The sequence below is a fragment of the Acidovorax sp. Leaf73 genome, assembly GCF_916855635.1.
GTDB classification, from domain to species: Bacteria; Pseudomonadota; Gammaproteobacteria; order Burkholderiales; family Burkholderiaceae_C; genus Acidovorax; species Acidovorax facilis.
In genome coordinates this window covers 510,676-566,178 of sequence record NZ_CAKASI010000004.1, presented here as the reverse complement: position 1 = coordinate 566,178, position 55,503 = coordinate 510,676, and the positions used below count along the sequence as shown (strand labels likewise).

The 55,503-nt window shown below is 62.8% G+C and carries 53 protein-coding genes and 6 tRNA genes; 42 read left to right on the top strand and 17 right to left on the bottom strand.

All coding sequences use genetic code 11. The features are described from left to right. Positions 1 to 225 precede the first annotated feature (225 nt). The gene (locus LPA35_RS15870) at positions 226 to 729 is read right to left on the bottom strand and encodes a peroxiredoxin (RefSeq protein ID WP_121422005.1); all 504 of its coding nucleotides are present in this window, start codon (positions 727 to 729) and stop codon (positions 226 to 228) included. Between the two features lie 204 nt (positions 730 to 933). Between LPA35_RS15870 and LPA35_RS15865 the strand changes: the two genes are divergently transcribed. Genes LPA35_RS15865 through ptsP form a run of 5 tightly spaced genes read left to right on the top strand, consistent with a single transcriptional unit; the run spans position 934 to position 5,218 of the window. After that, positions 934 to 1,482, top strand: coding sequence for a hypothetical protein (locus LPA35_RS15865; protein ID WP_228897625.1), 549 nt, complete (start codon positions 934 to 936; stop codon positions 1,480 to 1,482). Continuing rightward, a complete protein-coding gene (locus tag LPA35_RS15860) occupies positions 1,479 to 2,765 on the top strand; it encodes an MFS transporter (protein ID WP_228897624.1) in 1,287 nt (428 codons plus the stop codon). Before LPA35_RS15865 ends, LPA35_RS15860 begins: the two co-directional genes overlap by 4 nt. After that, positions 2,762 to 3,214 carry a PTS sugar transporter subunit IIA gene (locus LPA35_RS15855; protein ID WP_228897623.1) on the top strand — a complete coding sequence of 151 codons (453 nt, stop codon included), beginning with the start codon at positions 2,762 to 2,764 and terminating at the stop codon, positions 3,212 to 3,214. The genes LPA35_RS15860 and LPA35_RS15855 overlap by 4 nt, the downstream gene beginning before the upstream one ends. After that, positions 3,183 to 3,452: an HPr family phosphocarrier protein gene (locus LPA35_RS15850; RefSeq protein ID WP_055395006.1), complete on the top strand. Its 270-nt coding sequence runs from the start codon at positions 3,183 to 3,185 to the stop codon at positions 3,450 to 3,452. Before LPA35_RS15855 ends, LPA35_RS15850 begins: the two co-directional genes overlap by 32 nt. After that, a complete protein-coding gene (gene ptsP / locus LPA35_RS15845; protein WP_228897622.1) occupies positions 3,449 to 5,218 on the top strand; it encodes a phosphoenolpyruvate--protein phosphotransferase in 1,770 nt (589 codons plus the stop codon). The genes LPA35_RS15850 and ptsP overlap by 4 nt, the downstream gene beginning before the upstream one ends. 84 nt (positions 5,219 to 5,302) lie before the next feature. On the opposite strand, the gene LPA35_RS15840 is transcribed toward ptsP, so the two are convergent. From LPA35_RS15840 to LPA35_RS15820, 5 genes are all read right to left on the bottom strand, one after another. Next, positions 5,303 to 6,136 carry a DMT family transporter gene (locus LPA35_RS15840; RefSeq protein ID WP_121507820.1) on the bottom strand — a complete coding sequence of 278 codons (834 nt, stop codon included), beginning with the start codon at positions 6,134 to 6,136 and terminating at the stop codon, positions 5,303 to 5,305. Between the two features lie 102 nt (positions 6,137 to 6,238). Then, positions 6,239 to 6,949 (bottom strand): AraC family transcriptional regulator, encoded by a 711-nt coding sequence (locus LPA35_RS15835; protein ID WP_121507819.1) that lies wholly within the window; start codon positions 6,947 to 6,949, stop codon positions 6,239 to 6,241. Positions 6,950 to 6,981: 32 nt separating this feature from the next. Further along, complete coding sequence (gene lipA / locus LPA35_RS15830) at positions 6,982 to 7,962, bottom strand: lipoyl synthase (RefSeq protein WP_055396226.1); 981 nt, start codon at positions 7,960 to 7,962, stop codon at positions 6,982 to 6,984. Positions 7,963 to 7,977: 15 nt separating this feature from the next. Further along, entirely contained in the window at positions 7,978 to 8,673 is a 696-nt protein-coding gene (gene lipB, locus LPA35_RS15825; protein ID WP_228897621.1) for a lipoyl(octanoyl) transferase LipB, read from the bottom strand. 26 nt (positions 8,674 to 8,699) lie between these two features. After that, positions 8,700 to 9,017, bottom strand: coding sequence for a YbeD family protein (locus LPA35_RS15820; protein ID WP_228897620.1), 318 nt, complete (start codon positions 9,015 to 9,017; stop codon positions 8,700 to 8,702). A 276-nt stretch (positions 9,018 to 9,293) separates the two neighbouring features. Between LPA35_RS15820 and LPA35_RS15815 the strand changes: the two genes are divergently transcribed. The 9 genes from LPA35_RS15815 to LPA35_RS15775 all read left to right on the top strand — a co-directional run bounded on the left by LPA35_RS15815 (position 9,294) and on the right by LPA35_RS15775 (position 16,466). Further along, positions 9,294 to 9,767: an ATP synthase subunit I gene (locus LPA35_RS15815; RefSeq protein ID WP_228897619.1), complete on the top strand. Its 474-nt coding sequence runs from the start codon at positions 9,294 to 9,296 to the stop codon at positions 9,765 to 9,767. A 19-nt stretch (positions 9,768 to 9,786) separates the two neighbouring features. After that, positions 9,787 to 10,665 (top strand): F0F1 ATP synthase subunit A, encoded by an 879-nt coding sequence (atpB, locus tag LPA35_RS15810; RefSeq protein WP_121422014.1) that lies wholly within the window; start codon positions 9,787 to 9,789, stop codon positions 10,663 to 10,665. 60 nt (positions 10,666 to 10,725) lie between these two features. Beyond that, positions 10,726 to 10,995 carry a F0F1 ATP synthase subunit C gene (gene atpE, locus LPA35_RS15805; RefSeq protein WP_007847749.1) on the top strand — a complete coding sequence of 90 codons (270 nt, stop codon included), beginning with the start codon at positions 10,726 to 10,728 and terminating at the stop codon, positions 10,993 to 10,995. 34 nt (positions 10,996 to 11,029) lie between these two features. Continuing rightward, a complete protein-coding gene (locus LPA35_RS15800; RefSeq protein ID WP_007847746.1) occupies positions 11,030 to 11,500 on the top strand; it encodes a F0F1 ATP synthase subunit B in 471 nt (156 codons plus the stop codon). Positions 11,501 to 11,510: 10 nt separating this feature from the next. Beyond that, a complete protein-coding gene (locus tag LPA35_RS15795; RefSeq protein ID WP_228897618.1) occupies positions 11,511 to 12,053 on the top strand; it encodes a F0F1 ATP synthase subunit delta in 543 nt (180 codons plus the stop codon). 42 nt (positions 12,054 to 12,095) lie between these two features. Continuing rightward, the gene (gene atpA / locus LPA35_RS15790) at positions 12,096 to 13,649 is read left to right on the top strand and encodes a F0F1 ATP synthase subunit alpha (RefSeq protein ID WP_055396240.1); all 1,554 of its coding nucleotides are present in this window, start codon (positions 12,096 to 12,098) and stop codon (positions 13,647 to 13,649) included. An 18-nt stretch (positions 13,650 to 13,667) separates the two neighbouring features. Then, on the top strand, positions 13,668 to 14,534 hold the full coding sequence (atpG, locus tag LPA35_RS15785; RefSeq protein WP_055396242.1) for a F0F1 ATP synthase subunit gamma: 867 nt from the start codon (positions 13,668 to 13,670) through the stop codon (positions 14,532 to 14,534). A gap of 33 nt (positions 14,535 to 14,567) precedes the next feature. After that, positions 14,568 to 15,974 (top strand): F0F1 ATP synthase subunit beta, encoded by a 1,407-nt coding sequence (gene atpD / locus LPA35_RS15780; protein ID WP_055396243.1) that lies wholly within the window; start codon positions 14,568 to 14,570, stop codon positions 15,972 to 15,974. Between the two features lie 75 nt (positions 15,975 to 16,049). Then, the gene (locus LPA35_RS15775; protein ID WP_010467232.1) at positions 16,050 to 16,466 is read left to right on the top strand and encodes a F0F1 ATP synthase subunit epsilon; all 417 of its coding nucleotides are present in this window, start codon (positions 16,050 to 16,052) and stop codon (positions 16,464 to 16,466) included. A gap of 94 nt (positions 16,467 to 16,560) precedes the next feature. Here LPA35_RS15775 and LPA35_RS15770 read toward each other — a convergent pair whose 3' ends face one another. The 6 genes from LPA35_RS15770 to LPA35_RS15745 all read right to left on the bottom strand — a co-directional run bounded on the left by LPA35_RS15770 (position 16,561) and on the right by LPA35_RS15745 (position 20,794). Continuing rightward, positions 16,561 to 17,292: a hypothetical protein gene (locus tag LPA35_RS15770; RefSeq protein WP_228897617.1), complete on the bottom strand. Its 732-nt coding sequence runs from the start codon at positions 17,290 to 17,292 to the stop codon at positions 16,561 to 16,563. 239 nt (positions 17,293 to 17,531) lie between these two features. Next, positions 17,532 to 17,825: a DUF4148 domain-containing protein gene (locus LPA35_RS15765; RefSeq protein ID WP_121419969.1), complete on the bottom strand. Its 294-nt coding sequence runs from the start codon at positions 17,823 to 17,825 to the stop codon at positions 17,532 to 17,534. Between the two features lie 82 nt (positions 17,826 to 17,907). Then, entirely contained in the window at positions 17,908 to 18,195 is a 288-nt protein-coding gene (locus LPA35_RS15760) for a DUF4148 domain-containing protein (RefSeq protein ID WP_121419970.1), read from the bottom strand. 457 nt (positions 18,196 to 18,652) lie between these two features. Further along, positions 18,653 to 19,198, bottom strand: a complete 546-nt coding sequence (locus LPA35_RS15755) for a TPM domain-containing protein (protein WP_228897616.1) — start codon at positions 19,196 to 19,198, stop codon at positions 18,653 to 18,655. Between the two features lie 2 nt (positions 19,199 to 19,200). After that, entirely contained in the window at positions 19,201 to 20,145 is a 945-nt protein-coding gene (locus LPA35_RS15750) for a YgcG family protein (RefSeq protein ID WP_228897615.1), read from the bottom strand. A gap of 37 nt (positions 20,146 to 20,182) precedes the next feature. Continuing rightward, entirely contained in the window at positions 20,183 to 20,794 is a 612-nt protein-coding gene (locus LPA35_RS15745; protein WP_370460100.1) for a LemA family protein, read from the bottom strand. 225 nt (positions 20,795 to 21,019) lie between these two features. Between LPA35_RS15745 and LPA35_RS15740 the strand changes: the two genes are divergently transcribed. The 3 genes from LPA35_RS15740 (at position 21,020) to LPA35_RS15730 (ending at position 23,121) form a co-directional block, all read left to right on the top strand. Beyond that, positions 21,020 to 21,469: a nuclear transport factor 2 family protein gene (locus tag LPA35_RS15740; RefSeq protein WP_228897614.1), complete on the top strand. Its 450-nt coding sequence runs from the start codon at positions 21,020 to 21,022 to the stop codon at positions 21,467 to 21,469. 64 nt (positions 21,470 to 21,533) lie between these two features. Then, complete coding sequence (locus LPA35_RS15735; protein WP_228897613.1) at positions 21,534 to 22,556, top strand: YheT family hydrolase; 1,023 nt, start codon at positions 21,534 to 21,536, stop codon at positions 22,554 to 22,556. Beyond that, positions 22,549 to 23,121 carry a DUF2946 family protein gene (locus LPA35_RS15730; RefSeq protein WP_228897612.1) on the top strand — a complete coding sequence of 191 codons (573 nt, stop codon included), beginning with the start codon at positions 22,549 to 22,551 and terminating at the stop codon, positions 23,119 to 23,121. Before LPA35_RS15735 ends, LPA35_RS15730 begins: the two co-directional genes overlap by 8 nt. Before the next feature lie 91 nt (positions 23,122 to 23,212). Here the strand turns inward: LPA35_RS15730 and LPA35_RS15725 are convergent, their stop codons facing one another. From LPA35_RS15725 to LPA35_RS15710, 4 genes are all read right to left on the bottom strand, one after another. Next, positions 23,213 to 24,079 carry a cytochrome c5 family protein gene (locus LPA35_RS15725; protein WP_228897611.1) on the bottom strand — a complete coding sequence of 289 codons (867 nt, stop codon included), beginning with the start codon at positions 24,077 to 24,079 and terminating at the stop codon, positions 23,213 to 23,215. A gap of 170 nt (positions 24,080 to 24,249) precedes the next feature. Next, positions 24,250 to 25,665 carry an efflux transporter outer membrane subunit gene (locus LPA35_RS15720; RefSeq protein ID WP_228897610.1) on the bottom strand — a complete coding sequence of 472 codons (1,416 nt, stop codon included), beginning with the start codon at positions 25,663 to 25,665 and terminating at the stop codon, positions 24,250 to 24,252. Then, the gene (locus LPA35_RS15715; protein WP_228897609.1) at positions 25,658 to 28,813 is read right to left on the bottom strand and encodes an efflux RND transporter permease subunit; all 3,156 of its coding nucleotides are present in this window, start codon (positions 28,811 to 28,813) and stop codon (positions 25,658 to 25,660) included. Before LPA35_RS15715 ends, LPA35_RS15720 begins: the two co-directional genes overlap by 8 nt. A gap of 13 nt (positions 28,814 to 28,826) precedes the next feature. Continuing rightward, the gene (locus tag LPA35_RS15710) at positions 28,827 to 30,095 is read right to left on the bottom strand and encodes an efflux RND transporter periplasmic adaptor subunit (RefSeq protein ID WP_228897608.1); all 1,269 of its coding nucleotides are present in this window, start codon (positions 30,093 to 30,095) and stop codon (positions 28,827 to 28,829) included. A gap of 192 nt (positions 30,096 to 30,287) precedes the next feature. Between LPA35_RS15710 and LPA35_RS15705 the strand changes: the two genes are divergently transcribed. The 22 genes from LPA35_RS15705 to LPA35_RS15600 all read left to right on the top strand — a co-directional run bounded on the left by LPA35_RS15705 (position 30,288) and on the right by LPA35_RS15600 (position 52,625). Then, positions 30,288 to 30,947 carry a TetR family transcriptional regulator gene (locus LPA35_RS15705; RefSeq protein WP_121507808.1) on the top strand — a complete coding sequence of 220 codons (660 nt, stop codon included), beginning with the start codon at positions 30,288 to 30,290 and terminating at the stop codon, positions 30,945 to 30,947. Positions 30,948 to 31,045: 98 nt separating this feature from the next. Next, positions 31,046 to 31,121: transfer RNA gene (locus LPA35_RS15700), tRNA-Arg, on the top strand. A gap of 104 nt (positions 31,122 to 31,225) precedes the next feature. Next, a tRNA-Tyr gene (locus LPA35_RS15695) sits at positions 31,226 to 31,311 on the top strand. 74 nt (positions 31,312 to 31,385) lie between these two features. Next, positions 31,386 to 31,459, top strand: a tRNA-Gly gene (locus LPA35_RS15690). Positions 31,460 to 31,520: 61 nt separating this feature from the next. Beyond that, positions 31,521 to 31,595: transfer RNA gene (locus LPA35_RS15685), tRNA-Thr, on the top strand. Between the two features lie 74 nt (positions 31,596 to 31,669). Further along, a complete protein-coding gene (gene tuf / locus LPA35_RS15680) occupies positions 31,670 to 32,860 on the top strand; it encodes an elongation factor Tu (protein ID WP_056642984.1) in 1,191 nt (396 codons plus the stop codon). A 14-nt stretch (positions 32,861 to 32,874) separates the two neighbouring features. Continuing rightward, a tRNA-Trp gene (locus LPA35_RS15675) sits at positions 32,875 to 32,950 on the top strand. A 91-nt stretch (positions 32,951 to 33,041) separates the two neighbouring features. After that, a complete protein-coding gene (gene secE / locus LPA35_RS15670) occupies positions 33,042 to 33,428 on the top strand; it encodes a preprotein translocase subunit SecE (protein WP_121422025.1) in 387 nt (128 codons plus the stop codon). Then, positions 33,425 to 34,021 (top strand): transcription termination/antitermination protein NusG, encoded by a 597-nt coding sequence (gene nusG / locus LPA35_RS15665; RefSeq protein WP_082437456.1) that lies wholly within the window; start codon positions 33,425 to 33,427, stop codon positions 34,019 to 34,021. The genes secE and nusG overlap by 4 nt, the downstream gene beginning before the upstream one ends. 163 nt (positions 34,022 to 34,184) lie before the next feature. Continuing rightward, positions 34,185 to 34,616, top strand: a complete 432-nt coding sequence (gene rplK / locus LPA35_RS15660; RefSeq protein ID WP_010467238.1) for a 50S ribosomal protein L11 — start codon at positions 34,185 to 34,187, stop codon at positions 34,614 to 34,616. Then, positions 34,617 to 35,312, top strand: a complete 696-nt coding sequence (gene rplA / locus LPA35_RS15655) for a 50S ribosomal protein L1 (RefSeq protein ID WP_055398510.1) — start codon at positions 34,617 to 34,619, stop codon at positions 35,310 to 35,312. A 233-nt stretch (positions 35,313 to 35,545) separates the two neighbouring features. Continuing rightward, entirely contained in the window at positions 35,546 to 36,070 is a 525-nt protein-coding gene (rplJ, locus tag LPA35_RS15650; protein WP_055398511.1) for a 50S ribosomal protein L10, read from the top strand. A 40-nt stretch (positions 36,071 to 36,110) separates the two neighbouring features. After that, positions 36,111 to 36,488: a 50S ribosomal protein L7/L12 gene (gene rplL / locus LPA35_RS15645; protein WP_008907085.1), complete on the top strand. Its 378-nt coding sequence runs from the start codon at positions 36,111 to 36,113 to the stop codon at positions 36,486 to 36,488. Positions 36,489 to 36,755: 267 nt separating this feature from the next. Continuing rightward, the gene (gene rpoB, locus LPA35_RS15640; RefSeq protein ID WP_055398512.1) at positions 36,756 to 40,868 is read left to right on the top strand and encodes a DNA-directed RNA polymerase subunit beta; all 4,113 of its coding nucleotides are present in this window, start codon (positions 36,756 to 36,758) and stop codon (positions 40,866 to 40,868) included. Between the two features lie 21 nt (positions 40,869 to 40,889). Beyond that, positions 40,890 to 45,125, top strand: a complete 4,236-nt coding sequence (gene rpoC / locus LPA35_RS15635) for a DNA-directed RNA polymerase subunit beta' (RefSeq protein ID WP_055398513.1) — start codon at positions 40,890 to 40,892, stop codon at positions 45,123 to 45,125. A gap of 156 nt (positions 45,126 to 45,281) precedes the next feature. Next, positions 45,282 to 45,866, top strand: coding sequence for a LemA family protein (locus tag LPA35_RS15630; protein ID WP_228897607.1), 585 nt, complete (start codon positions 45,282 to 45,284; stop codon positions 45,864 to 45,866). Positions 45,867 to 46,038: 172 nt separating this feature from the next. Continuing rightward, positions 46,039 to 47,367, top strand: coding sequence for a 16S rRNA (cytosine(967)-C(5))-methyltransferase RsmB (gene rsmB, locus LPA35_RS15625; RefSeq protein ID WP_228897606.1), 1,329 nt, complete (start codon positions 46,039 to 46,041; stop codon positions 47,365 to 47,367). A 61-nt stretch (positions 47,368 to 47,428) separates the two neighbouring features. After that, a complete protein-coding gene (locus LPA35_RS15620; RefSeq protein WP_228897703.1) occupies positions 47,429 to 47,986 on the top strand; it encodes a DUF4390 domain-containing protein in 558 nt (185 codons plus the stop codon). Then, positions 47,983 to 50,280 (top strand): ATP-binding protein, encoded by a 2,298-nt coding sequence (locus LPA35_RS15615; RefSeq protein ID WP_228897605.1) that lies wholly within the window; start codon positions 47,983 to 47,985, stop codon positions 50,278 to 50,280. The genes LPA35_RS15620 and LPA35_RS15615 overlap by 4 nt, the downstream gene beginning before the upstream one ends. Before the next feature lie 39 nt (positions 50,281 to 50,319). Then, entirely contained in the window at positions 50,320 to 51,003 is a 684-nt protein-coding gene (locus LPA35_RS15610; RefSeq protein WP_121422031.1) for a response regulator, read from the top strand. 66 nt (positions 51,004 to 51,069) lie between these two features. Further along, positions 51,070 to 51,145: transfer RNA gene (locus tag LPA35_RS15605), tRNA-Phe, on the top strand. 223 nt (positions 51,146 to 51,368) lie between these two features. Further along, the gene (locus tag LPA35_RS15600) at positions 51,369 to 52,625 is read left to right on the top strand and encodes an Hsp70 family protein (protein ID WP_228897604.1); all 1,257 of its coding nucleotides are present in this window, start codon (positions 51,369 to 51,371) and stop codon (positions 52,623 to 52,625) included. 132 nt (positions 52,626 to 52,757) lie between these two features. Here the strand turns inward: LPA35_RS15600 and rsmI are convergent, their stop codons facing one another. Further along, positions 52,758 to 53,717: a 16S rRNA (cytidine(1402)-2'-O)-methyltransferase gene (gene rsmI, locus LPA35_RS15595; protein ID WP_228897603.1), complete on the bottom strand. Its 960-nt coding sequence runs from the start codon at positions 53,715 to 53,717 to the stop codon at positions 52,758 to 52,760. On the opposite strand from rsmI, the gene LPA35_RS15590 reads away from it, so the two are divergent. The 3 genes from LPA35_RS15590 (at position 53,717) to LPA35_RS15580 (ending at position 55,498) form a co-directional block, all read left to right on the top strand. Further along, a complete protein-coding gene (locus tag LPA35_RS15590; RefSeq protein ID WP_228897602.1) occupies positions 53,717 to 54,127 on the top strand; it encodes a YraN family protein in 411 nt (136 codons plus the stop codon). The genes rsmI and LPA35_RS15590 overlap by 1 nt on opposite strands. A gap of 100 nt (positions 54,128 to 54,227) precedes the next feature. Then, entirely contained in the window at positions 54,228 to 54,830 is a 603-nt protein-coding gene (locus LPA35_RS15585; protein ID WP_121422035.1) for an SIS domain-containing protein, read from the top strand. After that, positions 54,827 to 55,498: a BON domain-containing protein gene (locus tag LPA35_RS15580; RefSeq protein WP_228897601.1), complete on the top strand. Its 672-nt coding sequence runs from the start codon at positions 54,827 to 54,829 to the stop codon at positions 55,496 to 55,498. The genes LPA35_RS15585 and LPA35_RS15580 overlap by 4 nt, the downstream gene beginning before the upstream one ends. The last annotated feature ends 5 nt before the right edge of the window (positions 55,499 to 55,503 follow it).

Genomic DNA, 55,503 nt, shown 5'->3' with positions numbered 1-55,503 from the left:
CTGAGCGGCTGAGCCGCTTCCCCCTTCTCTCTACGCGCTACGCGCTCCGGGAAGGGGGGCGACGCCAGCGCGGCGGGGCGGCCCTTGCGCGGCGTCCGCTCCTCTGAGCAACGCCAGTTTCAGATGCCATTCGCAAAATTGATAGCTGCTGGCGCTTTATCCATAAGCGCAAGAGGCCGATTTCTTACGAAATCGGCCTCTTGTTTTTGAAGGTGTTGTGGTGGCTCAGGTTTCTGCGAGCAGCTTCTCGATGAGCTGGTGCAGTTCGGGGAAATTCGGGGCACCTACATAGGTCTTCACAATCTCCCCACGCTTGTTCACGATGAAGGTCGAGGGCGTGAGCCGCACATCGCCCCAGGCCTGGGCCACCTTGCCAGTGTTGTCGATCGCCACCTTGAAGGGCAGTTTGCGGGTTTCGGCAAAGTTCACCACGTAGCTGGGCGGGTCGTAGCTCATGGCCACGGCGAGCGTGTCGAAGCCTTTGGCGTGATACTTGTTGTAGGTGGCCACGATCTCGGGCATTTCGGCCACGCAGGTGGTGCAGCTGGTGGCCCAGAAATTCACCAGCGTGACCTTGCCGCGCAGATCGGCGGTGGATTGGCTCGTGCCGTTTAGCAACACGAAGGTGGATTCCGGTGCCGCAGAGCGGCCTGTATCCAGGTACACATAGGCACCCACGGCCGCAAATGCTGCCACTGCCACCCCTGCCGCCCAATGCTTGATCGCCATGACTTGTCCATTCATCCTGAAACTGTGGCCCCTGTGGGTACCCGGGCCTGCTACCGGCATTGTGCCGGACCTGCCCTAACAACAACGCCCGTCTTCACGGGTGGCCCGCAGGCCGAACTTGGGATGGAGTCGGCTTGGCGGGCAAAAGTTCGCCCGCAGGGGATGCCGCCTGTTGATCTGGGTCACTGTGCCGATAATCGACCGATGAACTGGACACCAACCCGGGCTGCTGCCCTGCCACCGTTGCTGTGGCTGCTCGTGGGCTGCAGCCCTGCGCTGAACTGGCGCAGCGTGCCTTTGCCCAACGCCGGCATCACCATCACCTTGCCTTGCAAGCCTGACCAGGCCACGCGCACGGTCGAACTGGCGGGGGTGCCCGTCGAGCTGTCCATGGCGGGCTGCGATGCCGACGGCGCCACATTTGCCGTGTCGCATGCGGCCCTGGCAGACCCTGCCCAGGCGGGTGCTGCCCTGCGGCACTGGCGGGCCGCTGTGGTCGCCAACCTCGGCGCGGGCGCCGCAGCCACGGCGGCTGATACGCCGTATGCCCCCAAGGGTGCACTGCCCCTGCCGCAGTCGGTGCGCACCGTGGTGCAAGGCCAGCGTGCCGATGGCAGCCCCGTGTTTGCCCAGGGCGTGTGGTTTGCGCGCGCTGCGGGGCCGCAGATGCGGCTGTACCACGCGGTGGTTTACACGGGCAAGCCTCGCCCCGAGTTGGCCGACCAGGTCTTTGCAGGGATGGTGCTCCAATGACCGGGCATGCGGTGCTGCCCAGGCGGGCAGCGGTCATCGTTTTTCTGGCCTTTGCCTTCGCCTACTTCCTGTCGGCGCTGGTGCGGGCGGTGACGGCCACGCTGGCGCCCACACTGGCGCAGGAGTTTTCGCTGCAGGCCAGCGACCTGGGCTTGCTTGCGGGCGGGTACTTTCTGGGCTTTGCGGCCACGCAGCTGCCGCTGGGCACCTGGCTGGACCGGCATGGCCCGCGCAAGGTGGCGCTGGGATTTCTGGGCGTGGCCGTGGTGGGCAGCCTGGTGTTTTCGGTGGCGACGGGGTTTTCGGGCTTGCTGGCCGGGCGTGTGTTGTGTGGTGCGGGCGTCAGCGCCTGCCTCATGGCGCCGCTCACGGGCTATAGGCGCTGGTTCGAGCCCACGGCGCAGATGCGCGCCAACTCCTGGATGCTGATGACGGGCTCGCTGGGCATGGTGGCGTCCACGCTGCCGGTGCAGTGGGCACTGCCCTTGGTGGGATGGCGGCCGCTGTTCTGGGGGTTGGCGGCGCTGATCGCGCTGTCGATGGTGGTGATTGCCGTCTGGGTGCCCGGCTGGGCGGCGGGCACACCGGGCGCGGGCGGTGGTGGTGGTGGTGCCACGGCGGAGCGCGGCCCCAGCAGTGTCACTGTGCCACCGGGCTATGCGATGGTGTGGCGCCACCCGTATTTCCAGCGCCTGGCGCCCCTGGGCTTCTTTGTGTACGGCGGCATGGTGGCCATGCAGACCCTGTGGGCAGGCCCATGGATGCAGCGGGTGGCGGGCTACTCGCCGCTGGAGGCTGCCACGGGACTGTTCTGGATCAACGTGGCCATGCTCTGCACGTTCTGGACCTGGGGCATGGTCAACCCTTGGCTGCTGCGCAAGGGGCTGGGGGCCGACCGGCTGATGGCTGCGGGCTTGCCGCTGTGCCTGGTGGTGTTGCTGGGCATCATTCTGGCGGGGCCGCAGGCGGGAGGCGGTGCCTGGGCGCTGTTTTGTGTGTCGTGCACGTTTGTGTCGCTGTCGCAGCCTGCGGTGGCCATGGCGTTCCCGCAGGCGCTGGCGGGGCGCGCGCTGTCAGCCTACAACCTGGTGATTTTTGCGGGCGTGTTTGTGGTGCAGTGGGGCATTGGCCTGGGGGTGGACGCCTTTGCCGCGGCGGGCCTGTCAACGGTGCAGTCGTTCCAGGCCGCGATGGCGGTGTACCTGGCGTGCAACGCGGTCGCCTACGCGTGGTTCCTGCTGCAGGGGCGGCGCCATAATGTGCTGCAAACCACCACGCCATGAGCACCACCAGCATCCTCATCATTGCCCACGCCCCGTTGGCCCATGCACTGCGCGAATGTGCGCTGCATGTGTTTCCCGACTGTGGCGACAACGTGGCCGCTCTCGACGTGCAGCCCAACCAGCCGCCCGAAGAGTCGCTGGCGCAGGCCCGCATCACGCTGCAGCAGCTGGGCGCAGATTCCACCCTGGTGCTCACCGACGTGTTTGGTGCCACCCCCTGCAACGTGGCGCAGCGCGTGATCGAGAACGTGCGCTCGCGCCTGGTGACGGGGGTCAACCTGCCCATGCTGCTGCGGGCCGTGAGCTACCGCCACGAACCCCTCGACGCGGTGGTCACCCGCGCCGTGGTGGGGGGCACCCAGGGCGTGATGCAGGTGGCCATCTCCGCGCCGCAGAACCAGAACACCCGTAATCGACATGATCAAGACACGTACGACCATCAGCAATAAATTGGGCCTGCATGCCCGCGCTTCGGCCAAGCTGACCAAGCTGGCTGGCAGCTTCCCCTGTGAGGTTTTCATGAGCCGTGGCGACCGCCGCATCAACGCCAAGAGCATCATGGGCGTGATGATGCTGGCCGCCGGCATGGGCACTGAGGTGGAGATTGAAACCAACGGGGATCGTGAACAGGAGGCCATGGATGCCCTGCTGGCCTTGATTGCCGACAAATTTGGTGAGGGTGAATGACTTTTTCCGTCCACGGTCTCGCAGTCGCTCGCGGCATTGCCATCGGCCGTGCCGTGCTGGTGGCGTCCAGCCGTGTGGACGTGGCGCACTATTTTGTGAAGCCAGAACAGGTCGAGGGCGAAATTGAGCGGGTGCGCAACGGCCGCAATGCCGTGGTCGAGGAACTGCAGCGCCTGCAGACCGACATGCCCGCCGATGCGCCGCATGAGCTGACCGCGCTGCTCGACGTGCACCTGATGCTGCTGCAGGACGAGGCCCTCACGGGCGGCGTCAAGCACTGGATCACCGAGCGCCTCTACAACGCCGAGTGGGCGTTGACCACGCAGCTTGAAGTCATCGCGCGCCAGTTCGACGAGATGGAGGATGAGTACCTGCGCGAGCGCAAGGCTGACCTGGAACAGGTGGTCGAGCGCATCCTGCGCTACATGAAGGGCGTGGCCAGCCCCGTGGCGCCGCCGGTCAGCAGCCCGCGCCGCCACAAGCAATTGGGCCTGCAGCAAGACCTGCTGCTCGACGACACGGTGGACGTGCCCCTGGTGCTGGTAGCGCACGACCTCTCGCCTGCCGACATGCTGCAGTTCAAGCAAAGCGTGTTTGCGGGCTTTGTGACCGATGTGGGCGGCAAGACCAGCCACACGGCCATCGTGGCGCGCAGCATGGACATCCCGGCCGTGGTCGGTGCGCGCGCCGCGAGCCAGCTGGTGCGGCAGGACGACTGGGTCATCATCGACGGCGATGCAGGTGTGGTCATTGTCGATCCGTCGCCCATCATCCTGGCCGAATACGGCTTTCGCCAGCGCCAGGTGGAGCTCGAGCGCGAGCGGCTGGCCCGGCTGCGCCACACCCCCGCGATCACCATCGACGGCCACAAGATCGAGCTTCTGGCCAACATCGAACAACCCGGCGACGCGGCCGCCGCCGTGCGCGCCGGGGCCGTGGGCGTGGGCCTGTTCCGCAGCGAATTCCTGTTCATGGGCAAAACGGGCAACCTGCCCGGCGAGGACGAGCAGTACCGCGCCTACTGCGAGGCCATTGACGGCATGCAGGGCCTGCCCGTCACCATCCGCACCATCGATGTGGGCGCTGACAAGCCGCTGGACCACAAGAGCCACAAGGACAACTACCTGAACCCCGCGCTGGGCCTGCGCGCCATCCGCTGGAGCCTGGCCGACCCGGCCATGTTCCGCACCCAGCTGCGCGCTGTGCTGCGTGCGGCGGCGCATGGCAAGGTCAACCTGTTGTTCCCCATGCTGGCGCACACGCACGAAATTCAGCAGACGCTCGCCCAGGTGGACCTGGCCCGGGGTGAGCTGGATGCGCGTGGCGAACCCTACGGCCCGGTGCAGCTGGGCGCAATGATCGAGGTGCCCGCCGCCGCGCTCATGGTGCGCACCTTCCTCAAGTACTTCGACTTTCTCTCCATCGGCACCAATGACCTGATCCAGTACACCCTGGCCATCGACCGCGCCGACGAGGCTGTGGCCCATCTGTACGACCCGCTGCACCCCGCCGTGCTGCGCCTGGTGGGCGACGTGATCGCCGAGGGGGAGCGCCAGGGCAAGAGCGTGTGCGTGTGTGGCGAGACGGCGGGCGATGTGACCATGACGCGGCTGCTGTTGGGCCTGGGCCTGCGCAGCTTCTCCATGCACCCCGCGCAGATCCTGGCTGTGAAGCAGGAGGTGCTGCGCGCTGACACGCGCAAGCTGGCGCCCTGGGCGCAGCAGGTGCTGGAGGGCGACGAACCTGCGGCGTTGCTGAGCTCTTGAGCGATAGGTTTTGCTCTTAAAATAATAGCTGTTAGCGCTTTATAGATGAGCGCTAGAGGCCAATTTTACGCGTATTTCTCATGGTCAGCGCGCCCGCATCCCCATCACTGCCGCGCTGATGATCATCACCGTGGCCAGTGCGATGCTCCAGCTGAACGAGCGGCCACTCACCACGATCAGCAGCGCGGTGGACGCCAGCGGCGTGATGTAGCTCAGGATGCCGATGTGCCGCGCGTCCCCGAGCTTGAGGGCCTTGTCCCACATGAAAAACGACGCCCCCAGCGGCCCCAGGCCCAGCACTGCCAGCAGGGCCCAGTCGCGCGGCTGCAGCGCCACGGCGGGCTCCAACACCACATGGCACAACAGCGACAGCACGCCGGACACCAGTCCGAACAGGCCGATGGCTGTGGTCGGAAAAGCCGCCACGCGCTTGGTCATGAGCGAGTACGTGGCCCAGATGAATGCTGCGGCCAGCGCGGGCAGGTAGCCCCAGGCCAGCGTGCCACTCAGCTCGCGTCCACCCGCAATCGCAATGGCTGCACCCGCAAAACCCAGCAGCGCCGCCAGCACATGCGGCAAGCGCAGCGCCACAACGGGCAGCACCACAGGCGAGAGCACCACGATGAACAGCGGCCACAGGTAGTTCACCAGGTTGGCCTCCACGGGCGGCGCGTGGCGCAGCGCAATGAACAGCAGGAAGTGGTACGCAAACAGGCCATACACACCGAGCGCTAGCGTGCGCAGTGGAATGCGCCACTGCGACGGGTCACGCAGCACAAACGGCCAGGCTGGCACGCTGCCGATGATGAGCGCAATGCCCGTGAGCAGGAACGGTGGAATGTGGGTGAGCGAGACACCCAGCGAGGCGAGGGAGGCCCACAGCGCGATGGCGCCCAGGGCGTACAGGTTGGCTTGCATGGCGCCGAGCTTACGCGCGCAGGACATTCGGAATCGTCGCGCAACGACGGTCCGTCGTCGCGTGGTGATCGTCTGCTGGACGCGGCAGCCTTTGTCAGTGATTCAGTGATCTTCAGCGCGCCGCAGTGCCGCCGTGAGGGCCGAGGGCGAGCGGTAGCCCGTGCGCCGCGCCACTTCGGCCACGGCCATGCCTGTGCCCCGCAGCAGCCGCGCCTGTGCCAGGCGCTGGCCGCGCAGCCAGGCCATGGCACCCATGCCCTGGTCTTCGCGGCACCTGGTAGCGAACTGGCTGGGGCTCAGATGCACCTGCGCCGCCAAGTCGGCAACGTTGAGTTCGCGGTGCCATTGCAGGGCAGCCCAGCGCTGCAGAGCAGGCCAATCGATAGTGCGTTGTCGCGTGGATCGGTGGAGGGATGTATGGGGCGTTGAGCCCGCCAGCCACGCTTCCAGCAGCAATGCCGGGCCGTGGGTCTGCGCCAGCGGGCGGCCTTGTTGCAATGCGCTGGCCAGGTAGTGCGCCAGGGGCAGCGCATCGGTGGGCAGTGCGGTAGTGAGCTGCGCGCTGGCGCACTGCGCCCAGCCGGGGTGGGCGCTGTCGAGCACCAGGCAGACGCTGCCGCGCGACGATTCGAAGTCGTGGCGATCCCCCGGCGCAATCACGCAGCCGCCACCGGGCGCCACGCGCACACCGTGCCCCGCGACTTCCAGGTCCAGTGCGCCGGAGAGACCCAGCAGTATCTGGAAGTGATCGTGGCTATGGCTGCCCGGCGATGCGCCGTAGCGCCGCAGCGAGAGCGATTCCGCTGCGCCCATGATCGTGCTCTGGGTTGCGCGTCCCGCCAGGCTTAAACGCCAGCGGCGTGCGCCTGCTGGTCCGCGTGGTAGCTGCTGCGCACCATGGCGCCGACCGCAGCGTGGCTGAAGCCCATCTTGTAGGCCTCTTCCTCGAACATCTTGAAGGTGTCGGGGTGCACGTAGCGGCGCACGGGCAGGTGGCTGTTGCTGGGCGACAGGTACTGGCCGATGGTCAGCATGTCGATGTTGTGTTCGCGCATGTCGCGCATCACCTGCAGAATCTCTTCGTCCGTCTCGCCCAAGCCAACCATGATGCCGCTCTTGGTGGGGACATTGGGGTGCAGGGCCTTGAATTTTTTCAGCAGGTTCAGGCTGAACTGGTAGTCGGAGCCTGGGCGCGCTTCCTTGTACAGGCGGGGTGCGGTTTCCAGGTTGTGGTTCATCACGTCGGGTGGCGCGGCTTTCAGGATTTCGAGCGCACGGTCGTCGCGGCCTCGGAAGTCGGGCACCAGGATCTCGATCTGCGTAGCGGGCGACAACTCGCGGATGTTCTGGATGCACTCCACAAAATGGCCGGAGCCGCCGTCGCGCAGATCGTCGCGGTCCACGCTCGTGATCACCACGTACTTGAGCTTGAGCGCGGCGATGGTCTTGGCCAGGTTCAGGGGCTCGTCCTTGTCCAGCGGGTCGGGGCGGCCGTGGCCCACGTCGCAGAACGGGCAGCGGCGCGTGCACTTGTCGCCCATGATCATGAAGGTGGCCGTGCCCTTGCCGAAACACTCGCCGATGTTGGGGCAGGAGGCTTCTTCGCACACCGTGTGCAGCTTGTGCTCGCGCAGGATCTCCTTGATCTCGTAGAAGCGTGTGGTGGGGCTGCCCGCCTTCACGCGAATCCACTCGGGCTTCTTGAGCACTTCGCCTTGCTCGACCTTGATCGGAATGCGCGAGAGCTTGGCGGCCGCTTTTTGCTTGGCCAGCGGGTTGTAGGCTTCGGTGGATTGCGCTTCGCGGACGACTTCAGGGGTGCTCATGGCATGTAGGCAGGTTCAGGGCGCCAACCGGATGCTGAGCTGCTGGCCCAGCACCTGCGCGGCTTCTTCCCAGGTGGTGTGGACCCCGATTGTAGAAAGGTCCACCGTTTGCAAACCTGCGTAACCGCAAGGGTTGATGCGCGCAAAGGGCTCCAGGTCCATCGCCACATTGAGCGCCACGCCGTGGTAAGTGCTGTGCCGACTGACCTTGATACCCAGGGCGGCGATCTTGCCCAGGCCCTCGAAGTCCGGGATTGGCGCCGCCGTGCCGATGCGCTTTTGCGGACGCTGCGGCAGCAGGGCGTGGCTGTGTGGGTCGTCCAGCCGCACATAGATGCCAGGCGCGCCGCCCACGCGGTGGCCCGTGATGCCAAAGTGCGCCAGCGTGCGGATCACGGCTTCTTCCACGCGGTAGACGTACTCCTTGACGAAGTAACCTGCGCGCTGCAGGTCGATCAGCGGATAGGCCACCACCTGGCCGGGGCCGTGGAAAGTGACCTGCCCGCCACGGTTGGTGGCTACCACCGGAATGTTGCCCGGGTTCAGTACGTGATCACTTTTGCCTGCGAGCCCTTGTGTGTACAGCGGTGCGTGCTCGCACATCCAGAGCACGTCGGGTGTACCGGCCGAACGCGCGGTGGTGTAGTCCTGCATGGCCTGGACGGTGGTGGCGTAGTCCACGCGGCCCAGCATGCGAATGTCGATGGTCATGCGGCAAATATGCTGCAGCCCCGGGGCTACAGCACCACTTTCACCAGGGGGTGTGACGACAGTGCGCGGTATAGGTCGTCGAGCTGCTCCCGGCTGGTCGCGGTGATGGTGATGGTTACTCCGAGGTAATTGCCAGCGCGGCTGTCTCGCAGTTCAATGGTGCTGGCGTCAAAAGTGGGGTCGAACTGGCGGGCCAGCTCAGTGACAGCATGCACAAAGCCGTCCACCTTGGCGCCCATGACCTTGATGGGGAAGCTGGAGGGGTATTCGATCAACGAGTCTTTGCGTGGATCGTTAGCCTGTGTGTCGAGGCCATTGGCAGGTGGTGGGCTGGAGGTTGTCATGGTGCGTACTGCTTCGGTTTCAATAGCTGGCGGGGCTTTGCCATTGTGCGCCAGCGGGGTTGTTGTGCTGCCGCTTGGGTGCAGGCAGCCTGCCCCAGGCCAGTGCACGGCAGTGCGGGAAGGATGGGAAAAGCCGTTGGCCTGTCACCACAACAGCGCATGCACGCGCACCGGTTTTGGGCCGGGCTTGCAGGTCTTTGTCGTGCGTCACGGGTTTTTACTTATAATTAGAGGCTTTGTGAAAGTTGCAGTCTGTAACGCGGGCGTCATTCAACAATGAAAACAATCCCGCCTGAGACTGAAATTGAGGCTGAAGAATCTGACTTCAAGCCCCTGACGGCCGAGGAGGCCGAGGTGTGGCGCAGTCGCAATCCTTCCATCTCTGTGTGGAAGGTGGTGGCGGGTCAGGCACTGGTCGGGATGCTGGTGGCCCTGGTGGTCTGGGCTCTGACGGGCAGGGCATCGGTGGGCTGGTCTGCGGCTTATGGTGCGCTGGCTGTGGTGGCTCCGGCAGCGTTGTTTGCACGCGGTGTGTTGCGCCATTCGGCGTCTTCCAAGCCGCGTGCTGCCATGGTGGGATTCTTTGGTTGGGAGATTGCCAAGATCGTGCTGACGGTGGCGCTGCTTGCTGCGGCACCTCGGCTGGTGTCGGGCTTGAGCTGGATTGCCTTGCTGGTTGGCATGGTGGTCGCAATGAAAACGTACTGGGTGGCGCTTTTGGTGCGACCCGGTGTCCGAAAAACCGATTGATATAGAGAAGAGTTGTCCGATGGCCGCAGAAGCGCACGCTCCGACTGCAAGTGAATACATCGTTCACCACCTGCAGCATCTTCAAAACGTCAACCAGACCAAGATTGTTGATTTCACCGTCATCAACTACGACTCGATCATCGTCGGTCTGGTTCTGGGTGTGCTCACCCTTTTGATTCTGTGGTCAGCTGCCCGTAAGGCAACCTCCGGTGTGCCCGGTCGCTTCCAGGCGGCGGTGGAAATGCTGGTCGAGATGGTGGACAACCAGGCCAAGGCCAATATCCACAACGCCGAGAGCCGCAAGTTCATTGCTCCTCTGGGTCTCACGGTGTTTGTCTGGATCTTCCTGATGAACTTCATGGACATGTTGCCGGTGGACCTGCTGCCCGCCATCTGGGCCAAGATCTATGGCGCTGCTGGTCATGATCCCCACCACGCCTATCTGCGTGTCGTGCCTACGGCCGACCTGTCCACCACCCTGGGGCTGGCATTTGCTATTCTGATCCTGCGCTTCTGGTACAGCGTCAAGATCAAGGGCGCTGGCGGCTGGGCGCATGAACTCGTGTCGGCTCCGTTCGGCACCAGCAAGAACCCCATCTTCGCCCTGATTCTGGGCGTCGTGAATCTGCTGATGCAGATCATTGAATATGTCGCCAACACCGTATCGCATGGCATGCGGTTGTTCGGCAACATGTACGCCGGTGAACTGGTGTTCATGCTGATCGCCCTGATGGGTGGTGCGGCTGCACTGTCGCTGTCGGGTGTGCTGCTGCCTGTGGGCCACGTCATCGCTGGCACCATCTGGACGCTGTTCCACATTCTGGTGATCTCTCTGCAAGCCTTCATCTTCATGATGCTTGCACTGATCTACCTCGGTCAGGCGCACAACGCGCACTAACGGTTCCCTTTCGCTTCCCTTTTCTTTTTCAACCTTTCTTTTTTTAACTCAGGAGTCATCATGGAAAACATTCTCGGTCTCGTCGCTCTGGCTTGTGGTCTGATCGTTGGTCTGGGCGCTATCGGCGCTTCCATCGGTATCGCACTGATGGGCGGCAAGTTCCTCGAATCGTCGGCACGTCAGCCTGAACTGATCAACGAACTGCAAACCAAGATGTTCATCTTGGCTGGTCTGATCGACGCCGCCTTCCTGATCGGCGTGGCTATCGCTCTGCTGTTCGCTTTCGCCAACCCCTTCGCTTCGACGTTCTTGGCCAACCTGCCCAAGTAAGTCCCGTTCAACGCCACTCTAGAAAGGTGTTGCCGTGAGTATCAATGCGACCCTGTTCATTCAGGCCATCGTCTTCTTGATCCTGGTGTGGTTCACGATGAAATTCGTGTGGCCCCCGATCGCGAAGGCGTTGGATGAACGAGCCCAGAAAATCGCCGAAGGCCTCGCTGCTGCCGACCGTGCCAAGTCCGAACTGACCGCTGCCAACCAGCGCGTCGAAAAGGAGCTGTCACAGGCGCGCAACGAAACGGCCTCGCGTCTTGCGGACGCCGACCGACGTGCCCAGGCCATCATCGAAGAAGCCAAGGCACGCGCCACGGAAGAAGGCAACAAGATTGTTGCCTCCGCCCGTGCCGAAGCCGAGCAGCAAACGGTGCAAGCCCGCGAAGCCCTGCGTGAGCAGGTGGCAGCGCTGGCCGTCAAGGGTGCTGAGCAGATTCTCCGCAAGGAAGTCAATGCCGGCGTTCACGCCGACCTGCTCAACCGCCTGAAGACCGAGCTGTAAGGGGACACACATGGCTGAACTCGCCACCATTGCCCGCCCTTACGCCGATGCCCTGTTCAAGGCCGCTACTGCGGGTGCGGTCATGGACCTGGCCAGCACCGCTGACTGGGTCGATGAACTGGCGGCCATTGCCGCCAACCCCCAGTTGCGTCAGCTGGCGGACAACCCCAAGGTGACGGCAGACCAGGTGTTTGCCGTCTTCACGGGTGTTGCGCGTTCGGCGCTGTCCGATACGGCCAAGAATTTCCTGCGCACAGTCATCGACAACGGACGCATCAACGCGCTCCCGGAAGTGGCTTCGCAGTTTCGTACCCTCGTGAATCGCCGCAACGGCTCTTCGGATGCCGTGGTGTACAGCGCTTTTCCGATGGACAGTGCCGCACTGTCCGAGGTCAGCGCAGCGCTGGAAAAGCGCTTCGGCCGCAAGCTCAATCTCGCTGTTCAGCAGGACGAGTCCCTGATCGGCGGCATTCGCGTAGTGGTGGGTGACGAGGTGCTGGACACTTCGGTCAAGGCCCGTCTTGAACAAATGAAAGCGGCCCTCACCGCGTAACGCGCGGCGAGGACAGCGAACCAAAGAAAGAAGGAAAGAGTCATGCAACTCAATCCCGCAGAAATTTCTGAACTCATCAAGAGCCGCATCGAAGGTCTGGCTGCCAGCAGCGATATCCGCAATCAGGGCACCGTGGTGTCTGTGTCGGACGGTATCGTTCGCGTTCACGGCCTGTCGGACGTGATGCAAGGCGAAATGCTGGAGTTCCCCGCCACCAAGGACGGCCAGCCTTCCTACGGTCTGGCGTTGAACCTGGAGCGCGACTCCGTCGGCGCCGTGATTCTGGGTGAGTACGAGCACATCTCCGAAGGCGACACCGTCAAGTGCACGGGCCGCATTCTGGAAGTACCCGTCGGTCCCGAGCTGATCGGCCGCGTGGTGAACGCCCTGGGCCAGCCTATTGATGGCAAGGGTCCTATCAACGCCAAGCTCACCGACGTGATCGAAAAGGTCGCTCCGGGCGTGATCGCCCGTAAATCGGTGGACCAGCCTCTGCAAACCGGCCTGAAATCCATCGACTCCATGGTGCCTGTGGGCCGTGGCCAGCGCGAGCTGATCATTGGTGACCGCCAGACCGGCAAGACCGCTGTGGCCATCGACGCCATCATCGCCCAGAAGGGCCAGGGCGTGACCTGTATTTACGTTGCCATCGGTCAGAAGGCTTCGTCGATCAAGAACGTGGTGCGCGCACTGGAACAAGCCGGTGCCATGGAATACACGATTGTGGTGGCCGCGTCGGCCTCCGAATCGGCTGCCATGCAGTACGTGTCGGCCTACTCTGGCTGCACCATGGGCGAATACTTCCGCGACCGTGGCGAAGACGCCCTGATCGTGTATGACGACCTGTCCAAGCAAGCGGTGGCTTACCGCCAAGTGTCGCTGCTGCTGCGTCGCCCACCAGGCCGCGAAGCCTACCCTGGCGACGTGTTCTATCTCCACAGCCGTCTGCTCGAACGTGCAGCCCGCGTGAATGCCGACTACGTCGAAGCCTTCACCAAGGGTGAAGTCAAGGGCAAGACCGGTTCGCTGACCGCACTGCCGATCATCGAAACGCAAGCTGGCGACGTGTCTGCTTTCGTGCCTACCAACGTGATCTCGATCACGGACGGCCAGATCTTCCTGGAAACCTCGCTGTTCAACGCCGGTATCCGCCCCGCCATCAACGCCGGTATTTCGGTGTCGCGCGTCGGTGGTGCTGCACAGACGAAGCTGGTGAAGAACCTGTCCGGTGGTATCCGTACCGACCTGGCCCAGTACCGTGAACTGGCTGCGTTCGCGCAGTTCGCTTCCGACCTCGATGAAGCCACCCGCAAGCAGCTCGACCGCGGTGCCCGCGTGACCGAACTGCTCAAGCAGGCGCAGTACAGCCCGCTGTCCATCTCGCTGATGGCTTCCACGCTGTTTGCTGTGAACAAGGGCTTCATGGACGACATCGACGTCAAGAAGGTTCTCGACTTCGAACACGGCCTGCACCAGTTCCTGAAGACCAGCCACGCCGCTCTGCTGGCCAAGCTGGAACAGGCCAAGGCCATGGACAAGGACGCAGAAGCCGAATTGACCGCAGCCATCGCCGCGTTCAAGAAGTCGTTCGCTTAAACCGGACGAGGAGCCATCATGGCAGCAGGCAAGGAAATACGCGGCAAGATCAAGTCGGTGGAGAACACCAAAAAGATCACCAAAGCCATGGAAATGGTGGCTGCATCCAAAATGCGCAAGGCGCAAGAGCGGATGCGGGCTGCCCGCCCTTACAGCGAGAAGATCCGCAACATTGCAGCCAATCTCGGCCAGGCCAACCCTGAATACGTGCATCCGTTCATGAAAGTGAACGATGCCAAGACGGCTGGCGTGATCGTGGTGACGACCGACAAGGGCCTGTGCGGTGGCATGAACACCAACGTGCTGCGCGTCGTGACGTCCAAGCTGCGTGAGCTGCAGGGCGCTGGCGTGTCCACCGAGGCGGTTGCCATTGGCAACAAGGGCCTGGGTTTCCTGAACCGTGTCGGTGCCAAGGTGGTTTCGCACGTGACGGGCCTGGGCGACACGCCCCATCTGGACAAGCTGATCGGACCGGTCAAGGTGCTGCTCGATGCGTATGCTGAAGGCAAGATCAACGCGGTGTACCTCTCGTACACCAAGTTCATCAACACCATGAAGCAGGAATCGGTGGTGGAGCAGTTGCTCCCCCTGTCGTCCGCGCAGATGCAGGCCGACAAGACCGAACATGGCTGGGACTACATCTACGAGCCCGATGCACAGACCGTGATCGACGATCTGCTGGTCCGCTATGTCGAGTCCCTGATCTACCAGGCCGTTGCGGAAAACATGGCGTCCGAGCAGTCGGCACGCATGGTGGCCATGAAGGCCGCCACCGACAACGCCGGCAGCGTCATTGGCGAGTTGAAGCTGGTCTACAACAAGACGCGCCAGGCAGCGATCACGAAAGAACTTTCGGAAATCGTGGCTGGCGCCGCTGCTGTGTAAGCAGCTCAACCAACATCTTTATTGGAGCGAAAAATGGCTCAAGTGCAAGGCAAGATTGTTCAATGTATCGGCGCTGTGGTGGACGTTGAGTTCCCGCGCGACCAGATGCCCAAGATTTACGACGCTCTGAAGCTCGACGGCTCGACCCTGACGCTGGAAGTGCAGCAGCAGTTGGGCGACGGCGTGGTGCGTACCATTGCGCTGGGTTCTTCCGACGGCCTGCGCCGCGGCATCATGGTGACCAACACCGGCAACTCCATCACCGTGCCCGTGGGCAAGGCGACGCTGGGCCGCATCATGGACGTGTTGGGTGCTCCCATCGACGAACGTGGTCCCGTGAGCCAGGAACTGACGGCCTCCATCCACCGCAAGGCCCCTGCGTACGACGAACTGTCGCCTTCGCAAGAGCTGCTGGAAACCGGCATCAAGGTGATCGACCTGGTGTGCCCGTTCGCCAAGGGCGGCAAGGTGGGCCTGTTCGGTGGCGCCGGTGTGGGCAAGACCGTGAACATGATGGAACTCATCAACAACATCGCCAAGGCCCACAGCGGTCTGTCGGTGTTCGCTGGTGTGGGCGAGCGTACCCGCGAAGGGAACGACTTCTACCATGAAATGGCCGATTCCGGCGTGGTGAACCTGGAGAAGCTCGAAGAGTCCAAGGTTGCCATGGTGTACGGCCAGATGAACGAGCCCCCAGGCAACCGTCTGCGCGTTGCTCTGACCGGCCTGACCATCGCCGAGTCGTTCCGCGACGAAGGCCGTGACGTGCTGTTCTTCGTGGACAACATCTACCGCTACACGCTGGCCGGTACCGAAGTGTCCGCTCTGCTGGGCCGCATGCCTTCCGCCGTGGGCTACCAACCTACGCTGGCCGAAGAAATGGGCCGTCTGCAAGAGCGTATTACGTCGACCAAGGTCGGCTCGATCACCTCCATCCAGGCCGTGTACGTGCCTGCCGATGACTTGACCGACCCATCGCCTGCCACGACGTTCGCCCACTTGGACTCCACCGTGGTGCTTTCGCGTGACATCGCCTCGCTGGGTATCTACCCTGCCGTGGATCCTCTGGACTCCACCAGCCGCCAGCTGGACCCGAACGTCGTGGGCGAAGACCACTACGCTACGGCCCGTGCGGTGCAAGGCACGCTGCAGCGCTACAAGGAACTGCGCGACATCATCGCCATTCTGGGCATGGACGAACTGGCACCTGAAGACAAGCTGGCCGTGGCCCGCGCGCGCAAGATCCAGCGTTTCCTGTCGCAGCCTTTCCACGTGGCCGAAGTGTTCACGGGCTCGCCAGGCAAGTACGTTCCGCTGTCGGAAACCATCCGTGGTTTCAAGATGATCGTGAACGGCGAATGCGATCACCTGCCAGAACAGGCGTTCTACATGGTGGGCACCATTGACGAAGCCTTCGAAAAGGCCAAGAAGGTGGCCTGATTGCCCGGCGGCTGAGCAGCCAACCGCCGCTCGGCCTTCAGCAATCAAGCAACCCACCTTTTCCTAGGAGCAATGATGAACACCATCCACGTTGATGTGGTCAGTGCCGAAGAGTCCATCTTCTCCGGTGAAGCGCGTTTCGTGGCGCTGCCTGGCGAAGCTGGCGAGTTGGGCATCTATCCCCGCCACACCCCGCTGATCACCCGTATCAAGCCGGGCTCGGTGCGCATCGAAATGGCTGACGGTTCCGAAGAGTTTGTCTTCGTGGCCGGTGGCATTCTGGAAGTGCAGCCCAACTGCGTGACTGTGTTGTCCGATACCGCCATCCGTGGCAAGGATCTGGACGACGAGAAGGCCAACGCCGCCAAGGCCTCCGCCGAGGAAGCGCTCAAGAATGCCAAGAGCGAAATCGACCTGGCAAAGGCCCAGTCCGAACTGGCCGTGATGGCGGCGCAGATTGCTGCGCTTCGCAAGTTCCGCCAGAAGAAGTGATTCAGATCTTGGTGGATCTGCCCCAAAACCCGGCTTGGCCGGGTTTTTTTATGCCCGCCTGCTGGAAAACAGCAAGCGGTCATGGAAGTCTGCTTTAAGGCAAGGCGGGGGACGTTTCCCGCAGGTGAAGTTGCAGCCCTTCACACGCCACGGAAAGCACATCGCCGCTGTCCGCCTGGAGCAAATGCCGGCTGCTTAGAAAGGCACGCGCTATAGATAGTGAGCGCACGCTCAGCGACAGCGATTCAATCAGCAAGTGTTCTCCTGGAACCAGCTCCAGACAGACATCCGGCGTGACTGCAATGGGATGGCCAGGCTGCGAGCCTGTGAGTGCCCGCCAATGGCGCTGGTGTGTTTGCACATCCGGGGTGCCCATGCGCAGGGCATGCAGTCCGGTGATTCCCAGGGGGCCGCCCCCGCTGTCCCGAAGGGCCTGCCGATGCTGCGCGCGGCGTTCTACCGGCGTTGAGGTTTCGGGCCAGGGGTAGAGGGCCGCACGCCGATCCCACTCGCAAAAGAACACACAGCAGCTTGGAGAGGAAAGCTCGAGCAGCACGGAATTGGTGAAATTGGTGACCCTTTCGCCCCGGCTGTTCTCGGACTGGAAGGCGCGGGGAGGCTTGCAAGTGATGCCTGCCTCCATAGCGTGCTCCAGGCTTTCGGCCAGGGGCGAAGCAGGTTCCAGAGCAAAACCGTGGATCAAGGGCGGTTGCGCATGGTCGGGAAGATCGCCGTTGGCGGTCGCTGCCCACAATTCGAGGTCAGTGTTGCCCAGATGGACCCAGCCATACGTGGCGAAATCAGTACGTTGCAAGGGCCAGGCCACGGGCAACCCGAAGGTCTCGCTGAAGAGCTGAAACAAAGGCTCGGCTGCGTGAAGGCGCAGCATGACATGGTCGATGGAGCGGTAGCTGGAAGCCATTGAGGTGTTCTGGGCCGGTGACTGGGCCATTGTCAATCTGTTCACGATTGGCAGGGCAGAAAAAAGCCGAGGCCCCGTGAGGGGCCTCGGCTTTTGAGCGTGAGACTGCGTCGGCGTGCCGACCGCAGTCCCTGCCGTGCAAATTACATGGCGCTGAATTCGCCCGAAGGGATCTTGCCAGTGCGCAGGGCTTCAGCAGCCTGGGCGCGCACAGCAGCGCGGTCAGCCGTGGACGTGTAGGTCACCACACGCGAACCAGCGGGCTCGATGCTGCGGGTCTGGGCCACGGTAGCGGCTTCAGCGGCCACTTCGGCACGGGTGCGGTTCGTGTCGAACTTCAGGGCAAATTGCGAACCATCGGCTTCGTCAGCGTGGGCGCCGAAAGCAGTGAAAGCGGCAACAGCGGCGATAGAGAGGAAACGGACAGACTTGTTCATGGTGAAACTCCAGTGAAATTCAAAAAATAGGGACGAGGTACTTGGCAATACGAAAACGTGTGAACCGTGGATTCAACAAGAATCAACCACGCTCACCCGAAGGGATCTGGCCAGCGCGCAGGGCTTCGGCAGCCTGGGCACGCACGGCAGCGCGGTCAGCGGTGGACGTGTAGGTCAACACACGCGAGCCTGCTGGCTCGATGGAGCGGGTCTGGGCAACGCTGGCGGCTTCTGCTTGCACTTCAGCGCGGGTGCGGTTGGTTTCAAATTTGGTAGCGAATTGCGAAGCATCGGCTTCGTCAGCCTGTGCGCCGAAAGAGGCGAAAGCGGCAACGGCAGCGATGGAGAGGAAGCGGGCGGTGTTGTTCATGATGAAAATCCTTGGAAGTTAAAAAGCGTCTCAAAAAAGCCGGGTCAAAAAACCATTCCTGAACCGGGTTCGGTGAGTCGCCTTGCGGGTTCGGCTCATCGATGGGTTGAACTGTACGCGGGTAAAGTCCAAAGAAAAACCACCGAGTCGCAAACTAACTGTTCCAGTATTGGAAACAATAGGCTGGGAACTTCGGTCGGGGATTTCGTAATGAGCGAGAAAATCGACTTGAAACAAGGTGATCTAGAGGAAAACCCTGCGGCTCATTTGGAACAGTGAGAATGCCCCGAAAGACATGCACGGAGCAGGAAGCGCCAGCCACTCCCCCAGCAAACCGCGCCCCTGCAGGGCCCGCAAATCGCTTGGACGGGCCGTCAAAAGCCCGCAGTGTCAACCCACTTTCTGGAGGCAACTCCGTGCGATCAGCCTCCTGCCCTGGAGGCTGCGCGCGCGATGTCTAGCGCAGCACCGGTGCGTCCGGCAATTCGTTGTGCCCGGGCGTATCGGGCAGGCGTGGAAAGTGCCGGGCAAGGCGCAACGACACGGCGTCGACGGCTTGTGCGAGGCCCTCTTCGTACTGCTCCTGGCGAAAGCGGGGAGCCATCAGCGCAATCACATCGCGCCATTCGTCCCCTGCCACATGCCGGGCAAGGTCCCGGTCGGCCACGATCTCTATCGCGTGTTCGGGCAGCAGCAGGTAGATCAAGACGCCGTTGTTGTGCTCGGTGTCCCACACGCGGTATTTGCTGAACAGCATGAGGGCGCGTTCGCGCGCGCTGGCGTTGCGGCGTAGGTAGCTCCAGGGCAGGCTGGCTTCGGCGACGATGCGGATCTGGCCCGTGTGCTGCTGCTCGCTGGCAGCCACCCGCGCGGCCAGGCGCTCCAGGGTGTCGCCGGGCAGCGCGCGGCGTGCCTGGTGCTCGCCCCAGCGATGGCGGGCCAGGCGCCAGAGGGCGGCCGGTAAGGTCGCTATGGAGGTGGTGGTTGTTGATCCTGGACCCATGTTCACCAGTCCCCCGAGGCGCCGCCGCCTCCAAAATCGCCACCGCCACCCGAGCTGAACCCGCCACTGTCGCTGCTGCTGCCACCGCCGCTCCAGCCTCCGCCGCCGACACCCGCGCCCCAGCCGCCGACCGCCGCACCGCCTCGACCACGCCGTCGGCTGCTGCCACCGCCAGTGCCGCCGAAGATCCAGGTGTAAAGCAGTGCGAGAAGGCCCGCGCCGCCCGCCACAATCAGGCTGGAGGTGACCACAAAGGCCAGCAAGCCCACACCGCCGCCCATGAGCAAGCCCCCGAGGCGGCTGCCAAAAATGCTGCGCATCACCGGTCCCGCCACCATCACGCCGAAAAACAAAAAGATGGCGAGGTCCGTCCAGTCGAATCCGTCGCGGCTGGTGTCGGGGCTGTGGGCTGCGGTGCCGCTGTTGCTCGCGGGTGCTGGCAACGCCTCACCGGCTATGCGTGCGGAGATCTGAGTGACGGCGTCACGCAGGCCGCCTGCATAGTCGCTTTGCTGGAACCGGGGCTTCATGGCGCCGTCGATGATGCGCGCCGCTGCAATGTCGGGGACGGCGCCTTCCAGGGCCTTGGCGACCTCGATGCGCATCTTGCGGTCGTTCTTGGCCACGATCACGAGCACGCCGTCACCCACGTCGCGGCGCCCGATCTTCCAGCTGTTGCCCACGCGGTTGGCGAACGATGCAATGTCTTCGGGAGCGGTGGTGGGCACCATCAGCACCACCACCTGCGCGCCCCGGGTCTGCTCCAGCGTTTGCAGCTGCGTCTCCAACGCGGCCTTGTCGGAGGCGCTCAGGGTCCCGGTCTGGTCGATGACGGGGCCGGTGAGCGCGGGCACGGGCAACAGGCCGCCGTCAGCATGCGCCCATGGGACTGCAAATGCTATCAATAATATAGCTAACAGCGCTTTATAGATAAGCGCTAGGGGCATATTTTTCTCAAATTTTTAGCGGTGGAGAGGGCCGCGTTCAAGGCTTGGGCTTGGACGCGGAGAAATCCACGGTGGGCGGCGCGGAGATCTGGGCTTCGTTGGCCACGGTGAAGCTGGGCTTGGGCGCATAGCTGAACGCCATGGCCGTCAGGTTGGTGGGAAAGCTGCGCGCGAGCACGTTGTATTCCTGCACCGTCTGGATGTAGCGGTTGCGCGCCACGGTGATGCGGTTCTCGGTGCCTTCCAGCGTCACGCGCAGGTCGCGAAAGCCCTGGTTGGCCTGCAGCGTGGGATAGCGCTCGGACACCACCATCAGCCGCGACAGCGCGCCCGACAACTCGCCCTGCGCCTGCTGGAACTTGTTGAACGCCTCGGGGTTGTTCAGGGTTTCGGGCGTGACCTGGATCGAGGTGGCCTTGGCGCGCGCCTCGACCACGCGGGTCAGGGTTTCCTGCTCGAAGTTCGCCTCGCCCTTGACGGTGGCGACGATGTTGGGCACGAGGTCCGCACGGCGCTGGTACTGGTTGAGGACCTCGCTCCACGCGGCCTTGGACTGCTCGTCCAGCCGCTGGAAGTCGTTGTAGCCGCAGCCGGTCAATGCGCTCAGCGCCAGCAGGGCGGTCAGCAGGGCAAAAATGCGTTGGATCATGGTGGCTTCGCCAGGTGGAGTTCAGGGACAGTTTGGGGCACAGAGACAAGATGCCAAGGTGCCATCAACCGGCAGCTTGGCTGATTCTGCAACAAGTGCAGTCCCTGGTGCCACTTTCCGGGCGGGCCACAAGGCTTTGGGAGATGGCCGCACAATAGCAACCCGCACATGGCGGGCCGCGTGGCCGCCGCGCCACCTTCCATCCCAGACGCCTCACCAACCACCATGCCCCGTTCTCGCGCCAGCGCCGCCACCCTCGGAGGTTCCTCGGACGACACCGAAGCCGCGTTCTATGAGGCTTTGCAGCGGGGCGACATCGAGCTTTTGATGTCCTGCTGGGCAGAAGACGACGACATCATCTGCGTGCATCCCGGCGGGCCCCGGCTGCTGGGTGCTGGGGCGATTCGCGCGGCGTTCGAGGCGATGTTTTCGCATGGCACGGTGCGGGCGCGGCCGTTGCAGGTGCACCGTGTGGTGGCGCTGACAAGCGCTGCGCACAGCGTGGTCGAGCAGGTCGAGGTGATGCTGCCCGACGGCCTGCACCAGGCCGTGGTGCTGGCCACCAATGTCTATCACAAGACCCCGGAAGGCTGGCGCCTGGTGGCCCACCACGCGAGCCCCGGCGTCGCGCCCGATGCGCAGGTGGTGGACGCCCAGCGGCCCGTGCTGCACTGAGTGGTGGGGCCTTGAATCCAAGCCTTTTTAGGGTCTGGCGCTTGATAGGAAAGCGCAAATAGCTATGAAATATGTAGCGCCTCGATGGTTGCCCGGTGGACAGCTCCAGACCATCTGGCCAGCCCTGTATTCGCGCCGCGTGTTCGGCCCCCGCCCCGTGTACCGCCGAGAGCGCTGGAACACGCCGGACGGTGACTTTGTAGACGTGGATTTTCTGCTGGAGGAGGGTGCCACGGCACCTGCGGCACTCCGGCCGCTGTTGGTGGTCTTCCATGGCCTGGAAGGCTCGTCGCGCAGCCATTACTGTGAGGCCTTTGCCGACTGGGCGCGTGAGCACGGTTGGGCCTGCGCCTTGCCCCATTTCCGGGGTTGCAGTGGCGAGATCAACCTTGCACCCCGCGCCTACCACTCTGGCGACCACGCAGAGATCGGCTGGATGCTGCAGCGCCTGCGCGCCTCGCACCAAGGCCCCTTGGTGGCCGTGGGGGTCTCGTTGGGCGGCAATGCGCTCTTGCGGTGGGCGGCCGAGGTGGGCCAAGACGCTGCGCGCAGCGCCGATGCGGTGGCGGCTGTGTGCTCGCCCATCGATCTGGCCGCAGGGGGGCACGCCATCGGGCGTGGCTTCAACCGACAGGTCTACACACGCATGTTCATGCGCACCCTGGTGCCCAAGGCGCTGCGCAAACTCGCGCAGCACCCCGGGTTGTTCGATCGCCAGGCACTGATGGCGGCGCGCGACCTGTATGCGTTTGACAACGTGTTCACCGCGCCGCTGCATGGCTTTCGCAACACCGAGGACTACTGGCAGCGGGCGTCGGCCAAGCCGCTGCTGCACCACATCAGAATTCCGGCCCTGGTGGTGAATGCGCGCAATGATCCGTTTGTCCCGGCCGCCAGCCTTCCGCTGCCGCACGAGGTGCGCAATGGGTTCGTCACGCTCTGGCAGCCGCCACACGGCGGCCACGTCGGGTTTGCCCATGGCCGCCTGCCGGGGCACGTGCGTGCCATGCCCGACGCGGTGGGCGGGTGGTTGGCGGAACACTCAGGGGCTGGGACGCGGGCGGGCGCACAATCGCCGCATGGATGACATCGTCAAACAGGCGCTGGCCAAGTGGCCCAACGTGCCCGACTGCTATGGCTGGCTGGGCCTGGACGCGCGTGGCCACTGGTACCTGCGCGATGACCAGGCTCAGGCAGCAGGGCCGTTTCCGCAGAGCAAGGGGTCCTTGCTGCAGCATGAAAAGCTCATCGGCTTCATCGCGCGCAATTACGAATCCGATGCGCAGGGGCGATGGTTCTTTCAAAACGGGCCCCAGCGGGTGTATGTGGAGCTGGAGGCTACGCCCTGGATCTGGCGCATACAGTCCGATTTTTCGGTGGTGTCCCACACGGGCCGTGGCGCGGCGGTGCAGGACTGCCTGGTGGACGCGCAGGGCCATGTCTACCTGACGTCGGCGCTGGGCGTGGGCCTGGTGCATACGCTGGACGTGCCTCTGGTGGCCGAAGCCGTGGAAGCAGGGCGCTGGCTGCCGCAGGAAGTGCTGGCGGAAGAGTTGCCTGATCGCTACGGCTTTGTCATGAGCCCGCAGGGCCAGTGGGGTGCCCGCGAAACCCCTGGGTCACCGCGCATGGTGGATGCAAAGCAATCCTGAAAAGCAAAAAAGCCGGTCCACTGAACCGGCTTTTTTTATGCCTGCATGCAATGCCCCAAAGAGTGCACCGCACATGCCGCAAGGGGAAGGCTTACTTGGCGGCGGCAGCCATGAACTCGACCGCTGCGCGCAGGTCGGCGTCTGACGCCTGGGCTGCACCGCCACGGGGAGGCATTGCGCCCTTGCCCTTGGCCACGCTGTTGTACAGCGCATCGATGCCGGCAGGCAGGCGGGCCGACCAGGCGGCCTTGTCACCAAACTTGGGAGCACCGGCTACGCCTGCAGCATGGCACACCTGGCAGGCCTGCTTGTACAGGGCTTCGCCTGCGCCCGCGGCAGCGGCCGCTGCCACCGGCGCGGCAGCGGCTGGCGCGGCTTCTGCGGCGGGGGCTGCTGCTGCCACCGGCGTGGCGGGGGCGGCGGGAGCGGCTTCTGAGGCTGCCGGAGCAGCACCAGCCGCAGCGGGTGCTGCAGGCTCGGCAAATTTGGCACCGGCAGCATTGGCCATATAGGCCACGGCCCGTGCGATTTCGGTGTCGTTGAAGTCGCCACCACCTTGCGGTGCCATCGCACCCTTGCCCTTCAGGGCGGATTGCACCAGCGTTTCAAAGCCGGTGGCGATGCGGGCCGTCCAGGCGCCAGCGTCGGCAAATTTGGGAGCACCTGCGGCGCCGGTTGCATGGCAGGCGGCGCACTGGCCCTTGTACACCTCTTCGCCGGCCCGGAGAGGGCGGTTGGCGTCACGGATCTCGACCATGCCCACCTTCTGGATGCGCTCGGCAATGGCTTTCTCAGGATTGACGGCGCCAGCGGCAGGCTTGTCTGCCGACGTGACGTACAGGACCAAGCCAATGATGGCAAAGATCGGAATCACAAACGAGAAAAGTACCGCGACCAGCAACTGCTTGGGGTTCTTGATCGGGCCGGTATGGGCTTCTTCGTGGTGGTTGTCGCTCATGACGTCCTCTGGTGTATCGGGGGCTTTGATGAAATCAACCTTAAATTATATCTGCGGGGCTGTTGCCTTCGGCTCAGGCCCGCGCGCGCCCTGTATCTCACCCCACACAGCCTGAGCCTGGCACGCGCCCGAAAACCATGGGGGCCGCGCCAAGCTGGCCGCCGCCTTCGTCAGGAGGGGTTGCCTGCTGTCGCCTCGGGTGCACCGCCGCCCAGGGCCTTGTACAGAGCCACCTGGTTTTGCAATTGGGCAAGTTTCACCTGCACCACAGCCTGTTGCGCCGTGAACAGCGAGCGCTGGGCGTCCAGCAGGTCCAGGTAACTCGACACGCCATTGCGGTAGCGCAGATCAGACAGTTGCAGCCGGGCGGCCTCGGCCTGCGCCTGCAGCTGTTGCGCCTGCGCCTGCTCGCCCAGCGTGGCCTGGCCGGCCAGCGCGTCCGACACTTCGCGAAAGGCCGTCTGGATGGCTTTTTCGTATTGCGCGACGGCGATGCTGCGGCCCGCTTGGGCGCTTTCCAGGTTGGCCTGGTTGCGCCCTGCATCAAAGATGGGCAGCAGCAGGGAGGGTGCAATCGTGAACCCCCACGAGCCGCTCTTGAACAGGCCCGACAGCTCGCCGCTGGCGGTGCCTGCCTGCGCTGTGAGCGAGATGCGCGGGAAGAACGCGGCCCTGGCGGCGCCAATGTTGGCATTGGCAGCAATCAGCTGCAGCTCCGCCTGGCGGATGTCGGGGCGGCGGGTCAGTAGTTCGGATGGGAGCCCCGCCGGCAGCTGTGCCATGGCGGGGGCGGCTGCCAGTCTGCTGCCTGTAAGGCTGGCACGAATGTCATCGGGCAGGGCTTGTCCCAACAGCAACGCCAGGGCGTTTTCGTCGAGCGCGCGCTGGCGCTGCTGCTGGGCTAGCGTGGCCCGCGCCGCCTGGGTCAGTGACTCGGCCTGGCGAAAGTCCAGCTCCGAGGCCACGCCTGCATCGAGGCGCATCTTGGTCAATCGGATGGACTCCTCGCGCGAGGCGAGGGTCTGGCGCGACAGGTCCAGCAGTTCTTCATCGGCCAGAAGGTTCAACCAGCCGTTGGCTACGGCAGCCACGAGGCTGACCTGTGCGGCGTTGCGGCCTTCTTCGGTGGAGAGGTACTGGGCAAGGGCCTGTTCCTTGAGGCTTGCAATGCGGCCAAAGAAGTCGATCTCCCAGGCCGAAACGGCCAGGCCCACGCTGAACGAGTTGGTCAGATCGCCGGACCCTGCGGCGGGCGCGCGGCTCGCGTTGGCGGCCAGGCCCACGCCGGGGTACAGGTCGGCCCTGCGCACCTGGAATGTGGCGCGGGCCTGCTCGATGTTGAGCACGGCCACGCGCAGGTCGCGGTTGTTGGCCAGGGCCACCTCGATGAGCTGGCGCAGCCGGGGCTCGGCAAAATAATCTTGCCAGGGCGCGGCAGTTGCAGTGCCTGGGGCTGCCGCGTCCGTGGTGGCATAGGTGGCCGGCACTGGCGCTGCAGGGCGCTCGTACGTGGGTATGAACGAACAGCCGGCCAGAAGCAGGGCCGTTGCCAGGGCGATGGCGGTAGTGCGGGGGTGATTAGTCATGGGTTCCAACTCCTGCTTCTTCTGCGTGGCGGCGGTTCATCTCCTGCTGGCGCGCGCTGCCCTTGAACAGACTGCGCACCACTACGAAGAACACGGGCACGAAGAACACGGCCAGCACCGTGCCGGTGATCATCCCGCCCAGCACGCCGGTGCCGATGGCGCGCTGGCTGGCCGAGCCGGCCCCCGACGCAATGGCCAGCGGCAACACCCCGAGGCCAAAGGCCATCGACGTCATAACGATGGGGCGGAACCGCAGGTGGGCCGCCGCCAGTGCCGACTCGATCACGCTCTTGCCCTGGGCTTGCAGGTCCTTCGCAAATTCGATGATCAAAATCGCGTTCTTGGCTGACAGCCCGATGATGGTGATCAGCCCCACCTGGAAGTACACGTCATTGGCATAGCCGCGCAGCAGGGTGGCCAGCAGCACACCCAGCACCCCCAGCGGCACCACGAGAATCACGGCCAGCGGAATCGACCAGCTCTCATACAACGCGGCCAGGCACAAGAACACGGCCAGGATGGCAAAGCTGTAGAGGATCAGCGACTGGGAGCCCGCCAGCTTTTCCTCGCGCGACTGGCCGGTCCATTCGAAGCCGAAGCCTGCAGGCAACTGGCCGGCGAGTTTTTCCATCTCTGCCATCGCTGCGCCCGTGCTGAAACCAGGGGCCGGTGCGCCCGAGATGCGCATGGCGGGATAACCGTTGTAGCGCACCGTCTGCTGTGCGCCGTTGACCCAGCGCGTTGTGGCAAATGCGGAAAGTGGCACAGGTTTGCCCTGGCTGTTGGCGGCGTTGATCTTCAGCAGATCGTCCGGCTGCATGCGTGCAGGCGCATCGGCTTGCACCACCACACGCTGCAGGCGGCCCTGGTTCGGGAAGTCGTTCACATAGCTCGAACCCAGTGCCGTGGACAGTGCCGAGTTGATCGCATCAAACGGCACACCCAGCGCATTGGCCTTGTCGCGGTCGATATCGATCTGCAGCTGGGGTGCGTCTTCCAGTCCATCCGGGCGCACCTGGGTCAGCACCTTGCTTTGCGAGGCCATGCCCAGCAGCTGATTGCGTGCCTTTACCAATGCCTCGTGCCCGGCGCCTCCTCGGTCCTGCAGGCGGAATGTGAAGCCGCTGGCGTTGCCCAGTTCGGGAATGGGAGGAGGGCTCAGCGGGAAGATGAACGCGTCGCGGATGCCCATCAGCCCGCCAAAAGCGCGGTTGGCCACGTCTTGCGCAGACTGACCCGGGCCGTGGCGCTCGCTCCAGTCCTTCAGGGTCACAAAGGCGAGGGCCGCATTCTGGCCCTGGCCGGAAAAGCTGAAACCCAGCACACCCACCATGCTTTGAACTTCGGGCTGCTTGAGGATGAATTCCTCAACCTGTTGCATCACGGCCAGCGTGCGTTCCTGTGTCGCACCGGGGGGCAGTTGCACATTGACGATGATGTTGCCCTGGTCTTCGCTGGGCAGGAACGAGGTGGGCAAGCGCATGTACACCACGGTCACGGCGCCGATGATGGCGGCGTAAATGACAAGGTAGCGCGCGGCCCGCTTGAGCATGCGCGCAACAAAGCCTTCGTACCCCTTGGCCGTGCGTGAGAAGCTGCGGTTGAACCAGCCGAAAAAGCCGCTTTTTTCATGGTGGTGGCCGGCTTCTACGGGCTTGAGCAGCGTCGCGCACAGTGCCGGTGTGAGCGACAGCGCCATGAAGGCCGAGAAAGCGATGGATGCCACCATCACCGCCGAGAACTGGCGGTAGATGTTGCCTGTGGACCCGGCAAAGAAGGCCAAAGGTACGAACACCGAGATCAGCACCACGGTCACGCCGATGATGGCGCCCGAGATCTGGCGCATGGCCTTGCGGGTGGCCTCCAGTGGCGAAAGACCCTCCTCGCTCATGATGCGCTCGACGTTCTCCACCACCACGATGGCATCGTCCACCACGATGCCGATGACCAGCACCATGCCGAACATGGTCAGCACATTGATCGAGAAACCCAGCGCCAGCAGTGTGGCGAACGTACCCAGCAGTGCGATGGGCACCACGATGGTCGGGATGATGGTGTAGCGCCAGTTCTGCAAGAACAGGAACATCACAAGGAACACCAGCGCCACGGCTTCCAGCAGTGTCTTGGCCACCTGGGTGATGGAGATGTCCACGAAGCGCGAGCTGTCGTAGGGGATGCTCCAGCTCATGCCTTCGGGGAAGTAGCGCGAGAGTTCATCCATCTTGGTGCGCACGGCCTTGGCGGCTTCGAGGGCATTGCCGCTGGGAGACAGTTGGACGCCGATGCCTACGGCGGGCTTGCCGTTCAGGCGTGCAGCCGTGGCATAGGCCTGTCCGCCCAGCTCGACACGCGCCACGTCCTTGATGCGGACCGTGGAGCCATCGGTATTGGCGCGCAGCACGATGTTGCCGAACTGCTCCACGCTGGAGAGCTGTCCGTTGACCACCACGGTGGCCGCGATGCCCTGGCCCGCCACATTGGGCAGGTCGCCGATGGTGCCGCTGGCTACCTGCGCGTTCTGCGCACGGATGGCGGCTGTGATCTCGGCCGCCGAGAGGTTGAAGCTCACCATCTTGGCCGGGTCGATCCAGATGCGCATGGCACGCTCGGTACCGAACAGCTGGGCTTGGCCAATGCCTTTCAGGCGCTGCAGTTCGGGCACCACGTTGCGCGATGCGTAGTCGCCCAGCGCCACCGTGTCCGTGGCCGGATTGGTGGACGAGAGCATGGTGAACAGCAGGAAGTTGGAGCGCGACTTGTCCACGCGCACGCCTTGCTGGGTCACGGCCGAGGGCAGGCGTGGCGTGGCTCGCGAGAGCCGGTTCTGCACATCGACCTGCGCCAGGTCGGCGTTGGTGCCGGGCTGGAAGCTCAGGGTGATGCTGCCGGAGCCATCGGCCTGCGCGACCGACTCCATGTAGATCAGCCCGGGTGAGCCGTTCATCTCGCGTTCAATCACCGACAGCACGCTGTCTTCGAGGGTTTGCGCGGAGGCGCCGGGGTAGGCCGCGTTGATGACGATGGACGGCGGCGCGACAGGGGGATACTGGGCGATCGGCAACTGCGTGATCGCCACCCCGCCCATCACCATGATGAACAAGGCAATCACCCATGCAAAGATGGGGCGGTCGATAAAGAACTTGGCCATGCTGGAATGCCCCTTATGGCTTCGATGCCGAAGCGGCCGAAGCGGCCGATGCAGCAGGTGTGGCGGCCTGTGCCGAAGGCGCCCCCGGAGCTTGCCACGGGACGGGTTTTACGGGCGTGCCGGGAGGCAGCATCTGCAGCTTCTGGAAACCGTCCACCATGATCTTTTCTCCGGCCTTCAGCCCCTCAAGAACCACCCACCGGTTGTTTTGTGCGGCGCTGACCTTGATGGTGCGCTGGGACACCTTGCCGTCTTCGCCCACCACGCTCACGGTGTCGCCCTGCTGGGTGCGCGTGACAGCCTGCTGAGGCAGGGTGATGGCATTGCTGGCCTGGGCTTGCTCAATGCGCACGCGCAGGTACAGGCCGGGCAGCAGCTCGCCCTTGGGGTTGGGCACCTCGGCGCGCAGCGTGACCTGGCCCGTGGTGGCGTCCACCGACAGGTCGGTGAACAGCAGCTTTCCTGTCTGGGCGTACTCCGAACCATCGCCCATCACGAGTTTGACACTGGCGGCCTCTGCGCTGCCAGCACGCTTGAACTGTCCACTTTCCATGGCCCGTCGCAACTGAAAGACGTCGCCCGCTGACTGGGTGAAGTTCACGTACACGGGGTCGATCTGCTGCACCACCGCCAGGGGGGTTGCTTCGCCTTGTCCCACGAGCGCACCTTCGGTAACCAGAGCCCGGCCGATACGGCCCGAGATGGGCGAGGTCACACTGGCATAACCCAGGTTGATGTCTGCCGTGCGTACAGCAGCCCGGGCGGTGGCCACATCTGCCTGTGCCTGCTTTTCGGCAGCTTCGGCATTCACAAAATCCTGTTTGCTGATGGCGTTGGCACTCACCAGCGGGCGGTAGCGTTCCACTTGAGCACTGGCCTGTGCGAGGTTGGCCTGGGCCTTGGCCAGGCCAGCGCGCGCGCTTTCCGATGCGGCTGCGTAGGGGGCGGGGTCAATGCGGAACAGCGACTGCCCTGCCTTCACATCACTGCCTTCCTTGAAAAGGCGCTGCTGCAGGATGCCTGCGGCGCGAGCACGTACTTGTGCAACCCGCGAGGCCTCCACACGGCCCGGCAATTCGGTGATCAAGCCGACATCGCCAGGCGTTGCCGTCACCACACCCACCTCAACAGGTGGCATTTGCGGCCCTCCAGCGGGTGCTTGGCCATCCGTCTTGCCACAAGAGGCGAGAAACAGTGTTGTTGCTGTCAAGGCAACCAGAGAGACAGCCCTGCGGGTGGGAAAGGCGCTAAAGGAGGGAGTTGCAGATGCATCACGCAGCATGGGAGTCCTTTTTGATGGGCGTCAAGGAATCGGGTTGTAGGGGATGGGCCGCTTGTCGAGGGCCCGACCAGGCCAGAGCCCGACAAAATAAGTGCGCGATTATACATACAGACATGAATGTATAATTGTGACGGCTGATGCCTTTGTGGATCGTGTGGGTACGTAGTGTGTAGAACGAGGAGACAAATACCAATGGCGCGTCGAACCAAGGAAGATGCGGTTGCCACGCGCAACGGCTTGATTGATGCGGCGGAGCAGGTTTTTCGAGAGAAGGGGGTCTCACGCGCTTCGCTGAGTGATATTGCGCAGGCTGCGGGGGCTACGCGGGGAGCGATCTACTGGCACTTCAAGGACAAGGTGGATCTTTTCAATGCCATGATGGATCGGGTGACACTTCCGCTGGAGCAAGGCTACGGGGAGTTTGAGAGCAGCACCTGTCCAGACCCTGTGCAGCGATTGCGCGCGGTGATGGCGCTCGTGCTGCGCGGCGTTGCCTCTGATGAGCGAACGCGCAGGGTTTTTGAGATTGCGCTCTACAAAGTAGAGTATGTGAGTGAGCTTGTGGGGGTGCGTGACCGCCATGTGGCTGCGTCGGAGGGTTTTACACAGCAGCTGGCGCGTGATTTCGCGTTGGGGGCGCAGCACCAGGGGGTTGTCTTGCCGATGGCTCCGATCGAGGCGGCGATTGGTTTGCATGCCCTGTTCGATGGCTTGATTCGAAACTGGATCCTGAGCGAGGGTGGTTTTGATCTTGTGGGTGTTGGTGGTGCCTGTACCGATGCCTTTTTGTTGGGGCTGGGGCTCTCGCTGCCGGTGTCCTCGGGTGCCGAGGTTTGTAGTCTTCCTTCCTGATGTGCCATCCATTTCGTCGTCGTACGGGAGTCGGTTGTGATTGATTCCTTCGACGTGTGGTGGCGTGCGATAATGCGAAGCTGTGCCATTTCGGTCGTGCGGCTGTAGCTCAGTGGATAGAGTATTGGCCTCCGAAGCCAAGGGTCGTGGGTTCGATCCCCGCCAGCCGCACCATGGATTTGTATAGCTTTGCTTCCTGTCATGAACTTGGCGTGTTGGCTTGGCCTTATGAATTTCTCTGGACTGCAAAAAACTGGTGCTATAATTCGAAATTCTCCGGAGGGGTGCCCGAGTGGCTAAAGGGGGCAGACTGTAAATCTGTTGGCTTACGCCTACACTGGTTCGAATCCAGTCCCCTCCACCAGTGAATAGAAGTGATGAGGTTGGTGCTTGGTCCCGTTGTTTGCGGGGCTGGGCGCGCAGAGACTGTTGGTCGATGCGGGAGTAGTTCAATGGTAGAACCCTAGCCTTCCAAGCTAATGACGCGGGTTCGATTCCCGTCTCCCGCTCCATTGCTTGTTGTGCTGGTTTGTTGAGTTAGAGATTTTGATGTCGCGCGAGCGGTGTCAAGTTGCCCATGTGGCTCAGTGGTAGAGCACTCCCTTGGTAAGGGAGAGGTCGCGGGTCCGATTCCCGCCATGGGCACCACTTTCAGGTGCGTCCGATTCTGGTTGCGCCGAGATCCAGTTGTATTGGTATAGATTTTTTTCGGAGTCGGAAAAATGGCAAAAGGTAAGTTCGAGCGCACCAAGCCTCACGTCAACGTGGGCACAATCGGCCACGTGGACCATGGCAAGACGACGCTGACGGCGGCCATCGCTACCGTGCTGTCTGCCAAGTTCGGCGGCGAAGCCAAGGCATACGACCAGATCGATGCAGCGCCCGAAGAAAAGGCCCGCGGTATCACGATCAACACCGCCCACGTGGAATACGAAACGGCCAACCGCCACTACGCCCACGTGGACTGCCCTGGCCACGCCGACTATGTGAAGAACATGATCACCGGCGCAGCCCAGATGGACGGCGCTATCCTGGTGTGCTCGGCTGCTGACGGCCCCATGCCCCAGACCCGCGAGCACATCCTGCTGGCTCGCCAAGTGGGCGTGCCTTACATCATCGTGTTCCTGAACAAGTGCGACATGGTGGACGACGAAGAACTGCTCGAACTCGTCGAAATGGAAGTGCGCGAACTCCTGGACAAGTACGACTTCCCAGGCGACGACACCCCCATCATCCGTGGTTCTGCCAAGCTCGCCCTGGAAGGCGACAAGGGCAAGCTGGGTGAAGAAGCCATCATGAAGCTGGCTGAAGCGCTGGACACCTACATCCCCACGCCAGAGCGCGCTGTGGACGGTGCCTTCCTGATGCCCGTGGAAGACGTGTTCTCCATCTCCGGCCGTGGCACCGTGGTGACCGGTCGCGTTGAGCGCGGCATCATCAAGGTCGGCGAAGAAATCGAAATCGTCGGTATCCGCGACACGCAAAAGACCATCTGCACCGGCGTGGAAATGTTCCGCAAGCTGCTGGACCAAGGTCAAGCTGGCGACAACGTCGGCCTGCTGCTGCGCGGCACCAAGCGCGAAGACGTGGAGCGCGGCCAAGTGCTGTGCAAGCCCGGCTCGATCAAGCCCCACACTCACTTCACCGCTGAAGTGTATGTTCTGAGCAAGGACGAAGGCGGCCGTCACACGCCCTTCTTCAACAACTACCGCCCTCAGTTCTACTTCCGCACGACCGACGTGACCGGCGCCATCGAGCTGCCAGCCGACAAGGAAATGGTCATGCCTGGTGACAACGTGTCGATCACTGTGAAGCTGATCAACCCCATCGCCATGGAAGAAGGTCTGCGCTTCGCTATCCGCGAAGGCGGCCGTACCGTGGGCGCTGGCGTCGTGGCCAAGATCATTGCTTAATTAGCAAGGTATACAGGGGTATAGCTCAATTGGCAGAGCGTCGGTCTCCAAAACCGAAGGTTGTAGGTTCGATTCCTACTGCCCCTGCCACTTGAATGTGGCCCAAAACAAGCCCGCCAGACCCTGGCGGGCTTCGGTGTCTTAAGTGATGCCGTGCATCGGAAGCAGGAAATACTCAAAGATGGCCACTTCACAGGTTGAAACAGTCAATACAGGCGCAGACAAGGCCAAGCTCGCTGCGGTGGTGGCTCTGGTCATCGCTTCGGTTGCAGGCTTCTATTTGTTGGGAAAACAAGGCGCTGTGGTGCAGTGGGCTGCGCTAATTGTTGGGTTGGCTGCTGCTGCTGGCGTGTTCTTGGTGTCGGAGTCCGGTCGCCAGTTCGTTGCCTTTGCCAAAGACGCTTGGCGCGAGGTGAAGAAGGTCGTTTGGCCCACCCGCAAGGAAACCCTGCAGATGACGGCCTACGTATTCGCCTTTGTGGTGATCATGGCCCTTTTCCTGTGGTTCACTGACAAGACGCTGGAATGGGTCTTGTACGACTTGATTTTGGGCTGGAGAAAGTCATGACAACCGCTGCGGAAATCACTGGAGCAGAAGCTCCTGCAGGCGCTTCTGCTTCGGCAAATCCCGATCTGCGTTGGTACATTGTTCATGCCTACTCGGGCATGGAAAAGGCTGTGGAGCGCAATATTCAGGAGCGGATTGGTCGCTCGGGTATGCAGGACAAGTTTGGTCGCATTCTTGTGCCGACCGAGGAAGTGGTCGAAATGAAGAACGGCCAGCGCAAGACGACAGAGCGTCGCTTGTTTCCTGGCTATGTGTTCGTCGAGATGGTGATGGACGATGACACTTGGCATCTGGTGAAGCACACCAACAAGGTGACGGGGTTTGTAGGGGGGGCGAAAAATCGCCCTGCGCCGATTTCTGAAGAGGAAGTCCAGAAAATCGTCAGTCAGATGCAGGAAGGCACAGACAAGCCTCGCCACAAGATCGAATTCATGGTCGGCGAACTTGTACGTGTCAAAGAAGGTCCCTTCACCGACTTCAATGGTTCGGTTGAAGAGGTCAATTACGAAAAGAGCCGCGTGCGGGTCTCCGTGATGATTTTTGGTCGCTCCACGCCCGTCGAGCTGGAGTTTGGGCAGGTCGAAAAGACATAGGTCTTTCGGATAACACCTAAGTTCTCCCTGGCAAGGCCAGGGTAAGCAGTTGGATGCCGCACTTTTCGACTCGGTGCGAACATCGTGATAGCGAGTCGTTAACCCCGGGGAGCCAGTTGTTGCGTGGTGCGACAACAGCGTTATGACCCGTAAGGAGTAAAACATGGCGAAAAAAATCGTCGGTTTTATCAAGCTGCAAGTTCCAGCTGGTAAGGCCAATCCATCCCCACCCATCGGCCCAGCACTGGGTCAGCGTGGTCTCAACATCATGGAGTTCTGCAAGGCATTCAATGCGCAGACCCAAGGTGTGGAGCCAGGTCTGCCACTGCCCGTGGTCATCACGGCGTTCGCGGACAAGAGCTTTACCTTCATCATCAAGACGCCGCCTGCGACGACTCTGATCAAGAAGGCTATCAAGCTCGAAAAGGGTTCTTCCAATCCGCTGAAGACCAAGGTTGGCAAGATCACGCGCGAACAGCTCGAAGAAATCGCCAAGACCAAGATGAAGGACATGAATGCTGCGAATGTTGACGCTGCTGTCCGTACGCTGGCTGGTTCCGCTCGCTCGATGGGCGTGACGGTGGAGGGTTTGTAAATGGCCAAGTTGACAAAAAAGCAAAAGGCCCTGCAGGGTAAGGTTGACAGCACCAAGCTGTACGCCTTTGCAGATGCCGTGGTTCTGGTGAAGGAAGCTGCTACTGCTAAGTTCGATGAATCCATCGACGTGGCTGTTCAACTGGGCATTGATGCCAAGAAGTCCGACCAGGTGGTGCGTGGCGCTGTAGTGTTGCCCAACGGTACTGGCAAGACGACCCGTGTGGCCGTCTTCGCGCAAGGTGCCAAGGCGGAAGAAGCCAAGGCTGCTGGCGCTGACATCGTTGGCATGGATGACCTGGCTGCCATGGTGAAGGCTGGTGACATGCCCTTCGACGTGGTGATCGCTGCTCCTGACGCCATGCGCGTTGTGGGTACCCTGGGTCAGATCCTTGGCCCACGTGGCCTGATGCCAAACCCCAAGGTGGGCACGGTTACTCCCGACGTGGCTACGGCTGTGAAGAACGCCAAGGCTGGTCAGGTGCAGTTCCGTGTGGACAAGGCCGGTATCGTGCACAGCACTATTGGCCGCCGCTCGTTCGACAATGAAAAGCTGCAAGGTAACCTGGCTGCACTGATCGACGCTCTGAACAAGGCCAAGCCTGCTTCGAGCAAGGGTCTGTACCTGCGCAAGGTCGCTGTGTCCTCCACGATGGGCGTTGGCGTCCGCGTGGATACGCAATCCATCGCAGCGTAATTGCGGTAAAAAATCTTCGGGCCTGCAAGGGCCTGATGTGGTGGGCTGGGGTGGTCTAACAACCATCTCCAGGCCATCCAAGACCGTTGGTGTGCAGCCTTGCACTTAATCCCTCCGGGGCCAACGCAGATGGCGATCCCGCTGCAGATGGAATTCATTCCGAAACAGTTGGTCGCTGCAACAAGAGCGTGTACGAGGGCGCAAGCCTGAATGCACAATTTAAGGAGTAGACCTTGAGTCTTAATCGCAGTGAGAAAGAAGCGGTCATCAGTGAAGTGACCAGCCTCGCCGCTAAAGCTCAAACGCTTGTGATCGCGGAATACCGTGGCATCACGGTCGCCGACATGACCAAACTGCGTGTGGAAGCTCGCAGCAAGGGCGTGAACCTGAGTGTTCTGAAGAACACTTTGGCCCGCCGTGCTGTGGCTGGCAGCGCGTTTGACGTGGTGGCTGACCAGATGACCGGTCCTCTGATCTATGGCTTCTCCGAAGACGCCGTGGCTGCCGCGAAAGTGGTGGCTGACTTTGCGAAAACCAACGACAAGCTGGTGATTCGCGGTGGCGCTTTCGGTGGTAAGGCCCTGGACGTGAACGGCGTTAAGCAACTGGCCAACATTCCTTCCAAGGAAGTTCTGCTGGCTCAGATTTGTGGCTTGCTTATGTCCCCCATGTCGCGTACGGCCGTTGTGCTGGGCGCACTGGCGGCGAAAAAAGGCGAAGGCGCAGCCGCACCGGCCGCCGAACCTGTTGCGGCTTGATAGCCCGGCAGACAACCAACACAATTGTTAGGAAATCAAAATGGCATTCGATAAAGACGCATTTTTGACCGCGCTGGACAGCATGACGGTTCTGGAACTCAATGACCTGGTGAAGGCCATTGAAGAGAAGTTTGGCGTGAGCGCTGCAGCCATGGCTGCTCCTGCTGCCGCTGGTGGTGGCGCTGGCGCTGCTGCTGCTGAAGAAAAGACGGAATTCAACGTGGTGCTGACCGAAGCTGGCGCCAACAAGGTGTCCGTCATCAAGGCAGTGCGCGAAATCACCGGCCTGGGCCTCAAGGAAGCCAAGGACCTGGTGGACGGCGCTCCCAAGAACGTCAAGGAAGGCATTGCCAAGGCCGACGCCGAAGCAGCCGTCAAGAAGCTGGTGGAAGCCGGCGCCAAGGCCGAACTCAAGTAATTCGGTCTTGCTCAAGGGCTGGAGTGCTCCTCAAAGGGCCTCCAGCCTTTGGTGCTTTCAGAGCGCACCCGAAAGCCGCCGTACAAACGCTGGTTTTCGAGTGTCTTCTGACAACCCCGACAGCAGAAGACGCCTTGGTTCGGGTGATGTGCAACGCATCACCGTCCGCCATGGTTGGTAGTGGCCAACCGCCAAGCCCGTAAGGACAGCGCTCCTTGCGGGTCAGTCGTCGAAGACCCAGGACTCATGTCTTTGCCCGGAGATCTCATGGCCTATTCCTACACCGAACGCAAGCGAATTCGCAAAAGTTTCGGCACCCGCGATAGCGTGCTCGAAGTTCCTTATCTGCTGCAGATGCAGAAGGACGCCTACACCGCTTTCTTGCAGGCTGATAAAGCACCCCAGAAAAGAACCATCGAAGGCCTTCAGGCTGCATTCGACGCTGCCTTTCCTATCGTCTCCCACAACGGTTTTGTGGAGATGAAGTTCATTGAATACAACCTGGCCAAGCCGGCTTTTGATGTGCGCGAGTGCCAGACCCGTGGTCTGACTTTCGCCTCGGCTGTGCGCGCCAAGGTGCAACTGATCATCTATGACCGCGAGTCCTCGACGTCGCAGTCCAAGGTGGTCAAGGAAGTGAAGGAGCAAGAGGTCTACATGGGTGAAGTGCCCCTGATGACCGACAAGGGCTCGTTCATCATCAACGGCACCGAGCGTGTGATCGTGTCGCAGCTGCACCGTTCGCCGGGTGTGTTTTTCGAGCATGACAAGGGCAAGACCCACAGCTCGGGCAAGCTGCTGTTCTCTGCACGCATCATTCCTTACCGTGGCTCTTGGCTCGACTTCGAGTTCGACCCCAAGGACATCCTGTACTTCCGCGTGGACCGTCGCCGCAAGATGCCGGTCACGATCCTGCTCAAGGCCATCGGCCTGAATCCAGAATCTATCCTGGCGAACTTCTTCGTCAACGATAACTTCCGCTTGATGGACAGCGGTGCACAAATGGAATTTGTGTCCGAGCGTCTGCGTGGTGAAGTGGCCCGTTTTGACATCACCGACAAGTCCGGCAAGGTCGTAGTGGCCAAGGACAAGCGCGTGACGGCTCGCCACACCCGCGAACTGGAACAGTCTGGCACGACGCACATTAGCGTGCCCGAAGACTTCCTGATAGGTCGTGTCGTGGCCCGCAACATTGTGGATGCGGACACTGGTGAGATCATCGCCAAGGCCAATGACGAGCTGACCGAAGCGCTGCTCAAGAAGCTGCGCAGCGCTGGTGTGCAAGACGTACAGTGCATCTACACCAATGAACTCGACCAGGGGGCGTACATGTCGCAGACCCTGCGCATCGACGAAACGGTGGACGAATTTGCTGCACGCGTGGCCATCTACCGCATGATGCGTCCCGGCGAGCCGCCAACGGAAGACGCCGTGCAGGCCCTGTTCCAGCGTCTGTTCTACAACCCCGACACGTACGATCTGTCGCGCGTGGGCCGGATGAAGTTCAACGCCAAGATCGGCCGCGACGAATCCACCGGCCCCATGGTGCTGTCCAACGAGGACATCCTAGCCGTGGTCAAGATCCTGGTCGACCTGCGCAACGGCAACGGCGAAGTCGATGACATCGATCACCTGGGCAACCGGCGCGTGCGCTGCGTGGGCGAACTGGCCGAAAACCAGTACCGCACGGGCCTGGCACGTATCGAAAAGGCCGTGAAGGAGCGTCTGGGCCAGGCCGAGCAAGAGCCGCTCATGCCCCACGACCTGATCAACAGCAAGCCGATCTCGGCGGCGTTGAAGGAATTCTTCGGCGCGTCGCAGCTGTCGCAGTTCATGGACCAGACCAATCCGCTCGCCGAAATCACGCACAAGCGCCGTGTTTCCGCCCTGGGCCCGGGTGGTCTGACCCGCGAACGCGCAGGCTTCGAAGTGCGCGACGTGCACGTAACCCATTACGGCCGCGTCTGCCCTATCGAAACGCCTGAAGGCCCTAACATCGGCCTGATCAACTCGCTGGCTCTGTACGCTCGGCTGAACGAGTACGGTTTCATCGAAACCCCTTACCGTCGCGTGGTGGATGGCAAGGTCACGAACGAGATCGACTACCTCTCCGCCATCGAAGAAGGCAAGTACGTGATCGCGCAGGCGAATGCAGTGCTCGACAAGGATGGCCGTTTGACGGGTGATCTGGTGTCTGCCCGTGAGAAGGGTGAATCCATTCTGTGTGGTGCAGACCGCGTGCAGTACATGGACGTGTCGCCCGCGCAGATCGTGTCGGTCGCGGCTTCGCTGGTGCCCTTCCTGGAACACGATGATGCGAACCGCGCGCTGATGGGCGCCAACATGTCGCGCCAGGCCGTGCCAGTGCTGCGTCCTGAAAAGCCGCTGGTGGGCACGGGCATCGAGCGCGTGGCTGCCGTGGACTCGGGCACCGTCGTGACGGCGACCCGTGGCGGTGTGGTGGACTATGTGGATGCGACACGTATCGTGATCCGCGTCAACGATGCCGAAGCCGTGGCCGGCGAGGTGGGTGTGGACATCTACAACCTCATCAAGTACCAGCGTTCCAACCAGAACACCAATATCCACCAGCGCCCCATCGTCAAGAAGGGCGACATGCTGGTCAAGGGTGACGTGATCGCCGACGGCGCATCGACGGACTTCGGCGAAATCGCCATCGGCCAGAACATGCTGATCGCGTTCATGCCTTGGAACGGCTACAACTTCGAAGACTCGATCCTGATCTCCGAACGCGTGGTGGCCGAAGACCGCTATACCTCGATCCACATCGAGGAACTCGTGGTCATGGCGCGCGACACGAAGCTGGGCGCCGAAGAAATCACGCGCGACATTCCGAACCTGTCCGAGCAGCAACTGAACCGCCTGGACGAGTCCGGCATCATCTACGTGGGCGCCGAAGTGCAACCCGGCGATACGCTGGTGGGCAAGGTCACGCCCAAGGGCGAAACGACGCTCACGCCTGAAGAGAAGCTGCTGCGCGCCATCTTCGGCGAGAAGGCTTCCGACGTGAAGGATACCTCGCTGCGCGTGGACCAAGGCTCGTCGGGCACCGTGATCGACGTGCAGGTCTTCACCCGCGAAGGCATCCAGCGCGACAAGCGCGCCCAGCAGATCATCGACGATGAACTCAAGCGCTTCCGCCTGGACCTGAACGACCAGCTGCGCATCGTGGAGGCTGACGCCTTCGACCGTATCGAGAAGCTGCTCAACGGCCGTGTGGCTAACGGCGGCCCGCAGAAGTTGGCCAAGGGCACGAAGATCGACAAGGCCTACCTGTCTTCCGTCGAGAAGTTCCACTGGTTCGACATCCGCCCGGCTGAAGACGAAGTAGCTACGCAACTCGAGTCCATCAAGAACGCGCTGGAGCAGACGCGCCACAGCTTCGACCTGGCTTTTGAAGAAAAGCGCAAGAAGCTCACGCAAGGCGACGAGTTGCCAGCTGGCGTGCTGAAGATGGTCAAGGTGTACTTGGCCGTCAAGCGCCGTCTGCAGCCAGGTGACAAGATGGCCGGCCGCCACGGTAACAAGGGTGTGGTCTCCAAGATCGTTCCGGTCGAAGACATGCCTTACATGGCCGACGGCACACCTGCCGATATCGTTCTGAACCCGCTGGGCGTGCCCTCGCGGATGAACATTGGTCAGGTGCTGGAAGTCCACCTGGGCTGGGCCGGCAAGGGCATTGGCCAACGCATCGGCAACATGCTGCAGGAACAGGCCAAGGCCGCCGACATGCGCAAGTTCCTCGAAGAGGTGTACAACTCGCGCGGCCGCACGGAAGACCTGTCGCTGCTCAGCGATGACGACGTGATGGCCATGGCTGCCAACCTGACCAATGGTGTGCCTTATGCGACGCCCGTGTTCGATGGTGCTTCGGAAGAAGAAATCAAGGACATGCTCAAGATCGCCTACCCAGACGACATTGCAGAGCGCAAGGGCCTCACGCCCACCCGCACGCAGGCGTACCTGTTCGATGGCCGTACGGGCGAGCGCTTCGAGCGTCCGACCACCATTGGTTACATGCACTACCTGAAGCTGCACCATTTGGTGGACGACAAGATGCATGCCCGCTCGACCGGTCCTTACTCGCTCGTCACGCAGCAGCCGCTGGGTGGTAAGGCGCAGTTTGGTGGCCAGCGTTTCGGGGAAATGGAAGTGTGGGCGCTGGAAGCTTACGGCGCCGCCTACGTCCTGCAGGAAATGCTGACCGTGAAGTCCGACGACGTGGTGGGCCGTACCAAGGTGTACGAATCCATTGTCAAGGGCGAACACGCCATCGAAGCCGGCATGCCGGAATCGTTCAACGTGCTGGTCAAGGAAATCCGTTCGCTGGGCCTGGACATCGAGCTGGAACGCTCCTAAGCAGAAAAGGAAAGAGTCACTATGAAATCGCTACTCGACCTGTTCAAGCAATTCACGCCGGACGAGCATTTCGATGCCATCCGCATCGGCATGGCTTCTCCCGAAAAGATCCGTTCGTGGTCTTTCGGCGAAGTGAAGAAGCCCGAAACCATCAACTACCGCACGTTCAAGCCCGAGCGCGACGGCCTGTTCTGCGCCAAGATTTTTGGTCCCATCAAGGACTACGAATGCCTGTGCGGCAAGTACAAGCGCCTCAAGCACCGCGGCGTGATCTGCGAGAAGTGCGGTGTTGAAGTCACGCAGACCAAGGTGCGTCGCGAACGCATGGGTCACATCGACCTGGCCGCACCGTGCGCCCACATCTGGTTCCTGAAGTCGCTGCCTTCGCGTCTGGGCCTGGTGCTGGACATGACGCTGCGCGACATTGAGCGCGTGCTGTACTTTGAAGCCTATGTGGTGACCGACCCTGGCATGACGCCGCTGAAGAAGTTCAGCATCATGTCCGAGGACGACTACGACGCCAAGCGCAAGGAATACGGCGACGAATTCATCGCCAAGATGGGCGCTGAGGGTATCAAGGACTTGCTGGAATCCATCGACATCGACATGTCGATTGAGCGCCTGCGTGGCGACCTCACCGGCTCTGAAGTCAAGGTCAAGAAGAACGCCAAGCGCCTGAAGGTGCTGGAAGCGTTCAAGAAGTCGGGCATCAAGCCCGAGTGGATGGTGCTCGAAGTGCTGCCCGTGCTGCCACCGGACCTGCGTCCGCTGGTGCCGCTGGACGGCGGCCGCTTTGCGACCTCCGACCTGAACGACCTGTACCGCCGCGTCATCAACCGCAACTCGCGTCTGCGCCGCCTGCTGGAGCTGAAGGCCCCTGAAATCATCGCCCGCAACGAAAAGCGGATGCTGCAGGAAGCTGTTGACTCGCTGCTGGACAACGGCCGCCGTGGCAAGGCCATGACGGGCGCCAACAAGCGTGCTCTGAAGTCGCTGGCCGACATGATCAAGGGCAAGTCGGGTCGTTTCCGCCAGAACTTGCTGGGCAAGCGCGTGGACTACTCCGGTCGTTCCGTGATTACCGTGGGCCCAACGCTCAAGCTGCACCAGTGCGGCCTGCCCAAGCTGATGGCGCTGGAACTGTTCAAGCCTTTCATCTTCTCGCGCCTCGAAGCCATGGGCATCGCGACGACGATCAAGGCCGCCAAGAAGGAAGTCGAATCCGGCACCCCCGTGGTGTGGGACATCCTGGAAGAGGTGATCAAAGAGCACCCCGTGATGCTGAACCGTGCGCCTACGCTGCACCGTTTGGGTATCCAGGCCTTTGAGCCCATCCTGATCGAAGGCAAGGCCATTCAGCTGCACCCCCTCGTTTGCGCGGCTTTCAACGCTGACTTCGACGGTGACCAGATGGCTGTCCACGTCCCGCTGTCGGTGGAAGCGCAGATGGAAGCCCGCACGCTGATGCTGGCCTCCAACAACGTGCTGTTCCCTGCGTCGGGCGAACCCTCCATCGTTCCTTCGCAGGACGTGGTGCTGGGCTTGTACTACGCCACCCGCGATCGCATCAACGGCAAGGGTGAAGGCCTGGTGTTTGCCGATACCGGTGAAGTGCAACGTGCTCTGGACGCTGGCGAGGTCGAACTGGCCGCCAAGATCACGGTGCGCATGACCGAGTGGACCAAGAACAAGGAAACGGGCGAATTCGTTCCGTCCACCTCGCTCGTGGAAACCACGGCCGGCCGTGCGCTGCTGTCAGAGATTCTTCCCAAGGGCCTGCCGTTCTCCAACATGAACAAGGCGCTCAAGAAGAAGGAAATCTCGCGCCTGATCAACGTCTCGTTCCGCAAGTGCGGTCTGAAGGAAACGGTCGTGTTCGCCGACAAGCTGCTGCAAAACGGCTTCCGTCTGGCCACGCGCGCCGGCATCTCGATCGCCATTGATGACATGCTGGTGCCGCCACAAAAGGCCGGCATCATCGAGCGTTCCGAGAAGGAAGTGAAGGAGATCGAACAGCAGTATGTGTCCGGTCTGGTCACCTCTGGCGAGCGCTACAACAAGGTGGTGGACATCTGGGGCAAGGCCGGCGACGAAGTGTCCAAGGTGATGATGGCCCAGCTGTCCAAGCAGAAGGTCATGGACCGCCACGGCAAGGAAGTGGACCAGGAGTCCTTCAACTCCATCTACATGATGGCCGACTCTGGCGCTCGCGGTTCTGCAGCCCAGATTCGTCAGGTGGCCGGTATGCGGGGTCTGATGGCCAAGCCAGACGGCTCGATCATCGAAACGCCTATCACCGCGAACTTCCGCGAAGGTCTGAACGTGCTGGAGTACTTCATCTCCACCCACGGTGCCCGTAAGGGTCTGGCCGACACGGCGCTGAAGACCGCCAACTCGGGTTACCTGACCCGCCGTCTGGTGGACGTGACGCAGGATCTTGTGGTGACCGAAGAAGATTGCGGCACTTCCAATGGTTCGCTGATGCGCGCCATCGTCGAAGGCGGTGAAGTGATCGAATCGCTGCGCGACCGTATTCTGGGCCGCACGGCGGCTGAAGACGTGCTGCACCCCGAGAACCGCTCGGTGCTGGTCTCAGCGGGTGTCATGCTCGACGAAGACCTCATCGAAGAACTCGAAGCGGCTGGCGTGGACGAAGTGAAGGTTCGCACGGCACTGACCTGCGAAACCCGCTACGGCCTGTGCGCCAAGTGCTATGGCCGCGACTTGGGCCGTGGCGGCCTGATCAACCTCGGCGAAGCCGTGGGTGTGATTGCTGCCCAGTCTATCGGTGAACCCGGCACGCAGCTGACCATGCGCACGTTCCACATCGGTGGTGCCGCATCGCGCGCTGCCATCGCATCGAGCGTGGAAGCCAAGTCCAACGGCGTGATCGGCTTCAACGCCACGATGCGCTACGTGAGCAACACCAAGGGTGAGCTGGTGGTGATTGCGCGTTCGGGTGAAATCATCATCCACGACGAGCATGGCCGCGAGCGCGAACGCCACAAGGTGCCTTACGGTGCAACGCTGACGGTCAAGGCCGACCAGACCATCAAGGCTGGCACTATCCTCGCCAACTGGGATCCGCTGACGCGCCCCATCATCACCGAGTTCGCCGGTCAGACCAAGTTCGAGAACGTCGAAGAAGGTCTCACGGTGGCCAAGCAGGTCGACGAAGTGACCGGCCTGTCCACGCTGGTGGTGATCGATCCGAAGCGCCGTGGTGCTGCCAAGGTCGTGCGTCCGCAGGTTAAGCTGATCGACGCCCAGGGCAACGAAGTGAAGATCCCTGGCACCGACCACTCGGTGACCATCGGCTTCCAGGTCGGCGCTCTGATCCAGGTGCGCGACGGCCAGGATGTGGGCCCCGGCGAAGTGCTGGCGCGTATTCCGGTCGAAGGTCAAAAGACCCGCGACATCACCGGCGGTCTGCCCCGTGTGGCCGAGCTGTTTGAAGCCCGTACGCCGAAGGACAAGGGAACGCTGGCCGAGATGACCGGTACCGTGTCGTTCGGCAAGGAAACCAAGGGCAAGGTCCGCCTGCAGATCACCGACCCTGAAGGCCATGTGTTCGAAGAACTCGTGCCCAAGGAAAAGAACATCCTGGTGCACGAAGGCCAGGTGGTGAACAAGGGCGAATCGATTGTGGACGGCCCGGCCGACCCACAAGACATCTTGCGTTTGCTGGGTATCGAAGAGCTGTCGCGCTACATCGTTGATGAAGTGCAGGATGTGTACCGCTTGCAGGGTGTGAAGATCAACGACAAGCACATCGAGGTGATCGTTCGCCAGATGCTGCGCCGCGTCGTGGTCGAGAACGTTGGCGAGTCCAACTACATCGCCGGTGAACAGATCGAGCGTTCCGAGATCCTCAACACCAACGATGCGTTGCAGGCCGAAGGCAAGATCCCCGCGACCTACAGCAACCTGCTGCTGGGTATCACCAAGGCTTCGCTGTCGACCGACTCGTTCATCTCGGCCGCTTCCTTCCAGGAAACGACCCGCGTGCTCACCGAGGCTGCCATCATGGGCAAGCGCGACGAGCTGCGTGGCCTGAAGGAAAACGTGATCGTGGGTCGCCTGATCCCGGCCGGTACCGGCATGGCCTACCACCAGGCACGCAAGGCCAAGGACGCCATGGACGACGCTGAGCGCCGTGCCATTGCCGAAGCCGAAGCCGCCGAGATGGAAGCCCAGGGTGAAGCAACGGAAGTCGAGGGCAGCACCTCCACCGCGACCGACGCAGCCGCTGACTAAGCCTTCGGGCCGCCTCTGAAAAGCTCCCGTCCTGTCCCTGGCAGGCCGGGAGCTTTTTTCTGGAACCCGCACTTCGATCTTTCGTAGTCTTCGCCTTTCTCCCTCATTTCCTTATCGGGCCGTAACGCGTGGTGCACGCGAGGACGGCAACTGTGCATGTGGTCATCGCCCCTTTTCTGGATTGTTTTTGCCATTGCCGCTTTTTGGGCGCTGGGCGCCTACAACCGCCTGATGCGGCTGCGCTCGGCCGTTGTGCAGGCGTTTGGCAGCTTTGACGCTCACATGGTGCGCCAGCTGTCTTTGATGGGTGAGTATGGTGCGGCGCAAGCCGTACAGCAGGCCCCATCGGCAGGTGGCACGGAGCCAGAGATGGCGGCACTGCAAGGCGCCACCACCCAGTTGAGCGCATCCTTGGCCATGGCGCGGGCGCGTCCCTTGCAGCCAGACGCGGTGGCCGCCTTGGCGGCAGCGCGCGAGGTGCTCCATGCGTCCTGGCAGAAGGCCACACACAACAGTGGGCAAGGGACCCGGGCGCAGACGTCTGTGGCTACCGCCGCTGCGGACGCGCCGCCCGTGTCCCCATCTCTGTGGCAGGTTCGGTGGGACGAGCATGTTCTGCAGAACGACCAAGCGATGCGTGTTTTCAACGAAGCGGTGTTGCACTACAACGCTGCCATTGCCCAGTTTCCAGCCAACCTGCTGGCCTGGGTGTTCGGATTCAAGGCCGCCCGCAGGCTGTAGAAAGGTTGCCAGGACCACGATGAACCCACCCGCACCACGACAACAACCCCCACGCCCTGCGTCCCGCCCCGGGCCTAACAAGCGAGCCGACCGAGCCAACAATGCGCCAGCCCGTGACCGGACGCTTTCCGGCCCGGGCGGCGCCAGTCGCCCGGGGGCGGGCGGTCAGCCCGTGGCGCTATGGCAACAGTTGGAGGCTGTGGCCAGTGCCTTGCAGGCCATTCGCGCCGGGCAGTCGGGCACCACAGCACTGGCGGCGGTAGACACAGCTCTGCGCCCTGGGGTGCAGTCTCTCCTGTTCCAGGTGCTGCGCCAGGCCGGACGGGCCGAGGCGTTGCGCCGCCAGATGGTTGCACGCACGCCTCCACCGGCTGCGGATGCGCTGTTGTGTACGGCGCTGGCGCTGTGCTGGAACCCTGAAGAGTCGCCGTACGAGCCGTTCACCTTGGTGAACCAGGTGGTGGAAGCGGCCAAACGCAGCGCGTCCACGCGTGCGCAGGCGTCATTCCTCAACGGTTGCTTGCGCCGCTTTCTGCGCGAACGCGAAGTGCTGGTTGCGCGCACCGATGACGATCCGCTGGCCCGTTGGAACCATCCGGTGTGGTGGGTCGAGCGCCTGCGCAAGGACCATCCCCAGCACTGGGAGCAGATTCTGCAGGCCAACAATGCCCACGCACCGATGACGCTGCGGGTCAATGCACAAAAAAGCACTCTAGCGCTTTACCAGAAAGCGCTGGAAGCTATTAATTTGGAAGCAATTCCGTCTGGGAGTGTAGGGCTGGTATTGCAGCACCCCGTGCCCGTGCAATCGCTGCCGGGGTTTGAAGAGGGTTGGGTCTCGGTGCAGGATGCCGCAGCCCAGATGGCTGCGCCCCTGTTGCTTGAAGGTCTGGACCTCACCCGGCCTGTGCGGGTGCTTGACGCCTGTGCGGCGCCCGGGGGTAAAACCGCCCACCTTCTGGAGTGGGCGGGCGCTGGTGCGCCGATACAGGTCACTGCGCTGGAGATCGATGCCACCCGCAGCGCGCGCATTGGTGAGACCTTGCAGCGCCTGGGGCTGCGCGCCCAGGTGGTGGTGGCCGATGCGGCGCGTCCGCAAGACTGGTGGCAGCAGCATTGCGATGGTGCGCAGTTCGATGCCATCTTGCTGGATGCGCCCTGCACGGCCTCGGGCATCGTGCGCCGCCATCCGGATGTGCGCTGGCTGCGCCGCGAGAGCGATATTGCGCAGCTTGCAGGCCTGCAGGCCCGGTTGCTCAAGACCCTGTGGCCGCTGTTGCGCCCTGGCGGACGGCTGCTGTATTGCACGTGTTCCGTGTTCCGTGCCGAAGGCGACGACCAGGTGCAAACGTTTCTTGCACACAACACCGATGCGCAATTGCTGCCGTCGCCGGGTCATTTAATTCCCGCCAACGGGGACAAGCCCGGAGCTGTCCCGGACAATCAGTCGGGTGACCACGACGGATTTTTTTACGCACTGTTGCAAAAATCGCCGCAATGAGTTCCGTGGGGCTCGTTGGGTGGCGATCTGTGCGCTCTTTCTCTTGGTGGCATGGGCCGCAATGGTGCAGTCGGCCATCGCAGGCCAGCCGGTGGACCCCGAGGTGGGCGAACTTCGGCTGGACCGTGCCGAGGATGGCCTCTACCTCAGCACCACACTGCAATTTGTGCTGCCGGAGCTTGCCGAGGATGCGCTGTACAAGGGCATTCCCATGTTCTTCGTGGCCGAGGCCCAGGTTTTGCGAGACCGCTGGTACTGGTCTGACCGCCAAGTGGCTGAAACCACCCGCTATCTGCGGCTAAGCTACCAGCCGTTGACGCGACGTTGGCGTCTGAACATCTCCCCGGTACCTTTCACCAACAGTGGCCTGGGTGTGGTTTTGGGGCAGAATTTTGACAGTTATGCCGATGCGTTGTCGGCCATTCAGCGCATTTCGCGATGGAAGATCGCAGAACGCGATGTCATTGAGTCAGATGCCGTCCATACGGTCAATTTCCGGTTCCGGCTTGATATGTCGCAGTTGCCCCGACCCTTCCAGATCGGTGCCGTGGGGCGCTCCGGCTGGAATCTCCTGGTATCCCGCAGCCAACGCCTGGCTGCAGAGACCGTCGCCAAGTGAGCCCTCCAGAGCCCTCTCAGACGGGAGCTTCCGCGTCGGCCCATGCCGCCGCACGCCAGTCGCGCGCCGTGCGCTGGGCTGTGGGGGTTGGGGCCGCCATCATGTCGGCTATCGGCATGGTGCTGTTGTTCCTGCTCACCCTGGCCACCAACAACCGCGCGCTGTACGAGCGCAACTACGCCTGGCTTTTTGGCGTGAACGTTTTGGTGGCCGTGCTGCTGCTGGCCGTGCTTGTGTGGGTGGCGGTGCGCCTGGGCATGCGCTTGCGCAAAGGGCGCTTTGGCAGTCGACTGCTGGTCAAGCTTGCGGCCATCTTTGCGCTGGTGGGGCTGATGCCGGGGCTGCTGATCTATGTGGTGTCCTACCAGTTTGTCACGCGGTCCATTGAGAGCTGGTTCGATGTGAAAGTGGAGGGCGCTCTTTCAGCGGGAGTGAACCTGGCCCGTGTGTCGCTGGATTCGCTGGCCGCCGACATGGCCTCAAAAGCGCGCAATGCCAGTGCCCAAGTGGCGCAGGTGCCTGATGCCGCGGCTGGCCTGGTGCTGGAGCGCATCCGCGACCAGCTGGGAGCCACCGATGTCGTGCTCTGGAATGCTGCGGGCCAGGCGGTAGCCAGTGCAGGCCAATCGCGCTTTAGCCTGAACCCCGACCGGCCCGGCGTGGCGTTGCTGCGCACCGTGCGGCAGCAGCGCGCCACCGCGCAGATCGAGGGCCTGGACGATATTTCGGACCCTGCCGCGGCACAGAGTGCGCGCGTGAAAGTGCTGGCGCTGGTCAGCAGCCCCAGCGTCGGCTTGCTCGTGGAGCCCCGATACCTGCAGGCCACGTTGCCCCTGCCGCCTGCGCTGGTGGCCAACGCCATTGCCGTGCAGGAGGCCAACCGCGAATACCAGGAGCGAGCCTTGGCCCGTGGGGGGCTGCGGCGCATGTATGTGGGCACGCTTACGCTGAGCCTGTTCCTGGCTGTCTTTGGCGCCGTTTTGCTGGCGGTGTTGCTGGGCAACCAGCTGGCCCGCCCGCTGCTGGTGCTGGCCGAGGGGGTGCGCGAGGTGGCGGCTGGCAATCTCAGCCCCAAGGCTGCATTGCAGGGCAAGGATGAGCTGGGTGGACTCACACGCTCTTTTGCACTGATGACCCAGCAGTTGTCCGACGCCCGCCATGCCGTGGAGCAGAGCATGGGCGAGGTCGATGCCGCACGCGCCAACCTACAGACCATCCTGGACAACCTCACGGCGGGGGTGATCGTGCTGGATGCCCAAGGTTTGATCCGATCGTCCAATCCGGGGGCCACCCGCATCCTGCGGGCACCGATGGCGGCCTATGAGGGGCGACCCTTGTCGGAAGTGCCTGGGCTCGCCGAGTTTGCGGCGTCGGTGCAAGGGCACTTCGACGCTTTCCTGGGCGACCACGAACGCCATGGACTGGACCACTGGCAGCAGCCTTTTGAGCTGCATGCGTCTTCTGGCGGCGTCGGGCAACACGCTACCAGCCTCGTCGCGCGGGGGGCGGAACTGCCCGATTCGGCCAGACTGTTGGTTTTTGACGACATTTCGGAAATTGTTTCCGCCCAGCGCGCGCAGGCTTGGGGTGAGGTGGCGCGGCGCCTGGCGCACGAAATCAAGAACCCGCTCACGCCCATCCAGCTGTCTGCGGAGCGGCTGGAAATGAAGCTCTCTGGCAAGCTGCCCGACCCTGAACAGGCCATCCTCGCCAAGTCCGTCAAGACCATCGTGGACCAGGTCGATGCGATGAAGCGGCTGGTCAACGAATTCCGCGATTACGCACGCTTGCCTGCTGCAGAACTCCATGCACTGGACCTCAATGCCCTGGTGGCCGACGTGCTCCATCTCTACGGCGAAGAGAACGCCGCCGTGCGCGTAGAAGCCGAGCTGGACCCGCGCTGCCCCTCTATCGCAGGCGATGCGCAGCAGCTGCGGCAGGTTGTGCACAACCTGCTGCAAAACGCGCAAGACGCCACCGAGCAGGCGCGCGCTGGAACCTCGGAGCCCGTGCCCCCGGTACGCATCAGCACGCGCTGGAGTGAGTCCTCGCGCCGCGTGCGGCTCACGGTATCCGACAGTGGTGGGGGCTTTCCTGCGCACATCTTGCAGCGTGCCTTCGAGCCCTACGTCACCACCAAGCCCCGGGGCACCGGCCTGGGTCTGGCCGTGGTCAAAAAGATTGCCGATGAGCACGGTGCGCGCATTGACTTGTCGAATCGGACCGAAGATGGCGTAGTGCGGGGGGCCCAAGTGTCGTTATCATTCGCCCCTGAACCAGCGGTGGCGTCATAACAACACCGCCCCGCAGTACCCCAAGGCGCTTCAACACACATGGCAAACATTCTGGTGGTCGACGATGAGCTCGGCATTCGTGATCTGCTGTCGGAAATCCTGAACGACGAAGGTCACAGCGTAGACCTCGCAGAAAACGCCACCCAGGCGCGCACGGCCCGGGCAGGCAACACCTACGACCTCGTGCTGCTCGACATCTGGATGCCGGACACCGACGGGGTTTCGTTGCTCAAGGAATGGGCCACAGCGGGCGTGCTGACGATGCCCGTGATCATGATGAGTGGCCACGCCACCATCGACACCGCCGTAGAGGCCACCCGGATCGGCGCCTTCTCGTTTCTTGAAAAACCCATCACCCTGCAAAAGCTGCTCAAGGCGGTGGAGCAGGGCCTGGCACGCAACGCTGCCCACCAGTCCGCCCCGGTGGCTGCGGCCCCAGCGCCCGTCCATACCCCGGCCGACCCCACGTTTTCGCAACTGCCTGCTGTGTCGGCCATCATGGCTGGCGTCGAGGCTGGCCCGCACGCGCACCAGGGGTTTGACCTGGACCGCCCCCTGCGCGAAGCGCGCGATGGTTTTGAAAAAGCCTATTTCGAATTCCACTTGGCCCGCGAAGGCGGTTCCATGACGCGCGTGGCCGAAAAGACGGGCCTTGAGCGCACGCACCTTTATCGCAAGCTGCGCCAGCTGGGGGTCGATCTCGGCCGGGGAAAACGCGGGTAGGATTGCAAGAAATTATTGGCGGTTTCGCCAAAACGGCCTTTTTTTCTGGTTATAATTTGAGGCTCAGGCCCGGTAGCTCAGTCGGTAGAGCAGAGGATTGAAAATCCTTGTGTCGGTGGTTCGATTCCGCCCCAGGCCACCAAATAAAAGCCCTTGATTTTTGCTAATCAAGGGCTTTTTCCATTCTGCATGCGGTGTCCACGGCGCTGGGTCGTGCTTCGGAGAGGCTTTGGACGGGTCTCCTGTCGCGCCACCAAGCTGCCCAGAGCATTCTTCTCGCCGCAGCACCGCATCCGATGTTTGCGTTCACCGAGGCTGTGGCCGGTGTGCGTTGAACACTTCCTCATCGCTTCGACACTTCACCCATGCCCCTCCTGAAGGACACCACCCTCGGTATCGACTTTGGCACTTCCAACTCCGCGATGGCCGTGCGCCAGGGGGCGGGGTTGGCGCGGATGATTGCGCTGGAAGGGAGTGCGCACACACTGCCCACTGCACTGTTCTTCAACGCAGAGGATCACCGCACGCACTTTGGTCGCGATGCCGTGGGCCAGTATCTGGCAGGCACCGAGGGGCGTCTGATGCGGTCGCTCAAGAGCCTGCTCGGTAGTGCGCTGCTGCAGGACAAGACGGCGGTGCACAACAAGATGGTGAGCTACCAGGACATCATCAGCCTCTTCTTGCGCATGCTGGTGCAAAGGGCGCGCGATGAGCTGGGCGGCATGCCTGCCCGGGTGGTGATGGGGCGGCCGGTGCATTTTGTGGATGGGGATGCCGACCGCGATCAGCAGGCGGAAGATGCGTTGCGCCAGGCTGCGCTGGATGCGGGGTTTGCCGAGGTGTCGTTCCAGCTGGAGCCGATTGCCGCAGCGCTGGACTACGAACAGCGCATCGCGCACGAGTCGCTGGTGTTGGTGGTGGACATTGGCGGCGGTACCTCGGACTTCACGGTGGTGCGGCTGGGGCCGGAGCGCATGGCGCGCGCCGAGCGCGGCAGTGATGTGCTGGCCACCACCGGCGTCCACGTGGGTGGAACCGACTTTGACCGGCGGCTGAGCCTGGACCTGTTGATGCCCTTGCTCGGGTTTCGGCACACCGGGCCCACGGGGCGCGAGGTGCCCAGCCGGGTGTTTTTTGACCTGTCCACCTGGCACCTGATCCAGTGGCTGTACTCGCCGCGTGCACTGCGCGATGCGCAGAACCTGCGCACCGACTATTCCGATGCGCGGCTGCACGCGCGGCTCATGCGGGTGCTGCACGAGCGCCTGGGGCACCGCATGGCCAACACGGTGGAGCAGGCCAAGATCGCCGCGTCGCTGGCCGATGCCGACGCGCCCATGCCGCTGGACTGGATCGAGGCAGGGCTGGGCGCCGCCGTCACGCCCGAGGGGCTGGCGCAGTTCCTGTTGCAACCCCTCGAACAGGTGGTGGCCTGCGCGCAGGAATGTGTGCAGCTGGCGGGCCTGGGTGTGCAGGGGCTGGATGCGATCTATCTCACCGGGGGCTCGTCGGCCCTGCGGCCGCTGCGCCAGGCGCTCAAAGCAGCGTTTCCCGACACTCCCCAGGTGGAAGGCAATTTGTTTGGCGGTGTGGCGGCCGGGTTGGCGGTGTCAGGGCGATAGATCCGGAGGGGGCTGCGGCACCAGGGCCGGTGGTGGATTTGCTGTGGTGGATGAAGTGCTATTAAAAATATAGCTATCAGCGCTTCTTCATCAAGCGCCAGGTGCCAATTTGGCCTGAAATCCGAGGTGCTATCAGCTCCCGGCGTCGCCTGCTTCGTCCTCGTCTTCCCCGCTCGCGCCGCTGCGCTTCCACGCCAGGGCCGTGTCGTACAGCACATTGCGCGATGCACCCGTGATCTCGGCAGCCAGGCGCACGGCGGTTTTCAGCGGCAGCTCCTGCACCAGCAGGCGCAACACCCGCAGGCTGGCGCCATCGTCGCTGGCCACCGCCACCGGGTGCAGCAGCACCACAAACTCGCCGCGCGAGCGCTGGGGTGTGCCGTCCAGCCAAGCTGTCAGCTCCCGGGCGGGCCGCGTGGTCACTTCCTCGAACTGCTTGGTCAGCTCCCGTGCCAGCGTTACCGGACGATCACCCAGCACCGCCAGGGCCTGGGCCAGCTCGTTGATGCGGTGGGGGGCTTCAAGCAGCACCACGCAGCGCGGCTCCAGGGCCAGCTGCTGCGCAATCACCGTGGCGCGTTCGGCGTTCTTCACGGGTAGAAACCCTGCGAACACAAAACCGCCATGTTCAGTGCTGTGGGCCACTGCGCCTGCCACGCTCAGCGCTGTGGTGATGCTGCTGGCGCCGGGCAGGGGCACGGCCCGCAGGCCCGCCGCCTGCACGGCGGCCACGAGCCGGGCGCCAGGGTCACTCACGCCGGGCGTGCCAGCGTCACTCACGTAGACCACGCGCTGGCCCAGCTGCAGCCGCTGCACCACGTTCTGCGCGGCTTCGGCCTCGTTGTGCTGGTGCACGGCCAGCAGTTGGGCGGCACCCTTGTCGATGCCGTAGGCGCGCAGCATGGACTGCGTGTGGCGCGTGTCTTCGCAGGCCACGGTGTCGGCCATTTGCAGCACGTGCAGCGCGCGCAGGGTGATGTCGGCCAGGTTGCCGATGGGCGTGGCCACCACGTACAAGGCGCCCTCGGGATAATGCTGCGCAGCCGCCGCTTCGCGCGCGGCGCCCTGGGCTGAAGCGAAAGATGCGCTCAATGAAATTCCTTGGAAAGAGAAAACCGGCGGGGGGCTTTGGCCCGGCTGCCCCTGCCGCCACCACGCGCGAACGCGGCAATGTGGCGGAGGACCAGGCCTTGGCCCATCTGCAGGCGGCTGGCCTGCAACTGGTGGTGCGCAATTATCGGACGCCCGGGCGCGGCGGTGGCGAGATTGACCTGGTGATGCGCGAGCGGGACGGCACGCTGGTGTTTGTCGAAGTGCGCAGCCGGGCGGGCAGTGCGTTTGGCGGCGCGGGGGCCAGCATCGGTGCCACCAAGCAGCAGCGCATCATTTTTGCGGCCCGGCACTACCTGCTGCGCCTGCCATCGCCGCCGCCCTGCCGTTTTGATGTGGTGCTGGTCGAGGCTTCTGTGCAGTGGCTCAAGGCGGCCTTTGATGCGCAGTGACCCCATCCGTTCCCTGTCCCCCATTCGGGCTCCAAAGCAATGCCAGTGACTACGGTTTGCTACAAAAGCTGTAACACGCGGCGGGTATCATCGAGCCCTCATGCTTGAGCAACGCATCCAACAGCATTTCATCGACAGCGCAGACCTGAAGTACCAGGCCGCGCAGGTTTTGAGCCATCCCATCGCCGCCGCCGTGCAGGCCGTCCTGGCCTGTGTGACCAGCGGCGGCAAGGTGCTGGCCTGTGGCAACGGCCCCTCGGCCGCCGAGGCGCAGCAGTTCGCTGCGTTTTGCGTGGCGGGTTTCGAGCGCGAACGCCCCGAGCTGGCAGCGCTGGCCCTGACCTCCGACAGCACGCTGCTGACGGCCGCCACAGGAGGCAGTCACGACGCCGCCCAGCAGTTTGCCCGCCAGGTGCGTGCGTTGGGCCAGGCCGGTGACGTGCTGCTGGCCCTGTCAGTGTCTGGCAACGACGCCAACCTGCTGGCCGCTGCCGAAGCCGCCCACGAGCGCGACATGACCGTGGTGGTGCTGACCGGCCGCACCGGCGGCAAGCTGGCCGCCATGCTGCGCGAAACCGACGTGTTGATCAGCGTGCCCCACGACCGCGCAGCGCGCGTGCGCGAAGTCCATGCCCTGGTGCTGCATTGCCTGAGCGATGGTGTGGACGCCCAGTTACTTGGTGAACAGGAGAATCCGCTATGAAGCAAACAACCATGAACCGTACCCAGCGCACGGTGTGCACCGTGCTGGCCGCTGCCGCCCTTGCTGCAGGCCTGTCGGCCTGCGCGCCGCTGATCGTCGGGGGCGCCGTGGTGGGTGGCGTGATGGCCGTGGACCGCCGCACGGCGGGCACCCAGATCGAGGATGAAGGCATCGAACTGCGCGCGGCCAACCGTATTCGCGAGACTTTTGGCGACCGGGTGCACGTGAACGTGACGAGCTACAACCGCCAGGCCCTGCTGACGGGCGAAGTCCCCAATACGCAGGAGCGCCAGGCCGTCGAGCAATTGGTGTCGCAGGTGGAGAACGTGCGCTCGGTGGTGAACGACCTGACCATCACCACCTTCTCCAGCACCCTGAGCCAGCGTTCCAACGACACCTTCATCACCGGCAAGGTCCGCGCCAGCCTGGTGGACGCGCAGGACATCTCGGCCAATTCCTTCAAGGTGGTGACCGAGCGCAACGTTGTCTACCTGATGGGCCGTGTGTCGCAGCGCGAAGCCAACCGGGCCACCGAGATTGCGCGCGGGGTGAGCGGCGTGAGCAAGGTGGTGCGTGTGTTCGAGATTGTCTCGGAAGAAGAACTGCGCCGCATCGCTCCGCAGCCTGCACCCGTCACCACGGATGACACCAAGCCCTCTGGGGGCTGAAGATC

What these genes read in the sequence shown, in the direction of transcription:
- atpE (WP_007847749.1), top strand. Translation starts at nt 10,726, where the DNA reads ATGGAAAACATTCTCGGTCTCGTCGCTCTGGCTTGTGGTCTGATCGTT.
- rplA (WP_055398510.1), top strand. Translation starts at nt 34,617, where the DNA reads ATGGCCAAGTTGACAAAAAAGCAAAAGGCCCTGCAGGGTAAGGTTGAC.
- LPA35_RS15865 (WP_228897625.1), top strand. Translation starts at nt 934, where the DNA reads ATGAACTGGACACCAACCCGGGCTGCTGCCCTGCCACCGTTGCTGTGG.
- ptsP (WP_228897622.1), top strand. Translation starts at nt 3,449, where the DNA reads ATGACTTTTTCCGTCCACGGTCTCGCAGTCGCTCGCGGCATTGCCATC.
- LPA35_RS15855 (WP_228897623.1), top strand. Translation starts at nt 2,762, where the DNA reads ATGAGCACCACCAGCATCCTCATCATTGCCCACGCCCCGTTGGCCCAT.
- LPA35_RS15820 (WP_228897620.1), bottom strand. Translation starts at nt 9,017, where the DNA reads ATGACAACCTCCAGCCCACCACCTGCCAATGGCCTCGACACACAGGCT.
- LPA35_RS15835 (WP_121507819.1), bottom strand. Translation starts at nt 6,949, where the DNA reads ATGGGCGCAGCGGAATCGCTCTCGCTGCGGCGCTACGGCGCATCGCCG.
- LPA35_RS15600 (WP_228897604.1), top strand. Translation starts at nt 51,369, where the DNA reads ATGCCCCTCCTGAAGGACACCACCCTCGGTATCGACTTTGGCACTTCC.
- LPA35_RS15580 (WP_228897601.1), top strand. Translation starts at nt 54,827, where the DNA reads ATGAAGCAAACAACCATGAACCGTACCCAGCGCACGGTGTGCACCGTG.
- tuf (WP_056642984.1), top strand. Translation starts at nt 31,670, where the DNA reads ATGGCAAAAGGTAAGTTCGAGCGCACCAAGCCTCACGTCAACGTGGGC.
- LPA35_RS15760 (WP_121419970.1), bottom strand. Translation starts at nt 18,195, where the DNA reads ATGAACAACACCGCCCGCTTCCTCTCCATCGCTGCCGTTGCCGCTTTC.
- LPA35_RS15755 (WP_228897616.1), bottom strand. Translation starts at nt 19,198, where the DNA reads ATGGGTCCAGGATCAACAACCACCACCTCCATAGCGACCTTACCGGCC.
- LPA35_RS15840 (WP_121507820.1), bottom strand. Translation starts at nt 6,136, where the DNA reads ATGCAAGCCAACCTGTACGCCCTGGGCGCCATCGCGCTGTGGGCCTCC.
- rplL (WP_008907085.1), top strand. Translation starts at nt 36,111, where the DNA reads ATGGCATTCGATAAAGACGCATTTTTGACCGCGCTGGACAGCATGACG.
- LPA35_RS15860 (WP_228897624.1), top strand. Translation starts at nt 1,479, where the DNA reads ATGACCGGGCATGCGGTGCTGCCCAGGCGGGCAGCGGTCATCGTTTTT.
- LPA35_RS15795 (WP_228897618.1), top strand. Translation starts at nt 11,511, where the DNA reads ATGGCTGAACTCGCCACCATTGCCCGCCCTTACGCCGATGCCCTGTTC.
- atpG (WP_055396242.1), top strand. Translation starts at nt 13,668, where the DNA reads ATGGCAGCAGGCAAGGAAATACGCGGCAAGATCAAGTCGGTGGAGAAC.
- LPA35_RS15630 (WP_228897607.1), top strand. Translation starts at nt 45,282, where the DNA reads ATGTGGTCATCGCCCCTTTTCTGGATTGTTTTTGCCATTGCCGCTTTT.
- lipA (WP_055396226.1), bottom strand. Translation starts at nt 7,962, where the DNA reads ATGAGCACCCCTGAAGTCGTCCGCGAAGCGCAATCCACCGAAGCCTAC.
- LPA35_RS15610 (WP_121422031.1), top strand. Translation starts at nt 50,320, where the DNA reads ATGGCAAACATTCTGGTGGTCGACGATGAGCTCGGCATTCGTGATCTG.
- rplK (WP_010467238.1), top strand. Translation starts at nt 34,185, where the DNA reads ATGGCGAAAAAAATCGTCGGTTTTATCAAGCTGCAAGTTCCAGCTGGT.
- LPA35_RS15585 (WP_121422035.1), top strand. Translation starts at nt 54,228, where the DNA reads ATGCTTGAGCAACGCATCCAACAGCATTTCATCGACAGCGCAGACCTG.
- LPA35_RS15620 (WP_228897703.1), top strand. Translation starts at nt 47,429, where the DNA reads ATGGTGCAGTCGGCCATCGCAGGCCAGCCGGTGGACCCCGAGGTGGGC.
- atpA (WP_055396240.1), top strand. Translation starts at nt 12,096, where the DNA reads ATGCAACTCAATCCCGCAGAAATTTCTGAACTCATCAAGAGCCGCATC.
- rpoC (WP_055398513.1), top strand. Translation starts at nt 40,890, where the DNA reads ATGAAATCGCTACTCGACCTGTTCAAGCAATTCACGCCGGACGAGCAT.
- LPA35_RS15750 (WP_228897615.1), bottom strand. Translation starts at nt 20,145, where the DNA reads ATGCCCCTAGCGCTTATCTATAAAGCGCTGTTAGCTATATTATTGATA.
- atpB (WP_121422014.1), top strand. Translation starts at nt 9,787, where the DNA reads ATGGCCGCAGAAGCGCACGCTCCGACTGCAAGTGAATACATCGTTCAC.
- LPA35_RS15870 (WP_121422005.1), bottom strand. Translation starts at nt 729, where the DNA reads ATGGCGATCAAGCATTGGGCGGCAGGGGTGGCAGTGGCAGCATTTGCG.
- LPA35_RS15775 (WP_010467232.1), top strand. Translation starts at nt 16,050, where the DNA reads ATGAACACCATCCACGTTGATGTGGTCAGTGCCGAAGAGTCCATCTTC.
- LPA35_RS15590 (WP_228897602.1), top strand. Translation starts at nt 53,717, where the DNA reads ATGAAATTCCTTGGAAAGAGAAAACCGGCGGGGGGCTTTGGCCCGGCT.
- LPA35_RS15730 (WP_228897612.1), top strand. Translation starts at nt 22,549, where the DNA reads ATGGATGACATCGTCAAACAGGCGCTGGCCAAGTGGCCCAACGTGCCC.
- LPA35_RS15735 (WP_228897613.1), top strand. Translation starts at nt 21,534, where the DNA reads ATGAAATATGTAGCGCCTCGATGGTTGCCCGGTGGACAGCTCCAGACC.
- LPA35_RS15705 (WP_121507808.1), top strand. Translation starts at nt 30,288, where the DNA reads ATGGCGCGTCGAACCAAGGAAGATGCGGTTGCCACGCGCAACGGCTTG.
- LPA35_RS15850 (WP_055395006.1), top strand. Translation starts at nt 3,183, where the DNA reads ATGATCAAGACACGTACGACCATCAGCAATAAATTGGGCCTGCATGCC.
- nusG (WP_082437456.1), top strand. Translation starts at nt 33,425, where the DNA reads ATGACAACCGCTGCGGAAATCACTGGAGCAGAAGCTCCTGCAGGCGCT.
- LPA35_RS15745 (WP_370460100.1), bottom strand. Translation starts at nt 20,794, where the DNA reads ATGATCCAACGCATTTTTGCCCTGCTGACCGCCCTGCTGGCGCTGAGC.
- LPA35_RS15815 (WP_228897619.1), top strand. Translation starts at nt 9,294, where the DNA reads ATGAAAACAATCCCGCCTGAGACTGAAATTGAGGCTGAAGAATCTGAC.
- LPA35_RS15765 (WP_121419969.1), bottom strand. Translation starts at nt 17,825, where the DNA reads ATGAACAAGTCTGTCCGTTTCCTCTCTATCGCCGCTGTTGCCGCTTTC.
- secE (WP_121422025.1), top strand. Translation starts at nt 33,042, where the DNA reads ATGGCCACTTCACAGGTTGAAACAGTCAATACAGGCGCAGACAAGGCC.
- atpD (WP_055396243.1), top strand. Translation starts at nt 14,568, where the DNA reads ATGGCTCAAGTGCAAGGCAAGATTGTTCAATGTATCGGCGCTGTGGTG.
- lipB (WP_228897621.1), bottom strand. Translation starts at nt 8,673, where the DNA reads ATGACCATCGACATTCGCATGCTGGGCCGCGTGGACTACGCCACCACC.
- rpoB (WP_055398512.1), top strand. Translation starts at nt 36,756, where the DNA reads ATGGCCTATTCCTACACCGAACGCAAGCGAATTCGCAAAAGTTTCGGC.
- LPA35_RS15720 (WP_228897610.1), bottom strand. Translation starts at nt 25,665, where the DNA reads ATGACTAATCACCCCCGCACTACCGCCATCGCCCTGGCAACGGCCCTG.
- LPA35_RS15740 (WP_228897614.1), top strand. Translation starts at nt 21,020, where the DNA reads ATGCCCCGTTCTCGCGCCAGCGCCGCCACCCTCGGAGGTTCCTCGGAC.
- LPA35_RS15710 (WP_228897608.1), bottom strand. Translation starts at nt 30,095, where the DNA reads ATGCTGCGTGATGCATCTGCAACTCCCTCCTTTAGCGCCTTTCCCACC.
- LPA35_RS15725 (WP_228897611.1), bottom strand. Translation starts at nt 24,079, where the DNA reads ATGAGCGACAACCACCACGAAGAAGCCCATACCGGCCCGATCAAGAAC.
- LPA35_RS15715 (WP_228897609.1), bottom strand. Translation starts at nt 28,813, where the DNA reads ATGGCCAAGTTCTTTATCGACCGCCCCATCTTTGCATGGGTGATTGCC.